46 protein-coding genes and 2 pseudogenes are annotated in these 52,988 nt (G+C 60.1%); 20 read left to right on the top strand and 28 right to left on the bottom strand.

The genetic code is table 11. The features are described 5' to 3' along the window. Nucleotides 1-171: 171 nt before the first annotated feature. Nucleotides 172-897 (bottom strand): UDP-2,3-diacylglucosamine diphosphatase, encoded by a 726-nt coding sequence (locus AAFM31_RS14620; RefSeq protein ID WP_341708661.1) that lies wholly within the window; start codon nucleotides 895-897, stop codon nucleotides 172-174. Nucleotides 898-910: 13 nt separating this feature from the next. Next, nucleotides 911-1,405 (bottom strand): peptidylprolyl isomerase, encoded by a 495-nt coding sequence (locus AAFM31_RS14615; RefSeq protein WP_341708664.1) that lies wholly within the window; start codon nucleotides 1,403-1,405, stop codon nucleotides 911-913. Nucleotides 1,406-1,562: 157 nt separating this feature from the next. Here AAFM31_RS14615 and AAFM31_RS14610 point away from each other — a divergent pair, with 157 nt between their 5' ends. The 3 genes from AAFM31_RS14610 to AAFM31_RS14600 are packed head-to-tail and all read left to right on the top strand — an operon-like array spanning nucleotide 1,563 to nucleotide 5,400. Continuing rightward, a complete protein-coding gene (locus AAFM31_RS14610; protein WP_341708660.1) occupies nucleotides 1,563-3,230 on the top strand; it encodes a glutamine--tRNA ligase/YqeY domain fusion protein in 1,668 nt (555 codons plus the stop codon). After that, nucleotides 3,230-4,615: a cysteine--tRNA ligase gene (gene cysS / locus AAFM31_RS14605; protein WP_341708659.1), complete on the top strand. Its 1,386-nt coding sequence runs from the start codon at nucleotides 3,230-3,232 to the stop codon at nucleotides 4,613-4,615. Before AAFM31_RS14610 ends, cysS begins: the two co-directional genes overlap by 1 nt. An 11-nt stretch (nucleotides 4,616-4,626) precedes the next feature. After that, nucleotides 4,627-5,400, top strand: a complete 774-nt coding sequence (locus AAFM31_RS14600) for an SDR family NAD(P)-dependent oxidoreductase (protein WP_341708658.1) — start codon at nucleotides 4,627-4,629, stop codon at nucleotides 5,398-5,400. A gap of 37 nt (nucleotides 5,401-5,437) precedes the next feature. On the opposite strand, the gene AAFM31_RS14595 is transcribed toward AAFM31_RS14600, so the two are convergent. Continuing rightward, nucleotides 5,438-6,850: a sodium:alanine symporter family protein gene (locus AAFM31_RS14595; RefSeq protein ID WP_341708657.1), complete on the bottom strand. Its 1,413-nt coding sequence runs from the start codon at nucleotides 6,848-6,850 to the stop codon at nucleotides 5,438-5,440. A gap of 198 nt (nucleotides 6,851-7,048) precedes the next feature. On the opposite strand from AAFM31_RS14595, the gene AAFM31_RS14590 reads away from it, so the two are divergent. From AAFM31_RS14590 to AAFM31_RS14555, 8 genes are all read left to right on the top strand, one after another. Further along, entirely contained in the window at nucleotides 7,049-7,891 is an 843-nt protein-coding gene (locus AAFM31_RS14590; RefSeq protein WP_341708656.1) for a metal-dependent hydrolase, read from the top strand. 73 nt (nucleotides 7,892-7,964) lie between these two features. Beyond that, a complete protein-coding gene (locus AAFM31_RS14585; protein ID WP_341708655.1) occupies nucleotides 7,965-9,089 on the top strand; it encodes an NAD(P) transhydrogenase subunit alpha in 1,125 nt (374 codons plus the stop codon). Between the two features lie 10 nt (nucleotides 9,090-9,099). After that, nucleotides 9,100-9,420 (top strand): NAD(P) transhydrogenase subunit alpha, encoded by a 321-nt coding sequence (locus tag AAFM31_RS14580; protein WP_172409641.1) that lies wholly within the window; start codon nucleotides 9,100-9,102, stop codon nucleotides 9,418-9,420. A gap of 7 nt (nucleotides 9,421-9,427) precedes the next feature. Further along, nucleotides 9,428-10,855 carry an NAD(P)(+) transhydrogenase (Re/Si-specific) subunit beta gene (locus AAFM31_RS14575; RefSeq protein ID WP_341708654.1) on the top strand — a complete coding sequence of 476 codons (1,428 nt, stop codon included), beginning with the start codon at nucleotides 9,428-9,430 and terminating at the stop codon, nucleotides 10,853-10,855. Nucleotides 10,856-11,004: 149 nt separating this feature from the next. Continuing rightward, nucleotides 11,005-11,784, top strand: a complete 780-nt coding sequence (locus tag AAFM31_RS14570) for a dienelactone hydrolase family protein (RefSeq protein WP_341708653.1) — start codon at nucleotides 11,005-11,007, stop codon at nucleotides 11,782-11,784. Nucleotides 11,785-11,979: 195 nt separating this feature from the next. After that, nucleotides 11,980-13,329, top strand: a complete 1,350-nt coding sequence (locus AAFM31_RS14565) for a hypothetical protein (RefSeq protein ID WP_341708652.1) — start codon at nucleotides 11,980-11,982, stop codon at nucleotides 13,327-13,329. Nucleotides 13,330-13,431: 102 nt separating this feature from the next. Continuing rightward, nucleotides 13,432-15,228 carry an ABC transporter ATP-binding protein/permease gene (locus AAFM31_RS14560; RefSeq protein ID WP_341708651.1) on the top strand — a complete coding sequence of 599 codons (1,797 nt, stop codon included), beginning with the start codon at nucleotides 13,432-13,434 and terminating at the stop codon, nucleotides 15,226-15,228. A gap of 81 nt (nucleotides 15,229-15,309) precedes the next feature. Continuing rightward, nucleotides 15,310-15,711 carry a nuclear transport factor 2 family protein gene (locus AAFM31_RS14555; RefSeq protein ID WP_341708650.1) on the top strand — a complete coding sequence of 134 codons (402 nt, stop codon included), beginning with the start codon at nucleotides 15,310-15,312 and terminating at the stop codon, nucleotides 15,709-15,711. A gap of 3 nt (nucleotides 15,712-15,714) precedes the next feature. Here the strand turns inward: AAFM31_RS14555 and cobA are convergent, their stop codons facing one another. The 10 genes and pseudogenes from cobA to pyrC all read right to left on the bottom strand — a co-directional run bounded on the left by cobA (nucleotide 15,715) and on the right by pyrC (nucleotide 29,943). Continuing rightward, entirely contained in the window at nucleotides 15,715-16,473 is a 759-nt protein-coding gene (gene cobA, locus AAFM31_RS14550; RefSeq protein ID WP_341708649.1) for a uroporphyrinogen-III C-methyltransferase, read from the bottom strand. Nucleotides 16,474-16,487: 14 nt separating this feature from the next. Then, nucleotides 16,488-19,184: pseudogene (locus AAFM31_RS14545) on the bottom strand (molybdopterin-dependent oxidoreductase). Between the two features lie 86 nt (nucleotides 19,185-19,270). Next, nucleotides 19,271-20,470, bottom strand: a pseudogene (locus AAFM31_RS14540) (NAD(P)/FAD-dependent oxidoreductase); the annotation flags it as partial. A gap of 267 nt (nucleotides 20,471-20,737) precedes the next feature. Further along, nucleotides 20,738-22,405: a bifunctional protein-serine/threonine kinase/phosphatase gene (locus AAFM31_RS14535; RefSeq protein WP_341708648.1), complete on the bottom strand. Its 1,668-nt coding sequence runs from the start codon at nucleotides 22,403-22,405 to the stop codon at nucleotides 20,738-20,740. 3 nt (nucleotides 22,406-22,408) lie between these two features. Continuing rightward, a complete protein-coding gene (locus AAFM31_RS14530; protein ID WP_341708647.1) occupies nucleotides 22,409-23,620 on the bottom strand; it encodes a nitrate/nitrite transporter in 1,212 nt (403 codons plus the stop codon). Nucleotides 23,621-23,802: 182 nt separating this feature from the next. Continuing rightward, nucleotides 23,803-24,231 (bottom strand): universal stress protein, encoded by a 429-nt coding sequence (locus tag AAFM31_RS14525; protein WP_341708646.1) that lies wholly within the window; start codon nucleotides 24,229-24,231, stop codon nucleotides 23,803-23,805. 10 nt (nucleotides 24,232-24,241) lie between these two features. Next, a complete protein-coding gene (locus AAFM31_RS14520) occupies nucleotides 24,242-26,824 on the bottom strand; it encodes a TRAP transporter permease (RefSeq protein ID WP_341708645.1) in 2,583 nt (860 codons plus the stop codon). Nucleotides 26,825-27,016: 192 nt separating this feature from the next. Further along, nucleotides 27,017-27,988: a TAXI family TRAP transporter solute-binding subunit gene (locus AAFM31_RS14515; RefSeq protein WP_341708644.1), complete on the bottom strand. Its 972-nt coding sequence runs from the start codon at nucleotides 27,986-27,988 to the stop codon at nucleotides 27,017-27,019. Nucleotides 27,989-28,204: 216 nt separating this feature from the next. Continuing rightward, the gene (rnt, locus tag AAFM31_RS14510; protein ID WP_341708643.1) at nucleotides 28,205-28,879 is read right to left on the bottom strand and encodes a ribonuclease T; all 675 of its coding nucleotides are present in this window, start codon (nucleotides 28,877-28,879) and stop codon (nucleotides 28,205-28,207) included. A gap of 29 nt (nucleotides 28,880-28,908) precedes the next feature. Further along, nucleotides 28,909-29,943: a dihydroorotase gene (gene pyrC, locus AAFM31_RS14505; protein WP_341708642.1), complete on the bottom strand. Its 1,035-nt coding sequence runs from the start codon at nucleotides 29,941-29,943 to the stop codon at nucleotides 28,909-28,911. Nucleotides 29,944-30,233: 290 nt separating this feature from the next. On the opposite strand from pyrC, the gene AAFM31_RS14500 reads away from it, so the two are divergent. From AAFM31_RS14500 to AAFM31_RS14485, 4 genes are all read left to right on the top strand, one after another. Then, complete coding sequence (locus AAFM31_RS14500) at nucleotides 30,234-31,043, top strand: OmpA family protein (protein WP_341708641.1); 810 nt, start codon at nucleotides 30,234-30,236, stop codon at nucleotides 31,041-31,043. Between the two features lie 119 nt (nucleotides 31,044-31,162). Then, nucleotides 31,163-32,413: an argininosuccinate synthase gene (locus tag AAFM31_RS14495; RefSeq protein WP_341708640.1), complete on the top strand. Its 1,251-nt coding sequence runs from the start codon at nucleotides 31,163-31,165 to the stop codon at nucleotides 32,411-32,413. A 127-nt stretch (nucleotides 32,414-32,540) separates the two neighbouring features. Next, nucleotides 32,541-32,927 carry a lactoylglutathione lyase gene (gene gloA / locus AAFM31_RS14490; RefSeq protein ID WP_341708639.1) on the top strand — a complete coding sequence of 129 codons (387 nt, stop codon included), beginning with the start codon at nucleotides 32,541-32,543 and terminating at the stop codon, nucleotides 32,925-32,927. 38 nt (nucleotides 32,928-32,965) lie between these two features. Further along, nucleotides 32,966-33,817 (top strand): hypothetical protein, encoded by an 852-nt coding sequence (locus AAFM31_RS14485; protein ID WP_341708638.1) that lies wholly within the window; start codon nucleotides 32,966-32,968, stop codon nucleotides 33,815-33,817. Here AAFM31_RS14485 and AAFM31_RS14480 read toward each other — a convergent pair. After that, a complete protein-coding gene (locus AAFM31_RS14480; RefSeq protein ID WP_341708637.1) occupies nucleotides 33,804-35,132 on the bottom strand; it encodes a deoxyguanosinetriphosphate triphosphohydrolase in 1,329 nt (442 codons plus the stop codon). The genes AAFM31_RS14485 and AAFM31_RS14480 overlap by 14 nt on opposite strands. Nucleotides 35,133-35,244: 112 nt before the next feature. Here AAFM31_RS14480 and AAFM31_RS14475 point away from each other — a divergent pair, with 112 nt between their 5' ends. Together AAFM31_RS14475 and AAFM31_RS14470 are read left to right on the top strand one after the other, a co-directional pair. Further along, nucleotides 35,245-35,496, top strand: a complete 252-nt coding sequence (locus tag AAFM31_RS14475) for a glutaredoxin family protein (protein ID WP_341708636.1) — start codon at nucleotides 35,245-35,247, stop codon at nucleotides 35,494-35,496. A gap of 3 nt (nucleotides 35,497-35,499) precedes the next feature. Next, nucleotides 35,500-35,952 (top strand): YcgN family cysteine cluster protein, encoded by a 453-nt coding sequence (locus AAFM31_RS14470; protein WP_341708635.1) that lies wholly within the window; start codon nucleotides 35,500-35,502, stop codon nucleotides 35,950-35,952. On the opposite strand, the gene AAFM31_RS14465 is transcribed toward AAFM31_RS14470, so the two are convergent. From AAFM31_RS14465 to metG, 12 genes are all read right to left on the bottom strand, one after another. After that, a complete protein-coding gene (locus AAFM31_RS14465; protein ID WP_371833041.1) occupies nucleotides 35,949-36,722 on the bottom strand; it encodes a VacJ family lipoprotein in 774 nt (257 codons plus the stop codon). The genes AAFM31_RS14470 and AAFM31_RS14465 overlap by 4 nt on opposite strands. After that, nucleotides 36,719-37,915 (bottom strand): serine/threonine protein kinase, encoded by a 1,197-nt coding sequence (locus AAFM31_RS14460; protein ID WP_341708634.1) that lies wholly within the window; start codon nucleotides 37,913-37,915, stop codon nucleotides 36,719-36,721. Before AAFM31_RS14460 ends, AAFM31_RS14465 begins: the two co-directional genes overlap by 4 nt. 190 nt (nucleotides 37,916-38,105) lie before the next feature. Further along, complete coding sequence (locus tag AAFM31_RS14455) at nucleotides 38,106-38,321, bottom strand: DUF2061 domain-containing protein (protein ID WP_341708633.1); 216 nt, start codon at nucleotides 38,319-38,321, stop codon at nucleotides 38,106-38,108. 164 nt (nucleotides 38,322-38,485) lie between these two features. Then, entirely contained in the window at nucleotides 38,486-38,665 is a 180-nt protein-coding gene (locus AAFM31_RS14450; protein WP_341708632.1) for a PA3496 family putative envelope integrity protein, read from the bottom strand. Between the two features lie 144 nt (nucleotides 38,666-38,809). Then, complete coding sequence (gene nth / locus AAFM31_RS14445; RefSeq protein ID WP_341708631.1) at nucleotides 38,810-39,445, bottom strand: endonuclease III; 636 nt, start codon at nucleotides 39,443-39,445, stop codon at nucleotides 38,810-38,812. Nucleotides 39,446-39,458: 13 nt separating this feature from the next. Then, nucleotides 39,459-40,175 carry an electron transport complex subunit E gene (locus tag AAFM31_RS14440; RefSeq protein WP_341708630.1) on the bottom strand — a complete coding sequence of 239 codons (717 nt, stop codon included), beginning with the start codon at nucleotides 40,173-40,175 and terminating at the stop codon, nucleotides 39,459-39,461. A 3-nt stretch (nucleotides 40,176-40,178) separates the two neighbouring features. Then, nucleotides 40,179-40,817, bottom strand: coding sequence for an electron transport complex subunit RsxG (rsxG, locus tag AAFM31_RS14435; protein ID WP_341708629.1), 639 nt, complete (start codon nucleotides 40,815-40,817; stop codon nucleotides 40,179-40,181). Nucleotides 40,818-40,820: 3 nt separating this feature from the next. Then, entirely contained in the window at nucleotides 40,821-41,888 is a 1,068-nt protein-coding gene (gene rsxD, locus AAFM31_RS14430) for an electron transport complex subunit RsxD (RefSeq protein ID WP_341708628.1), read from the bottom strand. Next, the gene (gene rsxC / locus AAFM31_RS14425; protein ID WP_341708627.1) at nucleotides 41,888-44,257 is read right to left on the bottom strand and encodes an electron transport complex subunit RsxC; all 2,370 of its coding nucleotides are present in this window, start codon (nucleotides 44,255-44,257) and stop codon (nucleotides 41,888-41,890) included. The genes rsxD and rsxC overlap by 1 nt, the downstream gene beginning before the upstream one ends. Next, nucleotides 44,257-44,838, bottom strand: coding sequence for an electron transport complex subunit RsxB (gene rsxB, locus AAFM31_RS14420; RefSeq protein WP_341708626.1), 582 nt, complete (start codon nucleotides 44,836-44,838; stop codon nucleotides 44,257-44,259). Before rsxB ends, rsxC begins: the two co-directional genes overlap by 1 nt. Before the next feature lie 2 nt (nucleotides 44,839-44,840). Beyond that, nucleotides 44,841-45,425 carry an electron transport complex subunit RsxA gene (gene rsxA, locus AAFM31_RS14415; RefSeq protein WP_083726308.1) on the bottom strand — a complete coding sequence of 195 codons (585 nt, stop codon included), beginning with the start codon at nucleotides 45,423-45,425 and terminating at the stop codon, nucleotides 44,841-44,843. 103 nt (nucleotides 45,426-45,528) lie between these two features. Beyond that, entirely contained in the window at nucleotides 45,529-47,568 is a 2,040-nt protein-coding gene (gene metG / locus AAFM31_RS14410) for a methionine--tRNA ligase (RefSeq protein ID WP_341708662.1), read from the bottom strand. A 199-nt stretch (nucleotides 47,569-47,767) separates the two neighbouring features. Between metG and AAFM31_RS14405 the strand changes: the two genes are divergently transcribed. The 3 genes from AAFM31_RS14405 (at nucleotide 47,768) to AAFM31_RS14395 (ending at nucleotide 51,291) form a co-directional block, all read left to right on the top strand. Further along, the gene (locus tag AAFM31_RS14405; RefSeq protein WP_341708625.1) at nucleotides 47,768-49,306 is read left to right on the top strand and encodes an MFS transporter; all 1,539 of its coding nucleotides are present in this window, start codon (nucleotides 47,768-47,770) and stop codon (nucleotides 49,304-49,306) included. Between the two features lie 204 nt (nucleotides 49,307-49,510). Beyond that, complete coding sequence (locus AAFM31_RS14400) at nucleotides 49,511-50,029, top strand: Hcp family type VI secretion system effector (protein WP_341708624.1); 519 nt, start codon at nucleotides 49,511-49,513, stop codon at nucleotides 50,027-50,029. A gap of 119 nt (nucleotides 50,030-50,148) precedes the next feature. Beyond that, a complete protein-coding gene (locus tag AAFM31_RS14395; protein ID WP_341708623.1) occupies nucleotides 50,149-51,291 on the top strand; it encodes a glutathione S-transferase family protein in 1,143 nt (380 codons plus the stop codon). On the opposite strand, the gene AAFM31_RS14390 is transcribed toward AAFM31_RS14395, so the two are convergent. Together AAFM31_RS14390 and AAFM31_RS14385 are read right to left on the bottom strand one after the other, a co-directional pair. Further along, nucleotides 51,285-52,019, bottom strand: a complete 735-nt coding sequence (locus AAFM31_RS14390; RefSeq protein ID WP_341708622.1) for a transporter substrate-binding domain-containing protein — start codon at nucleotides 52,017-52,019, stop codon at nucleotides 51,285-51,287. The two genes, AAFM31_RS14395 and AAFM31_RS14390, sit on opposite strands and share 7 nt — an antisense overlap. Nucleotides 52,020-52,236: 217 nt before the next feature. Then, complete coding sequence (locus AAFM31_RS14385; protein ID WP_341708621.1) at nucleotides 52,237-52,887, bottom strand: hypoxanthine phosphoribosyltransferase; 651 nt, start codon at nucleotides 52,885-52,887, stop codon at nucleotides 52,237-52,239. Nucleotides 52,888-52,988: the final 101 nt, after the last annotated feature.

Raw genomic sequence — 52,988 nt, 5'->3', positions numbered from 1 at the left:
TCTTCCAGGTTGCCGATTACGGCCTGGTTGCCGACCTGTTCGAGGCGGTACCGGAACTGGAAGGCAAGCTGTAAGCTTCAGCCTGATGTGAAAAACCCCGGACTCGAAAGAGCCGGGGTTTTTTATTGCCTTCAGCATGTTTGCGTAGAAGAGTCACAGCACGCTATGCCCCTACGACAGCGGAAACGACTCCAGTCGCTTGCCGTTTTCGTCCACTTCCAGCGCCCAGCCGGCCTTATCCCAGTCGCCCAGCACGATACGCTGCGCGGGTTGGCGGTCGATCACTAAATCGTGGATTGCCGGGCGGTGTGTGTGGCCGTGAATAAGGGTTTTTACCCCTTTATCACGCATGACCTGCGCAACTGCGCCGAGGTTGACGTCGGTAATGTCGGCGGACTTCATTTGGGTGCGCGCTTGGCTTTCGTCACGTAACTTGCGGCCCAGCTTGTAGCGGGTTTTCTGTGGCAGGTTGCGGAGCACAAAGCGGCTGGCCGGGTTGCGTAGCCAGCGACGCATGCGCATATAGCCGATATCGTCGGTGCACAGACTATCGCCGTGCATCAGCAAAACGGGTTCGCCATTCAGATCAACGATGCTCGGGTCTTTGAGTAGTGTGCAGCGCGCGGCCTTGCAAAAGCGGCGACCGAGCAGAAAGTCTCTGTTGCCGTGCATCAGGTAGACCTGAGTGCCATGTTCTGCGAGGCGGGAGAGGGCATTAGCGACCTCTCGTCCCAGGTCGTCGATGGTGTCGTCACCCAGCCAGACTTCAAAAAAATCGCCGAGGATGTACAGCGCATCAAATTGCGGTGCGCGGGTTTCCAGCAGACGCAAAAACGCCCGGGTGATATCCGGGCGTTTTGCTTCCAGATGCAGATCCGAGATGAACAGATAGCGCATCGACGGAATGATCTCAGTCGACCAGTTCGGCGCGCTCGATGATCACGTCTTCGGCCGGCACGTCCTGATGGCCGGCACGGGAAGTGGTGCGCACAGCCTTGATCTTTTCGACCACATCCATGCCGTCGGCGACCTTGCCGAATACGGCGTAGCCCCAGCCCTGCATGGTCGGTGCGGAGAAGTTCAGGAAGTCGTTGTCGGCAACGTTGATGAAGAACTGGGCGCTGGCGGAGTGCGGATCCGGGGTGCGAGCCATGGCAATGGTGCCAATCTTGTTGGCAACGCCGTTATCGGCTTCGTTCTTGATCGGGTCACGGGTGTCTTTCTGCTGCATGCCAGGTGCGAAACCGCCGCCCTGGATCATGAAGTTGCCGATTACGCGGTGGAAGATGGTGCCGTCGTAATGGCCATCGCGAACGTATTGCTTGAAGTTCTCGACGGTCACCGGCGCCTTGTCGGCAAACAGTTCAAGGGTGATAACGCCATAGTTGGTGTGCAGTTTGACCATCGGGTATTCCTCGGGCAGTCGAACAGAGTGGGTGTGATGCTGTCTGCATTGCTGCATTCAGGCACCTGCGAGTTTCGGGTATGATACGGGTTTTGGCCATGACGGCCTAGCAATCCCTGATGCCAAGCGCATCACCTGAGCGAGTTTTGCCGACCTTATGAACAAACCCGACGCCACGCCCCCAAGCCACTTTCTGCGCCAGATCGTTCAGGCTGATCTGGACAGCGGCAAGCACAGCAACATCGTTACCCGCTTTCCGCCAGAGCCCAACGGTTATCTGCACATTGGTCACGCCAAGTCGATCTGTCTGAACTTCGGTCTGGCCAAGGAGTTCGGTGGCGTCTGCAATCTGCGTTTTGACGACACTAACCCGGCCAAGGAAGAGCAGGAATATATCGATGCGATCAAGGCCGACGTTGAGTGGTTGGGCTTTGAGTGGGGCGGCGACGTACGCTATGCGTCTGATTATTTCGATCAGCTGCATGCCTGGGCCATCGAGCTGATCAAGGCTGGCAAAGCCTACGTCTGTGAGCTGACCCCGGAGCAAGCGCGCGAGTACCGCGGCAACCTGACCGAACCGGGTAAGAACAGCCCATTCCGTGAGCGCAGCGTCGAAGAAAACCTGGAGCAGTTCGAGCGCATGACCGCAGGCGAGTTCGCCGACGGCGCCAAGGTGCTGCGCGCCAAGATCGACATGGCGGCGCCGAACATGAACTTGCGTGACCCGATCCTCTATCGTATCCGCCACGCACACCACCACCAGACGGGTGACAAGTGGTGCGTGTATCCAAGCTACGACTTTACTCACGGTCAGTCCGACGCCATCGAGGGTATTACCCACTCGATCTGTACCCTGGAGTTCGAAGATCACCGTCCGCTGTACGAGTGGTTCCTCGACAATCTGCCGGTGCCTGCGCACCCGCGTCAGTACGAATTCGCGCGCCTGAACCTGAACTACACCGTGACCAGCAAGCGTAAACTCAAGCAGCTGGTTGACGAGAAGCATGTCGATGGTTGGGATGACCCACGCATGTCTACCCTCAGCGCATTCCGTCGTCGTGGCTACACCCCGGCCGCCATCCGCGAGTTTTGCGAGCGCATCGGTGTGACCCGTTCTGACGGTGTGGTTGACATGGGCGTACTCGAGTTCTGTATTCGAGACGATCTGGATGCCCACGCACCGCGCGCCATGTGCGTACTCAAGCCGCTGAAAGTGACCATTACCAACTACCCGGAAGGTCAGACCGAAGAGCTGCGCTTGCCGCGTCATCCGAAACAGGACATCGGCGAGCGGGTATTGCCGTTCGAACGTGAGATCTACATCGACCGTGAGGACTACATGGTTGATCCGCCGAAGGGCTACAAGCGTCTGGTGCCGGGCGGTGAAGTCCGTCTGCGTGGCAGTTACGTTATCCGCGCCGATGAAGCGGTTACCGATGCTGACGGCAATATCGTCGAACTGCTGTGCAGCTACGATCCGGATACCCTCGGCAAGAACCCGGAAGGCCGCAAGGTCAAGGGCGTGATCCATTGGGTACCGGCAAACAGCAGCATTGAATGCGAAGTACGCCTGTACGATCGCCTGTTCAATGCGGCGAACCCGGACAAGGGCGAAGAGGGCACGACTTTCCTCGACAATATCAACCCGGACTCCCTGCAGGTGCTGACTGGTTGCCGCGCCGAGCCGTCGCTGGCTGAGGCGACGCTGGACGACCGCTTCCAGTTCGAGCGTGAGGGCTATTTCTGCGTGGATTCGCGTGATTCCCGACCCGATGCGATGGTCTTCAACCGCACCGTCACCCTGCGTGACTCCTGGGGGGGCTGATGGCGCTGGCACTCTACAATACCCTGACCAAGACCAAGGAAACCTTCAAGCCACTGGTCGGTAATCAGGTGCGCATGTATGTCTGCGGCATGACCGTGTATGACTTCTGCCATATCGGCCATGCGCGCGTGATGGTTGCGTTTGACGTGGTTTCGCGCTGGTTCCGTCATAGCGGCTATGACCTGACTTACGTGCGCAACATCACTGATATCGACGACAAGATCATCAAGCGTGCTAACGAGAACGGTGAGACCTTTCAGCAACTGACCGAGCGCATGATCGCGGCCATGCATGAAGACGAAACCCGTCTGAATGTTTTGCGGCCGGATCAGGAGCCGCGCGCCAGCCAGCACATTGATGGCATGTTTGCCATGATTCAGACGCTGATCGACAAGGGCTATGCCTACGCGCCGGGCAACGGCGACGTTTACTACCGTGTCGGCAAGTTTGAGGGTTACGGCAAGCTGTCTCGGCGCAAGATCGAAGACCTGAAGATCGGTGCGCGCATTGAAGTAGACGAAGCCAAGCAGGACCCGCTGGACTTCGTGCTGTGGAAGGCCGCCAAGCCGGGTGAGCCGAGCTGGACCTCGCCCTGGGGCGAGGGTCGCCCGGGCTGGCACATCGAGTGCTCGGTGATGTCGACCTGCTGCCTGGGCAATACCTTTGATATTCACGGTGGCGGCCCGGATCTGGTATTCCCGCACCACGAGAACGAGATCGCCCAGAGTGAGGCTGCAACCGGTGAGCTGTACGCTGCTGCCTGGATGCATGCAGGTGCCGTGCGCGTCGATGGCGAGAAGATGTCCAAGAGCCTGGGTAACTTCTTCACTATTCGTGAAGTGCTGGAAAAGTATCACCCGGAAGTAGTCCGCTACTTGCTGGTCTCCAGCCATTACCGCAGCGCCATCAACTACTCCGAGGACAACCTCAAGGAAGCCAAGGGTGCACTGGAGCGTTTCTACAACGCACTCAAAGGTCTGCCCGAGGCCGCGCCTGCTGGTGGTGACGCTTTTGCCGCGCGTTTTGCCGCTGCAATGGATGACGACTTCAACACACCAGAAGCCTGTGCCGTACTGTTCGAAATGGTGCGTGAGGTGAATCGTCTGAAGGACGCTGATGTTGGCGCAGCTGCTGCGCTGGCTGCGCGTCTGCGTCAGCTGGCCGAAGTATTGGGCGTTCTGCAGTTGGAGCCCGAGGCTTTCCTGCAGGCCGGTGCCGCTGGCAAGGTTGACGCTGCAGAAGTCGAAGCGTTGATCGCTGCGCGCCTGCAAGCCCGCGCTGACAAGAACTGGGGCGAGTCTGACCGCATTCGTGATCAACTGACCGCCATGGGCGTTGTGCTGGAAGACGGCAAGGGTGGGACCACCTGGCGGTTGGCTGAGTGATGCCGCTCGACATGACAAACCTCCGGGGGCGCGTGGCCCTGGTGACCGGCGCCGGCAGTGCTGACGGCATCGGCTTCGCCATCGCCCGGATGTTTCATGACGCGGGTGCTACCGTTGTGTTGACCTCAACGACCAACCGTATCTTCCAGCGGCAGAATGAGCTGGACCCGGAACGGCTGCGCAGTCTGGCGGTGGTGGCTGATCTGACTCATCCGGAGCAGGCCGCAGAGCTGGTTGATCAGGTGGTGACGCAGTTTGGCCGAATCGACATTCTGGTCAATAACGCGGGTATGTCGCAGTCGGGCATTGAAGAGCCGATTGGCGATCTGTTCCATCGGATGGCGTTTGATCATTGGCAGCGTGAAATTGACCTCAACCTCAACACCTGTGTGCACGTCAGCCAGCCAGTGCTAAAGCACATGCTGGCTGCCGGTTTTGGGCGAGTAATCAATATCGCGTCAGTAACCGGCCCGTTGGTGACCTTCCCGGGTACCTCCGGGTACAGCGCGGCCAAGTCGGCAATGGTCGGCCTGACCCGCTCGATTGCTCACGAAGTAGCCGGGCAGGGAATCACCGTCAACGCCATCGCACCGGGCTGGATTCACACCCCGTCGAGTCTGCCAGCAGAGTTGGAGGCTGGTCGACATACGCCGATTGGCCGTCCTGGGCGTCCTGACGAAGTCGCACGGGTGGCGCTGTTTCTGGCCAGTGAAGGCTGCAGTTACATGACCGGTCAGATGCTGGTGGTGGACGGCGGCAATTCGCTGCAGGAAATAAAAGGCTGACACTGCTCGAGGCGTCTCGAGCAGTGCTCCAACCCGCTTACGACCAGATGTCCCGGTCGATCTTGTGTTCCAGTTCCGGATACTCGCTGGCCTTGAAGTGTGGCACCAGTCCCTGTTTGCGTTGAGCAAGGTAGTCCTTGGTCAACTTGGCTACCGTTCCGGACAGCAGCATAATCGCGATCAGGTTAATGGTTGCCATCAACCCCATTGAGGCGTCTGCGGCATTGAATACCGTACCCACCGCCTGATACGCCCCCCACACGACCATTGCCAGCGCGGCACAACGCAGTGACAACATGCCCAACTTGCCGCCGAGCCCCAGAAAGATCATGGCGTTCTCCGCATAGGAGTAGTTGGCAACGATCGATGTGAAGGCAAAGAACAGGATCGCAAAGGCGATGAAGTAGCTTCCGGCGCCGCCGATGTGGCTTTCCAGCGCCAATTGCGTCAACTGTGTGCCGGTTACGCCATTGCCGGGCTCCAGTACGCCGGACAGCAGAATCATCACGGCGGTGGCAGTACAGATCACCAGCGTGTCGATAAACACCCCGGTTGCCTGCACGAAGCCCTGAGAGGAGGGGTGGTGCGGGGTTGGCGTGGCCGTGGCCGCGACGTTTGGCGCAGAGCCCATCCCTGCCTCATTGGAGAACAGGCCGCGTTTAATGCCATTGAGCATGGCTGCAGTTACAGATCCGGCAACACCGCCAGCGGCTTCTTCGAGGCCAAAGGCGCTTTTGACGATCAGCGCCAGCACTCCCGGTACCTCAGTGATGTGCAGCACTACCACTACAAGCGCCATCAGTACGTAGACGGCCGCCATGAACGGCACCACGAACTCGGCGAAGCGCGCAATAGAGCGCAACCCGCCGAAGATGACCAGCCCTGCTACGGCGGCGATAGCGACGCCAACGACCAGTTTGTTGAAGCCGAACGCGCCTTCCATTGCATCAGCGATTGAGTTGGCTTGCACAGCGTTGAAGACCAGGCCGAAGGAAATGATCAGGCAGACCGAGAAAATGCTGCCGGCCCATGGTGCCTTCAGGCCCTTGGCGAGATAGAACGCTGGGCCACCGCGGAACTGGCCTTCCTCGTCCCGTACCTTGTACAGCTGCGCCAAGGTGCTCTCGGCATAGGCTGTTGCCATGCCAACCAGCGCAACCATCCACATCCAGAAGATTGCTCCGGCGCCGCCAAGATAGAGCGCCACTGCCACCCCGGCAATGTTACCGGTGCCAACGCGTGATGCGAGGCTGGTACACAGCGCTTGAAACGGCGAGATACCGGACTTGTCGCTCTCTCGCGAGCCCAGCAGAGAGCGAATCATTTCGCCAAAGTGCAGAAACTGCAAAGCACCAAGGCGGATAGTGAAAAACACCCCAACGGCCAGCAGGCCGTAGATCAGGATATACCCCCAAAAAACCGTGTTGAGTGCGTCTATCACCGCGTTCATGGCATTCCCCCGAGCGTATTGGTTCAGGCTTCGATACAGATTGTTACGGGTAACTGTAGTGGTTTAGCCGTTTGTCGCCAGTCGCGGTTAGTTGAAAATATATATTGTCAATTCGCCGAAATGGGTCGAATATGCCGAAATCACATTGATGTTCATGCAAAACAAATAACAACAACGCAGCGCATTCAGAGGTGAGTCATGACCACAGTTACTCCAGACGACCTGACTATTCGTCCCCGCCGTATCGAGTTTGAGCTCCCAAATCCGTTGCCGCGGCACTGGCATGGCGGAGACCCCTTCAAAACCCATTTCTTCAATGCCATGTCGTTGCTGTTTCCTGACGGAGAGCGTTTTTTCATCGATTCGGTGAGACACTTTCGCGATCGCGTCGAAGATCCGAGACAGCAGGAGCTAATCAAGGGCTTTATCGGGCAGGAAGGGCACCATAGTCGGGAACATATCGAGTACAACCGGCGCCTTGAGGAGCAGGGATACGACGTAAAGACCCTGACCGAGCCGGTGCGTCAACGTATTCGCTACGCCAACAAGCACTTTTCCCCTGAGCGCCGACTGGCGGCCACCGTTGCAATGGAGCATTTCACTGCAATCATGGCGGACGCAGTGCTGCGTGAAATGCGCTGGTTTGATGGCGCCATTGAGCCGATGCGCAAGGTTTGGCGTTGGCACGCGCTGGAAGAAACCGAGCACAAGGCGGTTGCCTTCGACCTCTACATGCAGGTGTGCGGCGACCGTGCGCAGTTGCGCAAGGCAATGCGGTTGTCGACTTTCTTCTTTTTGCGTGACGTTACTCGCGGCGTCTGGCACATGATGAAGCGTGACGGCAGGCTAACCGATATAGGCACCTGGTACCGCGGTGTACGCTGGCTGTGGGGCCGAAACGGCTTTTTCTCAGGGCTTTGGAGTGCCTATCGCGACTTCTATCGTGACGACTTCCACCCTTGGCAGCACGACAACCACAAGCTGATGCAGGACATTCAACACGAGTTTGATGCGATCAATACCCTTGGAACAAAGGCCTGAATCGTCTCGGAACTGATGCGCTTTATGGGGCAAGTTGTTGTATGCTTCGCGCGTTCTGTTTCCAGGAGTGACCATGGCTATCAGTTTGTATGTTGCAAAAGAGACCCGGCGCCACGAAAAACGCGTGGCGTTGGTTCCCGCAGTTGTTGCCAAATTGCAAAAGCTTGGCATCGAGCCCTGCGTTGAACCCGGTGCCGGTCTGGCGGCCCGAATTCCCGATAACGACTTCACGCAGGCTGGCGCAGCCGTTGCGCCAGCAGCTGCCGAGACGCGGCTGTTCTTCCGCGTGCAGGCACCGTCGCTGGAAGACATTCAGGAAATGCCGGAAGGCTCGATCCTGTGCTGCTTCATCTACGCCCAGCGTGAGCCCGAGATCGTCAAGGCCCTGCGCGACAAGCGCATCACCTGCTTTGCGATGGAGCTGATTCCGCGCATTACTCGTGCTCAGGCAATGGACGCGCTGTCTTCCCAGGCCGCTCTGGCCGGTTACTACGCCGCGCTGATGGCTGGCACGCACCTGCACCGCATCCTGCCAATGATGACTACCGCAGTCGGTTCCCTGCGCCCGGCCAAGATTCTGGTCATGGGTGCTGGCGTTGCTGGTCTGCAGGCGCTGGCGACTGCCAAGCGTCTTGGCGCGATGATTGAAGGCTACGACGTACGTCCTGAAGTACGCGAGCAGGTGCAGTCCGTTGGCGGCAAGTTCGTCGACACCGGCGTATCTGCAGTCGGTGAGGGCGGTTACGCCCGCGAGCTGACTGCTGAAGAGCAGAAGCAGGTCAACGATGTGCTGACCCGCCACGTTCAGCAGGCTGATGCGATCATTACCACGGCCTCGATCCCCGGCAAGCCGAGCCCCAAGATTCTGACTGAAGAGCAGATCATGGGTATGAAGAGCGGCTCGGTCATTATTGACCTGGCAGCAGAAGGCGGTGGTAATACCCCGCTGACTCAGCCTGGCGATACCGTTGAAGTGGGGCCCGCTACCATCGTTGCGCCGCTGAACATCGCCAGCCACCTGGCTGAGCATGCCTCTGAACTTTACTCCCGCAACCTGCTGGCTCTGGTTGGTCTGATGGTCAAGGAAGGCGAGCTGTCGTTGGACTGGGAAGATGAGGTGCTCGCTCGCTCGGTACTGACCCACGACGGTGAAATCCGCAATGAGGCAGCGCGTGCCGCTGTCGAACAGCTGGCCTGAGGACGGTTTGATGGAAATGACAACTACCATTACAGGCTTCGTTGCCCTGTATATCTTTTTGCTGGCCGCGTTTACCGGCTACGAAATCATCGGCCGTGTTCCGGCCATTCTGCACACGCCGCTGATGTCGGGCTCCAACTTCATCCACGGTATCGTGGTTGTGGGCGCCATGTGGGCTCTGCTGAACGCAGGTTCCACGCTTGAGCAGGTGATCGGTTTTGTTGGTGTTCTGCTGGGCGCAGGCAACGCCGCAGGTGGCTATGTGGTCACCGAGCGCATGCTTGAGATGTTCAAGCCGACCAACAAAGCCTCTGGTGCGGACAAGGAGTAAGTAGACCATGTTCAGTACGTTTTTGATTGACGCGGCCTACTTTGTCGCAGCATTTCTGTTCCTGTACGGCCTCAAGCGCATGGCCAGCCCGGTTACCGCGCGTTCTGGGATTGTTGTCGCTGGTGGCGGTATGGTGTTGGCGGTAGCAGCCGCCTTCCTGTACGGCTTTGATGTCAGCGCGCGCGCCGAGCCGTATCTGACTACCAACGTGATCCTGCTGGTCATCGCCCTGGCACTGGGTATTGGCTGGGCCTGGATCAGCGGCAAGCGCGTCGCCATGACCGACATGCCGCAAATGGTTGCCCTGTACAACGGCATGGGCGGCGGCGCCGCTGCGGCTATTGCCGCAACCGAGCTGCTGTCTGGCAACGCTTTGGCACACGGCCCGGTAGTAACCGTTCTGGCGATTCTGGGTGGTCTGATTGGTGCCGTTGCGCTGTCTGGCTCGCTGATTGCCTGGGCGAAGCTTGACGGCCGCATGAACAAGGCATGGCGTCTGCCGAAGCACCAGTATGTCAACGCTGCGCTGCTGTGCGGTGCGCTGTTCATCGGCGCGGTTGTTACTGTCATGGCCGTTGTTGGTGCTGAAGAAACGCCGGTTCTGCTGATTCTGGTGTTCTTTGCTGTTGCGCTGGCACTGGGTGTACTGCTGACCACCCCGATTGGTGGCGCAGACATGCCTGTTGTGATCTCTCTGTACAACGCCTTCACTGGTTTGGCTGTTGCCTTTGAAGGTTTTGTACTGCAGAACCCGGCGATGATCATTGCCGGTACCGTTGTAGGCTCTGCCGGTACGCTGCTGACGCTGATGATGGCCAAGGCGATGAACCGCCAGGTCAGCAACATCATCTTCAGCGACTTTGGTGGTGAAGACGACGGCTCCGACGGCGAAATCCAGGGCACCATGAAGGCCGCAGATGCGTCCGATGCGGCGATCTCCATGTTCTACGCGAGCAAGGTGATCATCGTTCCGGGTTACGGTCTGGCGGTTGCTCAGGCGCAGCACAAGCTGTACGAATTCGTCAAACTGCTGCAGAAGCAGGGCGTTGAAGTCAGCTTTGCGATCCACCCGGTTGCCGGCCGTATGCCGGGCCACATGAACGTACTGTTGGCTGAAGCGGGTGTACCGTACGACATCATCCACGACCTGGAAGATATCAACGAAGAGTTCGCGCAGGCCGATGTTGCCATCGTTCTGGGCGCCAACGACGTCGTCAACCCGGCGGCCCGTACTCGCAAGTCCAGCCCGATCTACGGCATGCCGATCCTCAACGTGGACCAGGCGCGCCAGGCTTACGTGGTCAAGCGTGGTCAGGGCAAGGGTTACTCCGGCGTCGAGAACGAACTGTTCTTCCTCGACAACACCTCGATGGTGTACGGCGATGCCCAGAAGGTCATGGTGCAGATGATCGAAGCGGTCAAGTCGCTCGGTTAATCAGCACTGCTGTACCAGAACCCCTGCTCGCAAGAGCAGGGGTTTTTTATTGCCGAATTGTTTTGTTGCCAAACCGCCGGGCAAGCATGGTTGCACGCAGGTTCAGGCGGCTATGCTAGGGCATTCAAGCAACCGACAGGGAGACAGGCATGAAGAAAACACTGACAACGCTGGTGCTGACCGGACTGGCCGGTATGGCGCAGGCGGACATCACTGTGCAAACGGTGCCCTATGAGATCGACGGGCAGCCCTATGAGGGCCTGCTGGTCTTTGATGAGGCGGTAACCACGCCGCGTCCGGGTGTGTTGATGGTGCCGAACTGGATGGGGGTTACCGAGGCCGCAGCGGAGAAAGCTGCCAAGGTGGCAGGGTCGGAGTATGTGGTGTTTGTGGCCGACATGTACGGCCGCGATATTCGCCCGAGTAACGCCGATGAGGCCGGCGCGGCAGCAACCACCGTGCGCAGTGATCGGCCGATGATGCGTCAGCGGGTCAATGCGGCACTCGACGTGCTGCGCGCCCAGCAGGGTAGTGTCGCGCTGGATGAAAATAACATCGCTGCGATTGGCTTCTGCTTTGGTGGTGGTACTGTTCTGGAACTGGCCCGCTCCGGCACGCAGATCCGGGGCGTAGTGTCCTTCCACGGCAACCTGGATACCCCGAATCCGGAAGACGCCAAGGCCATTCGTATGCCTGTTCTCGTATTGCATGGCGCAGATGATCCGTTCGTGCCAGACGAGCAGGTTGCGGATTTCAGCGCGGAAATGCGTGCTGCCGGTGTTGATTGGCAACTGATCAGCTATGGTGGTGCTGTCCACTCGTTTAGCGATCCTTACGCAGCAATGCCCGGCAAAGCCGAGTACCACCCGGTTGTAGCCAAGCGTTCGTTCGCGGCGATGCGCCAGTTCTTTGCTGAGGTTATGGACTGACAGGTGTCCGCAGCGGCAGGCGCTTGCGCCGCTGCAACGAAGGGTTACCGGATAAGCTGCGGCACTTTCGTGCCATCGACAACGGTGATGGTGACTCCTTAGTCTCCCCGCAGCCGCTCTGGCTGGCATAATGCAGACAGGCCACCCGGACGGTGAGCCCAATAAAAAGAACAATCAACAATACTGGAGATGGGTATGTCGCAACCTGAACAACCTGGTTGGCGCTGGGGTCCGTTTACCTTCCGCTTGCCGTTCTATCACTCCAAGCTCTGCTGGCCGGAGTTCTTTCAGGGCCTGCTGATCGCGGCCGCAACCGGCCTGTCGCTGGTCCCGCTGATGACTGGCTTCTTCGGTCTGAGCTTCGAAGAGGCTGTCGCCGTCTCCCTGATTCACTCGATTCTGATTACCTCGTCCATCATCGTTTTTGGCGAACCCTACGCGCCGGGCTGGATTACGCCCGCACTGCCGCTGGTGCTCGCCTTTGTGCTTGGTGGCTACGAAACCCCGGATGAACGCTTCCAGGCCATGACTGCGTTGTCGCTGGATTTCGCGCTATTGCTGTTCTTGCTGGGTATTACCGGGCTTGGTAAACGTTTCATGCTCTGGCTGCCGGATACCCTGAAGGCCGGCATTATCCTCGGCGCCGCTATCGCAGCGCTGAAGCGGGTGCTGGTGGATGACGCCGAGCGCTTCCTGCTGCAGCAACCAGTCGCCACCACCATCGCCTGCGCGGTGTGCCTGGTGTTCGCCTTCAGTCTGCCGATGGCCAAACTCAAGGAGAAGTATCGCTTCTTCGCGCTGCTCGGCGCCCTGGGCTTGCTGCCCGGCTTTGTACTGGCTGGCATCATCGGCCCGATGGTGGGTGAGGTGACCTACGATATTCAGTGGGGCATTCTGATTCCGCCGCTGGGCGATGCCTGGGCCAAGGTCTCGCCGTTCGCGATTGGCTGGCCAAGCATGGAGATGTTCATTCAGGGCATGCCGCTGGCACTGATCACCTACGTCATTCTGTTCGGCGATCTGGTGACCGGTAACGAGGTCATTCGTGAGGGGCTGCAGAACCGTCAGGATGAGCACATCGACATCAACCCGACCCGCTCGCACATCTCACTGGCTATCCGTAACGCCTTGATGGGTATCAGCGCGCCATTCTTCCCGACCCAAGGAGCACTGTGGACCGGCGTGCACGTGATCATCATGCAGCGTTGGAAGCAGGGCAAGGAGGCCATGGGCAGCCTGCACAGCGGTCTGGCGTCCTACTACTTGATGGGCCTGCCGATTCTGTTCTTCCTGCTGCCGCTGCTGACGGGCCTCAAGCCGCTGCTGGGTATTGCGCTGTCGCTGACCCTGGTGTTGACCGGTTTCGCCTGTGCGTATATCGCCATGGCTATTCCGAAAAACAACACCTCGCGCGGCGCTGTGGTGCTGATCGGTGCGGCGCTGGCGTTCTTTGAGCCCTGGATCGGTTTGCTGGTAGGTATTGCCACAACGCTGCTGCTGGTGGGCTGGGACCGTAACCCGGACCCGATTCCGCACGAAGACTGAGCGCCGCTCAGTCGCCACAGTTGCGTTACACTTTGTGGGCCTGAACGTTCGCGCGTTCAGGCCCACTGTGTTTCTGCCATTCCCTTTGTTGCGAGAGTTGCCGTGCGCCCACGCTCAGACAGCCAGTACGCCGGTGGCCCGGTCAACTGGCGCATCATCTTTGATCTGCTTCCTTACCTGAGCGAGTTTCGCGGCCGCGTGCTGCTGGCGGTGCTGTGCATGCTGGTTGCCAAGCTCGCCGGCGTCGCGGTGCCGTGGTTACTTAAACTGATTGTTGATCACTTCGAGAGCGGAGCTGATGCGCTGGTACTCGTGCCAGCAGCCTTGCTGCTGTTCTACGGCGTGCTGCGGTTTTCGTCCGTGTTCTTTGGTGAGTTGCGCGATGCTGTATTTGCGCGTGTGGCAGAGCGGGCCATGCGGCGCATCTCGCTACAGGTATTTGAACACCTGCACCGACTGGATCTCGGCTTTCATCTGTCACGCCGCACCGGCGGCTTGGCCCGGGACATCGAGCGTGGCACCTCCGGCATCAGCTTCCTGCTGCGCTTCATGGTGTTCAACATTCTGCCGACGTTGATCGAGATCGGGCTAATCAGCGTGATTCTGCTCGCTAACTTCAGCGCGGTGTATGCGCTGGCAGTGCTGGTTGCGGTCCTGCTGTACGGCAGCTTTTCTATCTGGTGCACCGAATGGCGCAACCGCTTCGTGCGTGAGAGCAACCAGATGGACAACCGCTCCAACACCCGCGCAATCGACAGTCTGCTGAACTTCGAAACGGTCAAATACTTCGGCAACGAGGCATTCGAGGCCAGCGAGTACGACCGCAACCTGCAGGACTGGGAAGCGGCGCGAATGAAGAACCGGCTGTCGCTGGTGGCGCTCAACTCAGGCCAGGCACTGATCATCGCCGGTGCGGTCACGCTGATGATGGTGCTGGCCGCGCGTGAGGTAAGTGCCGGCAGCATGACGGTGGGTGAGTTGGTCATGATCAACGCTTATATGATCCAGCTGTTTATCCCGCTCAACTTCCTGGGGTTTGTCTACCGCGAGATCCGCGAAGCGCTGACCAATATTGAGCGGCTGTTCAGCCTGCTGCGCACACCGCTGAAGGTGGTGGACGCCGACAACGCTACAGAACTGAATCTGCAGGGCGCCGCAGTGCGGTTTCATGACGTGCATTACCGCTACGAACAACGCCGAGAGGTGCTGCAGGGCATCAGTCTCGATATTCCGGCCGGGCAAACACTGGCGATTGTCGGTGCCAGCGGCGCGGGCAAGTCTACTCTGGCGCGCCTGCTGTTCCGTTTTCACGATGTGGACAGCGGCAGCATCAGCATCGACGGCCAGGATATCCGCAGCGTTACCCAAGACAGCTTGCGCCGCGCTATTGGCGTGGTCCCGCAGGATACGGTGCTGTTCAACGCCAGCATCGGCTACAACGTCGCCTATGGCGCACCGGGTGCGAGTGACGAAGATATCTGGCGGGTGCTGGAACTGGCGCAGCTGGATACCTTCGTTCGCAGCCTGCCGCAGAAGCTGGATACCCCGGTTGGCGAGCGCGGGTTGAAGCTCTCTGGTGGCGAGAAACAGCGCATCGCCATCGCCCGCGTGCTGCTGAAGAATCCGCCGATCCTGATTCTTGATGAAGCCACCGCATCGCTCGACACCCACGCCGAACGCCGCATTCTCGACGCCCTCAATCTGGTCGCCGAGCGCCGTACCACGCTCGCCATCGCCCACCGTCTCTCGACCATCATCCACGCAGACAACATTGCAGTGATTGATCAGGGCAAGGTAGTAGAGCAGGGCACGCATGCGCAGCTGTTGGCGCAGCAGGGCGCGTATGCGCGGTTGTGGGCTGATCAGCAGCGGGAGCGAATTGAGGCTGCGGACGCCTGATTCACCGGCTGAATCTCACTTGCCGCTGCGTATTAAAGCGGCGAACAATGGGCCTCACGCGGATAAGAAAAAGGAGCAGCAATGAGCAGTGTAATCGAGCGGTGGCACAAGGTTGTCGAGGCGCAGGACCCGAGCGGGCTGGCGGATTTGCTGGCTGATGAGGTGGTGTTTCACTCGCCGGTGGTGCACACCCCGCAGGTCGGCAAGCCAATCACCACTCTGTATCTCTCGGCGGCGTTCAAGACGCTGAACGAGCCAGGGCATTTCAAGTATCTGCGTGAAGTGGTTGATGGCAACAACGCGGTGCTGGAGTTTGAGACCATCATCGACGGTATCACCATCAACGGTATCGACATGATCCAGTGGAACGACGACGGCAAGATCGTCGATTTCAAGGTCATGGTGCGTCCGCTCAAGGCGGTCAATGCGATTCACGCGGCCATGGGCCGCATGCTCGACGCGCTCAAGCCGGCGAAGGCCTGAGACTTACCCTGCGAGCTGGTTCGGGCTCTCTGCTGACCGGGCCAGCGCCGCGGCGTTGACGACCTCGCCAATTACCAGCACCGCCGGGCTTTTCAGCTCAAACGCGGCAGCCGCGCTGCACAGGGTGTCCAGCCGACAGGCTAGCTGACGCTGGGCGGGCGAGCTGGCGTTCTCGATCATGGCAACCGGGGTACTGGCAGCCATGCCGCCATTCAACAGCCCTTGCTGAATCTGCTGCAGCCGCGCGACGCCCATATACACCACCAGTGTGGTGCCGCCCTGAGCCAGGCCCTGCCAGTTCAGTTCGCTGTCGTCCTGCGTATGAGCGGTAACCAGTGTCACGCCACGGCTGACGCCGCGCAGGGTCAGCGGAATATCGCATTGGGTGGCGCCGGCCAGACCGGCGGTAATGCCGTTGACGATACCGGCTTCAACACCGCGCTCGCGCAGCCATTGCGCTTCTTCACCAGCACGACCAAAGATGCAGGGGTCGCCGCCCTTGAGCCGAACCAGACGCTTGCCCTGGCGACCGTAGCGCAGCATCAGGCGATTGATGAATGCCTGCGGAGTAGAGCGGCAGCCGCCGCGTTTGCCGACGCTGATGATGCGCGCCTGCGGGCAGTGCTGCAGGATCTCCTGGTTGACCAGATCGTCGACCATGACTACTTCGGCCTGGGCCAGCAAGCGCGCCGCTTTCAGGGTCAGCAGCTCCGGGTCTCCGGGGCCAGCACCCACCAGCCATACACGAGGTTCATTGAGCATGGGATTCTCCTGTCTCAGGCCGGTACGGCCGCATTGCTGATCATGCGTTTGATTTCCGGCACGCAGGACCCGCACTGGGTACCGCAACCGAGTTGCTGTTTTAATTCGTCCAGCTGCAGGCCGCTTTCGATGCCAGCGCAGATGCTGCTTTCACTGACGTTCATGCAGTTGCAGATGGTTTTGTCCGGGCGACCAACTTCGGCGCCGGGTGGCGCGCTGACCGGTGCGAGGAACCAGCGTTGCAGGCTGGCGTCGGTATCGGCGCTTTGCCACAGGCTGCGCAGCCAATCGCGGGCGAGGGTATCGCCGCTCAAGCGCATGGCGATGATGCGGCCATCGCTGAGCAGGATGCGTTTGGATACGCCGCTGGCCGGGTCGTCGTAGCGCATGGTGGTGGCGCTATTCAGGCCGCACAGGTTGTCGAGCTCTGCCAGCAGTTCAGAACTGGGCGCCTTCGCCGCGGCCGCGCGCATGACCAGCGCTGGGCGCTCGCGGCCGATCAGGCCCATGCCGAGATAGTCGAAGCGTTCGCCGAGTCGGCGCAGCGCCGCAAAGTGCTGTTGGACGTCGCCTTCGATCAGCAAGAAAGACTCCCACGGTAGATGCGCTGCCCTGACCTGCACGCTGCTTTGTTTCAGCTCCGGTTGCTTGGATAGCGGGTCATAGCCGCTTTGGGTCAGCACGTTGCAGCCCAGCCCTTTGAGAAAGCGATCACCCCAATGCATCGGCAGAAATACCTGCCCCGGGCGCTGCGCGGGTTCGGCCAGCACTGGCAGCACCAGTTCGCCCCGGCGGCTGCTGACGCGGATCAGCTGACCGTCCTGCAGGCCTCGGGCGGCGAGATCGTCGGGGTGCATGGCCAGTTGGGCGAGTTCGACGTGACCGAACAGTTGCGCCGCCGTACCGGTGCGGCTCATGCCGTGCCATTGGTCACGCAGGCGCCCGGTGTTGAGCAGCAGCGGGTAGTCGCTGTCGGTTGCCTCCTGCAGGTCGGCAAGGTGCTCGGCAATGAACTGGGCGCGGCCGTTGGCGGTAGCGAACTGGCCGTCGGTGTAGAGCCGGTCGGTGCCTTGCTCGGTGGAGGCGTTGAACGGCCACTGTTGCGGGCCGAGGCGGTCGATCAAGGCGTGACTGAGGCCGCTGTAATCCAGATCGCGGCCGCGGGTCAGCCCCTTATATTCATCAAACAGTTCGGCCGGGGAGTGGAAGGCAAACTGGCTTGGGCGGCCTGGTTTGAGGCGGCGCTCCAGGCGGCGGGCAAAGTCGCAGACGATCGACCAGTCCGCACGCGCCTCGCCGGGCGCAGCTATCGCCGGGCGCACATGGCTAATGCGACGCTCGGAGTTGGTTACCGTGCCTTCTTTCTCGCCCCAGCTGGCGGCCGGCAGCAGCAGATCGGCGTAGCTGCAGGTTTCAGTCGTGGTGAAGGCTTCCTGCACGATGACAAAGGGGCAGGCGGCTAGCGCCTCATGGATCAGCTGCTGATTGGGCATGGACTGGGCCGGGTTGGTACAGGCGATCCAGAGCGCCTTGATGCGGCCGGCGCGTACGGCCTCGAACAGATCAATGGCGCTGAGCCCCGGTTGCTCTGGCAGGCTGTCTACGCCCCAGTAGGCGGCCACTTCGCGGCGATGATCCGGGTTGGCAGCGTCGCGGTGCCCCGGCAGCAGGTTGGACAGGCTGCCGGTTTCCCGGCCGCCCATGGCGTTTGGTTGCCCGGTCAGTGAGAAAGGCCCGCTGCCGATCTTACCGATCTGACCGGTTGCCAGATGCAGGTTGATCAGGGCGTTGTTCTTGGCGCTGCCGGCGCTGGACTGGTTCAGGCCCATGCATCAGAGCGACAGAAAACTCTCGGCCTCGCCAATCCAGCTGGCGGCCAGACGAAGATCCGCCTCGCTGATGCCGCACTCGGCTGCGACTAGCGTTGGGGTGTAGCGCTCAACCAGGCTCTGCAGTGCTTCAAAGCCGTCGGTGTGCGCGGCAATGAAGGCGTGATCGATTTGCTGCTGTTCAATCAGCAGATGCAGTAGGCCGTGGAACAGCGCCACGTCGGTGCCGGGGCGCAGCGCCAGATGCAGGTCGGCGATCTCGCAGGTGTCGGTGCGGCGCGGGTCGATGACGATGATGCGTTTGTCTGGTTGTTCGGCCCTGGCCGCTTCGAGACGGCGGAACAACACCGGATGCGCCCAAGCCATATTGCTGCCGGCGATCATCAGGCATTGGCTTTGCTCAATGTCGGTGTAGGAGCAGGGCGGCGCGTCGGCGCCCAGGCTGCGCTTGTAGCCGACTACCGCACTGGACATGCACAGGCGCGAGTTGCTGTCGATGTTGTTGGTGCCGATCAGCGTGCGGGCCAGCTTGTTGAAGCTGTAGTAATCCTCGGTCAGCAGCTGGCCGGAGATGTAGAAGGCAACGCTGTCGGGGCCGTATTCGGCGATGGTGCTGGCAAACACCTCGGCGGCGTGGGTCAGCGCGCTATCCCAGTCGACGCGGGTGCGCGCCAGCGACTTGCTAAGGCGCAGCTCCGGATAGTGGGCGCGGGCGGCGAGATCGCCGGTCAGGTGGAGGGTTGAACCCTTACTGCACAGGCGTCCAAGATTGGCCGGGTGCGCTGGATCGCCACTGACGTTGTGAATTGTCTTATCGTCGTGCTCGATCAGCACTCCGCAACCGACGCCACAGTAGCAGCAGGTAGAGGCCGTCTGTTTCATTGTGCGGCTCCTGCTGTGAGTGGTAGCGGCTCGGCGTTGTCGTCATTGGCTGCTAATTGGTGCAGCTGAGTCTGGTTGGCGAAGGCCTCGCCGAACATCAGCTGCCGGCGGAAGGCGCTGATGTCGCTGCCATCGCGCACCAGCGTGAAATACCAGGCGCTGTCGCCGGTATCACCGTAAAAGCAGGCGCCGATCAGTCGGTTGTCGCGGATCACCAGCTTGCGAAAGCTGCCGGCAGCCGGGTTGCTCATCGTGATGATGTCGCACTGCTCGTCGCCCATAAAATCGCCGGCGGAGAACAGGTCGATACCCGTGACCTTGAGTTTGGTTGAGGTGACCGAGCCGAGGTAGCGGCCATAGCCGAGCATCGCCAGGTGGTTGGCACAGACTCGGGCTTGCTCATACAGCGGGGCGACCAGGCCGTAGGCGATGCCGCGGTGACTGGCGCATTCACCGATGGCATAAACGCGCGGGTCGAAGGTCTGCAGGGTGTCATCGACGAGGATGCCGCGCTCGCAGGCCAGCCCAGCCTCGGTCGCCAGGCTGATGTTCGGGCGAATGCCGGCGGCCATCACCACCAGATCGGCGGCTAGCTCACGGCCATCTTCGCAACGTACGGCGCGAACCCGCCCGCTACTGTCGCCCAATAGCTGTTCAGTATGCGCCTGCAGTTCGAAGCGAATGCCACGCGCCTCAAGTGCCTGTTGCAGCAAGGCGCCAGCGGTGCCGTCGAGCTGGCGGTCGAGCAGCCACTGGCCGACGTGCAGCACGGTGACCTGCATGCCGCGCAAGGCAAGGCCGTTGGCGGCTTCCAGACCGAGCAGGCCGCCGCCGATAACCACGGCGTGACGGTGAGTCTGGGCAGCATCCATCATGGTCTGGGTGTGCGCGATGTCCCGGTAGCCGATAACCCCGTCAAGATCGTTGCCGGGCACCGGCAGCATGAAGGGCCGGGAACCGGTGGCCAGCAGCAGGCGGTCGTATTCGGCACGGGTGCCATCGGCGGCGATCACCTGGCGCGCGGCGCGATCGATACGCACGACCGGGTTGCCGACGTGCAGGGTGATGCCGTGGGTGCGGTACCAGTCCAGATCGTTAAGGACGATGTCTTCGAAGGTCTGCTCACCAGCCAGCACCGGCGACAACATGATGCGGTTGTAGTTGGGGTGCGGCTCAGCGCCGAATACGGTGATCTCGTAGAGGTCGGGTGCCAGTTTGAGCAGCTCTTCCAGCGTGCGGATGCCGGCCATGCCGTTGCCGATCAGTACCAGTTTCAATTTGTGCATTGCGCCTGCGCTCCGTAATGCGCTGCAAAAACAAAAAAGGCGTCCCTACCGCTTGCACGGTGGGGACGCCTTTGTCCGTTCCTGTTCTTGCAGGAGACAGAGTACCTGTCGGGGTAGTCTGCTATGTGTTTACTCTCTGTACGTATCGAAGCAGTTAGCGTGCCAATGCTTTAATTTCATTTTATTCAGTGTGTTATGGATATTTATTGAATATTTAATGAGGTATTAATGCACCAGTATGCAGCGTTATGCACTGCGGTAGAGCAGCTAGCCGCCCAGTACTAGCAGCAACAGATACAGGTTGAGAGCGACGGATAACACCGCCAGCCATCGCAGCGTTGCCAAGGGGTTGCGTTCAAGCAGGGGCTTCTGCGGGGAGTGCAGAGGCCGTTGCTCGGCGCTGGCGAGTTCGTGCAGCCATTGCTCAGCGGTTTCGAAACGTTGTTCCGGCGCGACGGCTACCGCTTGCAATAGCAGATGGTCGATCCATGGCGGCAGGTCTGGCCGGTAGCGACTGGGCGGAATCGGTGAGCCAAAGCGCGGGCGCTGAAAGGCTTCGACTTCGCCGTAGGGGTAATGACCGGTTAGCAGGAAATACAGGGTTACGCCGGTCGCGTAGATATCCTGTGCAACGCTAGGCGGTGCTCCGTTGAGTGCCTCAGGGGCGAGATAGCTCGGGGTGCCGGAGCTGTTGCCCGGCCCTTCGGCTGACAGACCCGGGCAATAGACCAAACCGAAGTCGAGCAGTCGCAGGCGCTGGTCGTCGCCCAAGTGAATGTTGTCCGGTTTGATATCGCAGTGCAGCAGGTTGCGCTGATGCAGTTTCCCAACCGCGCGAATCAGCTCGACGGCAATCTCCTGCCATGCGGCCAAACTGAGCAGGCCCTGTTGTCTGCGCAGTTGCTCCAGCGTCTGGCCTGGGTACTCACGCATCACGTAGTACAGGTGGTTACGACGCGGCATGGGGTGCAGCTCAGGGGCTACGCTGCTGGCCACGCGCCGCATGAACCATTCTTCCAGAACCAGCGACTGCCGCGCTGTTGCGTCTTGCGCGAGGGTGGAAGGCAAGGTTTTCAGCAGCCAAGTGTGCTTGAGCGGGTCGCGCACCCGGTACACCAGCGACTGGCGAGACTCGCTGACAACGCTGGCAACCTCCCAGCCCTCGAATAGCTGACCCGGTTTCAGGCGCGGCGGCAGGGCGCGCTCATCTGCTGGTGCAAGCGCATCGCCGAGTGACTCCTCCGGCAGCTCGTCGATCCGCACCAGCAACGCGCTGGCGTTATCCTGACTGCCTCGCTGCAGCGCTAACTGAACCAGTGCGTCACAGCTGTTCTCCAGCGGCTGGTTGTTGAGGCATTCGAGTACATCGCCGTCCTTGAGCGCTGCCCATACACCGTCGCTGAGCAGTACGATCTGATCGTTCGGCTGCAGCTCACCTTCGCTGTAATCGATCAGCAGATGCTCGTCGAGCCCCATGGCGCGCTTGAGCACGTGATCCATGCCGGGCTGCTCCCACACATGATCACTGGTCAGTTGCTGCAACTGGCGGTCTCGTAGCAGATAGGCACGGCTATCACCGATGTGCGCCAGCGTATAGCGACGTCCGCGCAGGACCAAAGCGGTCAGCGTGGTCAGCAGCGGTTGCCCTCCGCCGTTGGCCCGCAGCCAGCGGTTATGCGCGGTCAGCAGACGATCGAGCGCCTGACTGACGCTCCAGGTTTCCGGGGTCGAGTAGTAATCGAGCGCGAGCGCCTGCAGGGTGGCGTTGGCGGCCAGTGCGCCGTCAGCGCATTGACTGACACCGTCGGCCAGCGCGAGCAGGTGCCCTTTGCTGGTGGCGAGTGAGGGCGCAGGTGTTACCACGCGCACGGCGTCCTGGTTCTGACTGCGAGGCCCCTGATCAGAGGCCTGGCTGATGCTCAGCTGCAATGCCATCGATCAGATACGCGCAGTGGTCATGTGGGATGCGCCCCACGTAGTGCGCCAGCGACGCTTGACGTTGAACAGGCCAATCCAGGCCAGCAGACCAAGAGAGGCGAACATCCAAAGGCCCAGTTGGTAGTCGCCGGTGTGCTGCTTGATAGCGCCCAGCCCGGCGGCGAGGATGAAGCCGCCGACGCCACCTGCCATGCCGATCAGCCCGGTCATCACCCCGATTTCCCGGAAGAAACGTTGCGGCACCAACTGGAAGACCGCGCCGTTACCGGTTCCAAGGCCAAGCATGGCGATGACAAACAGTGCCAGCGCAGCCCAGGAGCTGGACAGGTTGAAACCGACGATGGCGATGCAGACGGATGCAATCGCGTACATCACCAGCAGCGAGCGGATGCCGCCGATGCGGTCAGCCAGCGCGCCGCCGAGCGGTCGCATCAGGCTGCCAGCCATGACGCACGCGGCGGTGTAGTAGCCAGCAGTGACCGGGCTGAGTCCGTATTGGTCGCTGAAATAACCGGGCAGGGCGCTGGCCAGGCCAATAAAGCCGCCAAAGGTCACGCTGTAGAAGAACATGAACCACCAGCTGTCGACGTCACGTAATGCGTGTGCGTAGTCACTGAGCGACTTGGGCGCCGGGCGGCTGGGTGCGTTGCGAGCCAGCAGCACAAACAGCACCAGTGTGATGGTCAGCGGAATCAGGGCGAGGCCGAAGACGTTCTGCCAGCCGAATAGATAGGCCAACCCGGGAGCGAACACCGCGGCAAGCACGGTGCCGGAGTTGCCGGCGCCGGCAATACCCATGGCCTTGCCCTGGTGCTCCGGCGGATACCACTGCGAGGCCAGCGGCAGTGCGACTGCGAAGGATGCGCCAGCAAAGCCGAGCCCCAGGCCAAGCAGCAGCGTGTGCTCGTAGCTGTTCACGCCAAGCAGCCAGGCCAGCGCCAGCGAGGTGATGACCACCAGCTGGCCGATGATGCCAGCAGTTTTGGGGGACAGCCGGTCTGCCAGAAATCCGAGCACCAGACGCAGCAGGGCTCCGGCCAGAATGGGCGTTGCAACCATAATGCCCCGTTCCTGTGCGCTTAGTTGCAGGTCGGTGGCAATTTGCACCGCAAGGGGGCCGAGCAGGTACCAGACCATGAAGCTGAGATCGAAGTACAGAAAGGCGGAAAACAGGGTGGGCGTGTGGCCGGCTTTCCAGAAACTGGTGTTCATTCTGTGGTCCTCTGGGCGCTGTACAGCGCTTGTTACAACAGGTTTAGCTGTTTTTTGAGTACAAAAAAAGCGTCATCCCCTTCGCCCGAAACCGGTTCGAGGTGGGAACGACGCCTTTGTCGAAGCTGGCGGTCTGTCTCAACCGCGCCACTTCACTCAAGCAGAATACGTGCCAGCAGGCGTTAACGGATGATCATTACCGACCGTTTGGATTGCTGAACGACGCGCAGGGCATTGGTGCCCAACAGGTAGTCCTCTAGCCGCTTGCGCTTGTGCGAGGCCATGACGATCAGGTCGACATCCAGTTTGCGAGCAACCCGAAGGATCGCTTCGTAGGCTTTGCCGTCAGCGACAATACGCTGGACCTTGACGCCCTTGGGGATGTGCTCGGTGACGAATGCCTTCAAACCGTCGCTAATGGTTTTTTTGGCCTGGTCTGCGTATTCCCGGGGGAAGAAACCGCCGACCAGCGGCATGCCGAAATCAGGCATCACGGTAACGATATGCAACGATGCCTGGTAGGTCTGACACAGGTTCAAGGCTGTCGGCAGCGCCTTCTCCCAGGATTGCTTATGGTTGAGATCGATTGGCAGCAAAATCTTGTTGTACATGATCACTCCCTCATGCGCGTGCGGCGGCAGGGCGCCGGCGCGATTGCAGGCCGAGCACCAGCAGGAATCCCAGAATGGCCGGGATCCACATCCATTCCTTGGCCCAGCGATCAACCGGGGCGAGGATCTCGACAATTTCCTGATCAAACTCGAAGCCCAGCTCGGCGGCGGGACTACCGTAGGTAACCATATCGACCACGGTACGATCGCCATCCTGCATGAGCAGCAGGCCTAGCTTGTCGAGGCGCTCCGCGCCATCTGCGCCCTCTGGTACCGGCACCAGTACAAAGAAGGTTCGCGGCTGACCAATATCGTCTTCCCCCGCAACCTGAATACGCAGGTTGCTGCCTTTGTCGAGCCGCTCAAGCGATTGCTCCAGCTGTGCTGGCGGGATCGAGCGATAGGGGTCGTGCACCATGTCCATCCAGAAGCCGGGGCGGAACAGGGTAAACGCCACAAGCAGCAGCAGAATGCTCTCATACCAGCGGCTCTTCACCAGCAGCCAGCCTTGAGTGGCGGCTGCAAAGATCAGCATGGCGATGGTTGCTACCACGAAGATGATGGTGCCATGCAGCCAATCCACGTCGATCAGCAGCAGATCGGTATTGAAGATGAACAGGAACGGCAGTGCGGCAGTACGCAGGCTGTAATAGAACGCCTGAAAACCGGTGCGGATCGGATCCCCACCGGATACCGCAGCGGCGGCAAAGGAGGCCAGGCCAACGGGTGGCGTGACGTCAGCCATGATGCCGAAGTAGAACACGAACAGGTGTACAGCAATCAGTGGCACCAGCAGCCCGCTTTCCTGGCCCAGCGTTACGATGACGGGTGCGAGCAGGGCAGACACCACGATGTAGTTAGCAGTGGTTGGCAGGCCCATGCCCAGAATCAGGCTGAGTACTGCGGTGAGCAACAGCATCAACAGCAGGTTGCCCATCGACAGGATCTCGACCAGATCGGCCAGCACCAGGCCGACCCCGGTCTGCGATACCGCGCCAACGATGATGCCGGCGGTTGCGGTGGCAATGCCGATGCCGATCATGTTGCGCGCGCCGGCAACCAGCCCTTGCCAGAGTTCATCCAGCCCCTGACGTACCGCGCCGCCGGTGTTGCCATCGCCACGGAACAGCGCCATCAGGGGGCGTTGAGTAAGGATGATGACGATCATCAGCACGGTGGCCCAAAACGCAGACAGCCCAGGAGACAGGTGCTCGACCATCAAACACCAGATCAGCACGATTACCGGCAGGATGTAGTGCAACCCAGACATGACCGTCGGCCGGGTTTGCGGCAGGTGCACGACGGGAGAGTTCGGATCATCCAGCTCCAGTTCGGGATAGCGCGATCCAACCTTGACCAGCCCGATGTAGACCACCGCCAGAGCACCGGCAATGACCCAGCTGGCCGCATCACCCAGCGCAGGTTTGAGCCAGCCGAGGCCGTAGTAAACGGCAAAAGATAAGGCCATCAGCAACAGCAAGCCGGTCATAAAACCGATGACCTTGCGCAGCAGTGGCCGTGGCGGGTTGCTGCTCTGCAGGCCTTGCATGCCAGCCTTGACTGCTTCCAGGTGGACGATATAGATCAAGGCGATGTAAGAAATCAGTGCCGGTAGGAAAGCGTGCTTGATCACGTCGACGTAGGAAATGCCGACATATTCAACCATCAGAAACGCTGCAGCCCCCATGACCGGCGGCATGATCTGACCGTTAACCGAGGATGCCACTTCAACCGCGCCGGCCTTCTCGGCAGAGAATCCCACCCGTTTCATCATTGGAATGGTGAAGGTGCCGGTGGTGACGGTGTTGGCAATCGATGAACCGGAAATCAGGCCGGTCATCCCGGAAGCGACTACCGCGGCCTTGGCTGGGCCGCCGCGATAGTGGCCCAGCAGCGAGAAGGCCACTTTGATGAAGTAGTTGCCCGCGCCGGCTTTATCGAGCAGGGAGCCAAACAGCACGAACAGGAACACGAAACTGGTGGAAACGCCAAGGGCAATGCCGAACACGCCCTGAGCTGTAAGCCACTGGTGGTTGGTCAGCGCTTCCAGACTGACGCCCCGGTGAGCAAGGATGCCCGGCATGTAGGGGCCAGCCATTGAGTAGATAATGAATACCAGCGCCACTATCATCAGCGGCGGACCAAGGGCACGACGGGTTGCCTCCAGCAGCAGGATCAGGCCGGTAACCGCAACCACCACATCTTGGGTAGTCGGTCGGCCCGGGCGCTCTGCCAGCTCGGCATAGAACAGATACAGGTAGGCCGCACAAAACGCCGCCACCAACGCCAGAATCCAGTCCAGCGCCGGGATGTGGTCACGCGGGGAGCGTTTGAATGCGGGGTAGGCCATAAAGCCCAGGAAGACGGCGAAGGCGAGGTGAATCGAACGCGCCTCGGTACTGTTGAACACCCCAAAGCCAACCAGAAACGGCAGCGGCGAGGCGATCCAGAGTTGGAACAGCGACCATATGGCAGCAATGCTCATCAGCAGGTTGCGGGCGAGACCGGTCGGTTTGCGGGCGCCCGTGTCACTGGTGGCAACCAGATCCTCGAGTTCACTGTTGAGTTCGTTGGCGTCGCTTGGCTTGCTCATGGCTAGGCGCTGCTCCCCTGCGTTTTGTTTGATTGTTAGCCGGCAATCAGTTGCCGGAGCGGATCGCCGGTGGGCGCCGCGATAAGCTCAGCGTCTTGTGAACGCTGCGCCTGGTGCTGCCGAAACGGCGGCAGCAAAGAAATACGTGGGTAGAAAACAGGCGGGCCGCCCCTTAGGGCGGCCCGAATTGTGTTACATCCAGCCGCGTTCTTTGTAGTAGCGGATGGCGCCTTCATGCAGTGGCGCAGAGAGTCCGTCCTTGATCATTTCCTCTTCTTTCAGCGTCGCGAAGGCCGGGTGCAAACGCTTGAAGCGGTCGAAGTTCTCGAACACTGCCTTAACGGTTTGGTACACGGTTTCTGCGTCTGTTGCAGTCGAGGCTACCAGCGTCGCACGCACACCGAAGGTTTCGGTGTCGGAGTCATTGCCGCGGTACAGACCGCCCGGAATGATTGCCTTGGCGTAGTAGGGGCGCTCGCTGATCAATTGATCAATCTCCGGGCCGGAGACAGATACCAGGTTGGCATCGACGGTGGTGGTGGCTTCCTGAATGGAGCCGTTGGGGTGGCCGACAACGTAGACCATGGCATCGATGTTGTTGTCGCCCAGCGCTGCTGCCTGCTCGGCGGCGTCCAGCGCGGAGGCCAGAGCGAAGTCATCGGTAGTCCAGCCCAGTGCACCCATTACGACGTCCATGGTGTCACGCTGACCGGAGCCCGGGTTGCCGATGTTTACCCGCTTGCCCTTCAGGTCTGTGACGCCGGTGATGTTGGCATCGTTGCGGGCAACGATAGTCAGCGGCTCGCCGTGCAGGGCGAACATGGCGCGCATGTCGCTGAACGCGCCGTCTGCCTCAAAGCTCTGGATGCCTTCATAGGCCTTGTATTGGATGTCGGACTGGACCACCCCCATGTTCATCTCGCCACCGCGGATCGCGTTGACGTTGGCAACCGAACCGCCGCTTGAGGGTGCGTTGCAGCGGATGCCGTGTTCGGCGGAGTTGCGATTGAGCAGACGACAGACTGACTGACCGACCACGTAGTAGACGCCGGTCTGACCGCCAGTACCGATGGTCACGAAGGTTTCTGCTACGGCGGGGGTGGCGCTGAGTGAGGCGTATCCGATTGTGGCCGAAAACAGCATGGCAAGGGATTTGCGCATCATGTGAGATAGCTCCTTCTTTTGATTGTCAGTGGCTACTGTCTTCTAACAGCTAGCCCGTGTGGGAGGCCCGATCCCGCTTCAGGGCCGAACACGTTCACCTATCCAGTGTAGTGGATGATTTGCATTCCATTAGGACGATAACCGTAGCATGGCGGTCGGGCAACCCTGGAGCAGAAGCAACAACCCGGCCATTGGGCCGGGTTGTTGGTAACGCGGTTATTCGACTGGTGGCCAGCCGCCCATCTCGCGCCAACGATTGACGATGGTGCAAAACAGGTCGGCAGTCTTCTCGGTGTCGTAGCGCGCCGAATGCGCCTCGCGCCCATCAAAGTCGATGCCGGCGGCGCTGCAGGCTTTGGCCAGTACGGTTTGACCGTACGCCAGACCGCCGAGGGTCGCGGTATCGAAGCAGGAGAATGGATGGAACGGGTTGCGTTTGATCTGGGTACGCTCCACGGCGGCGTTAAGGAAGCCCAGATCGAAGAACGCATTGTGGCCGACCAGCACCGCACGTTTGCAGCCAGCTGACTTAACCGCTTTGCGGATGTGCTTGAAGATCTCGGTCAGTGCGTGCTCTTCGCTGACAGCCTGGCGCAGCGGATGATCCAGCTTGATGCCGGTAAATTCCAGTGCCGCCTGTTCAATGTTGGCGCCTTCGAACGGCTCAACACGGAAGAACGTGGTGTGGTCTGGGTAGACCAGTCCGTCGTCGTCCATGTTGATGGTGGTAGCTGCAATTTCCAGCAGGGCGTCGGTGGCGGCGTTGAAACCGCCGGTTTCAACGTCAATCACAACCGGCAGAAAACCGCGGAAGCGGTAGGCCAGCGGAGATTTGGCCTTGCCGCTAGGCATGACGTCCTGCTCTTCGCCCTCAAAGTCGAACTCGCTCACGAAATATCCTTTGCTGTCGATGGGTAGGGTCAGACCAAGCGCCAGCGAATCTGCTCGCCGGCACGCAACGGAACAATGCATTGATCACCGAAGGGCAACTGATCCGGAACCGTCCAGCTGTCCCGTTCCAGCGTGATGCTATCGGTGTTGCGCGGCAGACCGTAGAAGTCAGGCCCGTGGAAACTGGCGAAGCCTTCCAGCTTGTCCAGTGCGCCGAGTTCGTCGAATGCTTCGGCATACAACTCGATGGCGGCATGCGCGGTGTAGCAGCCGGCGCAGCCGCAGGCGGCTTCCTTGGCGTGACGGGCATGAGGTGCCGAGTCGGTGCCGAGGAAAAACTTGCTCGAACCCGATACCACAGCGTCGCACAGGGCCTGCTGGTGGGTCTGGCGCTTGAGTACCGGCAGACAGAACAGATGCGGACGGATACCACCAACCAGCATATGGTTGCGGTTGAACAACAGGTGGTGGGCGGTAATGGTCGCGCCGACATTGGCTGGTGCCTGATTAACGAAGGCAACGGCATCGGCGGTAGTAATGTGCTCGAATACCACGCGCAGGGTCGGGAAGCGGTCGACCAGCTTCACCAGTTGCTGATCGATAAAGGCTTTCTCGCGGTCAAAGATGTCGACCTCGGCGTGGGTCACCTCTCCGTGTACCAGCAGCAACATGCCGACGTCGGCCATGGCTTCCAGCGCGGGGTAAATGTTCTCCAGCGCAGTAACGCCTGATTGGGAGTTGGTGGTGGCGCCGGCCGGGTACAGCTTGGCGGCGACGACCTGACCGCTGGCGTGGGCCTGGCGAATGATCTCCGGGGAGGTATTGTCGGTGAGGTACAGCACCATCAGTGGCTCGAAGCTGGAACCAGCCGGGCGCGCGGCCAGAATCCGATCGCGATAGCCGGCGGCTTCGGCGGCATCGCGGACTGGCGGTACCAGGTTAGGCATGATGATGGCGCGGCCAAAAGAGCGCGCAGCATCGGGCACGGTGTGCTGCAGTACGGCGCCATCGCGCAGGTGAATATGCCAGTCGTCCGGGCGGATGAGCGTCAGGCGGTCGGTCATGCGGGGGATTCCAGTGCAGATTTGATGCGGCAATGCTACCCCAATCGCCCTTGCTTTGACACTCCGCAGGCGCTGCCGACGGGCAGTTGGCGTTTGTCGGCGGTGTTGCATGGCTGCGGTTGCTGGTGAGCTTCACCACAAAGCGCGTTTTTTTGCTGCCAGAGAATAAAGTTTTCCAGTCGTCCGCCGATGAAGCTGGCAAGAGAAGTCAGCGTTCGCCCATCTGCTGGCGAATTCATCTGGAGAGTCGAGTGACACGAGCACCTCTGGTCTTGCTTGTAGGACTGTCGATGTCTGCACAGGCAATGACCTTTCAGACCCGCATGGAAGACGTGCAGTGGCAGGTCGAAGGGGATCAGTTTGCCTGTCGTTTGAGTCAGTCCGTGGCTGGGTACGGCGAGGCGAGTTTCGTCCGCCGGGCCGGCGAGCCCCCCGAGTTTGAGCTGAAGGCGTGGGATAACCCGATGCGCCCCGGCGCAGCCCAAGTGATTAATGATCCACCACCGTGGCGCCCGGGTACCGCGGCGCAGCCAGTTGGGCAAATTCAGGTCGGGGCCGGCACCTACACGATGATGGCGCCTTATGAGCAGGCAGGTCGAATGCTTGCTGGGCTGGCGTCTGGTCTGCAGCCAACCATTATGCGTAGCAGCCAGGCTGGTAGCGACCAGGTGCGGGTGGTGGTGTCCAGTGTCGGTTATCAGCAGGCGCGACTGGAGTTTCAGGAGTGCATCAGTGCCTTGTTGCCGATCAGCGCGGCTCAGGCGGCCCAGAGCATCATCAGTTTTGGTGCTGGCGGCAGCAATCTGAGCGCCGACGCCAAAGCGCAGCTTGATGCGATCTTACAATACATCAAGGCGGATGAAAGCCTCAGCAGTATCATTCTCGACGGCCACTCCGATAATCAGGGCAACCGCCTGGACAACCGCGAACTGTCGCGGCAACGGGCATTGTCGGTGCGAGATTATCTGATGGAGCAGGGCGTTGATGAAAATCTGTTCACCATGCGCTTTCACGGCGATGGCTATCCCGTGGCCAGCAACCGCACCGCCGAAGGCCGCGCGGCGAACCGCCGGGTCATGCTGCGGCTGCAGCACGACTGAGCTGCAGTTCGTCGAAATGCCCGGCTGAATCGACAACAGACCCGAAAGTCGCGGGTCGCTCCCCTGTGAATCCTGCTGCTCTGGCGCTAGAATAGCGGCTTTCGCCAATTCCCCTCGGGGTGGCGTTTCAGTCTTGCTTAAGGGAGCACGTAATGGCAGAAGTCAACAAAGTCGTCCTGGCCTATTCCGGCGGTCTGGATACCTCGGTCATTCTCAAGTGGCTGCAGGAAACCTACAACTGCGAAGTGGTCACCTTCACCGCCGACCTCGGTCAGGGTGAGGAAGTAGAACCTGCACGCGCCAAGGCTCAAGCCATGGGCGTTAAGGAAATCTACATTGACGACCTGCGCGAAGAGTTCGTTCGTGACTTCGTGTTCCCGATGTTCCGCGCCAACACTGTTTACGAAGGCGAGTACCTGCTGGGTACCTCCATCGCCCGCCCGCTGATTGCCAAGCGCCTGATCGAAATTGCCAACGAAACCGGTGGTGATGCCATTTCTCACGGTGCGACCGGCAAGGGTAACGACCAGGTTCGTTTCGAGCTGGGTGCCTACGCACTGAAGCCGGGCGTAAAGGTGATTGCGCCATGGCGTGAGTGGGATCTGCTGTCCCGCGAAAAACTCATGGACTACGCCGAGAAGCACGGTATTCCGATTGAGCGTCACGGCAAGAAGAAGTCTCCCTACTCGATGGACGCCAACCTGCTGCACATCTCCTACGAAGGTGGCGTGCTGGAAGATACTTGGACCGAGCACGAAGAAGACATGTGGCGCTGGACCGTCTCTCCGGAGAACGCACCTGACCAGGCCACCTACATCGAGCTGAGCTACCGTAATGGCGACATCGTTGCCATCGATGGCAAGGAAATGACTCCGGCTGAAGTCCTGACCTACCTGAACAAGGTTGGTGGTGCCAATGGTATCGGCCGTCTGGATATCGTCGAAAACCGCTTTGTTGGCATGAAGTCCCGTGGCTGCTACGAAACCCCCGGCGGCACCATCATGCTGAAAGGTCACCGCGCTATCGAGTCCATCACCCTGGACCGAGAAGTTGCTCACCTGAAAGACAGCCTGATGCCGAAGTACGCTGAGCTGATCTACAACGGTTTCTGGTGGAGCCCGGAGCGCGTCATGCTGCAACAGATGATCGATGCCTCCCAGCTGAACGTAAACGGCGTGGTGCGCCTGAAGCTGTACAAGGGCAACATCATGGTCGTTGGCCGCAAGTCTGATGACTCGCTGTTTGACGCGAACATTGCGACCTTTGAAGACGACGCCGGTGCCTACGATCAGGCTGATGCAGCTGGCTTCATCAAGCTGAACGCACTGCGCATGCGCATTGCTGCCGGTAAGGGCCGCAAGCTGCTCTGATCCGCACTGAGTGACGCTTGAACAACGCCCGGCGAAAGTAATTTCGCCGGGCGTTTTCGTTTAGCTGTTGCTAGCGGCCGTGGTAAACCGTTAGCTTTGACTGCATCGACACGCAAGGGTAGCGATCATGCGAATTCTGCACACCATGCTCCGGGTCGGAGATCTCGATAAGTCCATTGCCTTTTACACCGAGGTGCTCGGCATGACGCTGCTGCGCCGCAACGACTACCCGGAAGGGCGCTTTACCAATGTTTTCGTTGGCTACGGTAACGAAGCCGAGCACACTGCGCTCGAGCTGACCTGGAACTGGGACACGCCGTCCTACGATCTGGGAACCGGCTATGGGCATATTGCTATTGAAGTGCACGACGTCTATCTGGCCTGCGAGCAGATCAAGCAGGCTGGCGGCAACGTGGTGCGCGAGGCGGGCCCGATGAAACATGGCACACGCGTGCTGGCGTTTGTCGAAGACCCGGATGGTTATCGGATCGAGCTGCTTTCGGCAGACGCTTGAGCGAACTGGGTTTCTGGGCCGTCATGGAGGGCAGCTGGATGGCCGGTTTGTTTCTGGGGATAGTACTTCTTGCGCTGGCTTTCTGGATGATTGCGCGGCAACAAAAGCAGCAGCGAGATCGCGCTGCACTGCGCCTGTCGCTGACACAGATTCGTCTGTTGCGACAACTGATCGAGCAGGTGCAACGCCACCGTGGTCTTTACTATGGTGTGTTGTCGGGAGAGGCATCACTGGAAGGGCGGCGCTGGTCCGTCCATCAGCAAATCAACCAGGTTTTGGCAGGGTGCCGCGAGCATTTGCCCAGCTTGCACTGGTACGACAGCTGGCACGAGGCGCTCGGCTATTGGGAGCGGATTGAGCAAGGCGAGTTTCTGGCGTCCGCCGACCAGATGTTGCTTGCCCACAACGATATGATTCGGCTGCTGCTCGAAACCGTTCAGGCGTTGGCCAACCGAAATGATCTTGTATGTCTGGGGCGCCTGGCGCCGCAGGCTGAAGGGCTTTGGCTGGAGTTGCTGCACAACACTGAGATGGTTGGGCAGTCACGGGCGATCGGTACTGGCATTGTTGCCAATCGCCAGAACCTGCCGATCTGGCGCGCCCACCTGGCCTCGCTCAGCGCTCAGATCAACGAGCAGTGTTACGCGGCCTTGGCACGTCTGGTATCGGACCCGGAGCTACGCGATAGCGTCAGCCAACCGGTTCGAGTGGCGGAGGAGGCGCTCGATGCGCTGCTGGAGCGAATTCGCGAGCTGCTGGATCGCCCGGACGGCTCCGTCATGAAGTCAGCAGAGTATTTTCAGACCGCCACCCAAGCCCTTTCTGCCCAACTGGTGCTGGTGGATATGCTGCTCGACCGGCTCGAGCAGCGCGCGATCAGGGCCGACTAATCCCACGAATCTGTGCGGCCATCTCCGCAGCGTACAGGTCGGTCATCCCAGCGATGAAGTCCAGCACCCTCAAATAGCTCCGATAGGGCGGCCAGTCTGCTTGCGGAATGGTATGCCCGAGCAGATCCAGAATGCGTTGGTGCTTGAAGCTGAGATTCTGACCCGCGTGGAGTTCATTGACCGCGCCGCAGAACGCATCCAACAGGGTTTCCAGGGTGCTGTAGGCGCCGATTTCGTGCAGCGTCTTGCGCTTGTCCTGAAAGATGCGCTTGCGGGCCATTTGCTTGGCATCTAGCACGCAGCGCCGCGCTGCGCCATGCATGTGCTCAACCAGATCACCCTCCAATTCGCCAGCCAGCAGCGCCGGTTGCTGCGCGATGAACGCCTCAGCCGCAGCATTGACCAGATGCTCAATAGCTTTGCCACGCAGGATCGCCAGACGGCGACGTTGGGAGTCCTGCGGGCCGAGCAGACGGTAGGTTTCTGGCAGGTCGTCGCCGACCAGATCCAGCAGCACCCGCTCAACTTCGGCATAGGCCAGCAGATCCATTTCCAGGCCGTCTTCAAGGTCAATCAGGCCGTAGCAGATGTCGTCGGCTGCTTCGACCAGATAGACCAGAGGATGGCGACTGAAACGGTTATCTTCCTGCATCGGCAGCCCGAGTTTGTTCGCGATTTGCTTGAGCAGTGGATACTCAGCCTGATAGCAGCCGAATTTGTTCTTCTTGTAGCCCAAGCTGTTGGCATGCCGCGCGGTCCAGGGGTACTTGAGATAGGCACCGAGGGTCGCATAGGTGAGGCGCATACCGCCTTCTGCCTGGTGATATTCGATCTGGGTCAGCACCCGGAACCCTTGGGCGTTGCCCTCAAAGTGCAGGAAGTCCTCGCGCTCGGCGTCGCTGAGCTGATCAAGCAGTCCCCGTTCGGCGGCCTGCCTGAACCAGTGCCTGATTGCGTCTTCGCCGGAATGTCCGTAGGGCGGATTACCGATGTCGTGAGCCAGGCAGGCAGCCTGGACGATCACACCAAGATCGGCCGGCTGACACCAGTCAGGCAGTTCCCCACGCAGCATCTCGCCGACCCGCATGCCGAGGGAGCGACCAACGCAGCCGACCTCGAGGCTGTGGGTCAGGCGGGTGTGAATATGGTCGTTACTTGAGACCGGATGAACCTGGGTTTTCTTGCCGAGCCGGCGGAAGGCACCGGAAAAAATGACGCGGTCGTGGTCCTTGTGAAAGGGCGTGCGGCCCAGTTCTTCATCGCTGGTAAAGGTCTTACCCAGCCGCTCGCGGCACAGCAGTGTTTCCCAATCCATAGAACTCTCCCAGACGATGTTGTGAGTATGTTGGATGCGTGAGGGGCTGCCAAGTCGGCAGACTGAGACAAACAGGGTAGAATGCGCGCTTTCTCTGTCTTGATGCGTACCCATGATTCAGCTCAGTCTTTACGGCACCCTCGGGTGTCACCTCTGTGATGCTGCCCTTGCCGAATTGGCGCCGTTGGCGTCCAGTGTGCAGGTAAGTCAGGTCGACATTGCCGACAGCAACGAGCTGATGGAGCGCTACCAATTGCGTATTCCGGTAGTGCAACGCATGGATACGGGGAGCGAGCTGGATTGGCCGTTTGATCTGGCCAAGCTGATGGACTGGCTGGCCGATTGTCTGCGTGAGGAGGGTTGAGTCATGGCAATGCGTGTTGAACCGTTCTGGAAGCGCAAGACGTTGGACCAGCTGGATCAGGAGGAATGGGAGTCGCTGTGTGATGGCTGTGGCCTCTGTTGTCTGCAAAAGCTGGAGGACGAAGACGAACCGCAGGCGATCTACTACACGCGTATTGCCTGCAAACTGCTCGACCTCAAAACCTGCCGTTGTAGTGATTACCCCAATCGCCGGCAGTTCGTGCCGGATTGCATCCAGCTGACGCCCGGCAAGGCGCAGGATTTTGCCTGGCTGCCGCCCAGTTGCGGCTATCGTTTGGTCGCTGAGGGCGAGGATTTGCCGCCATGGCATCACTTGGTGTGTGGTGACCGCAATGCCGTTCATAAAGCGGGAATCTCCCAGTCCGGTCAGATGCTGGCCGAGGGCAGCGTCGCTGATGAAGACTGGGAAGATCACATCATCTTTCGCGTCGGCTAGTTACTGACCTCGAATTCGCGCAGCTTGGTGTACAGGTAGCGCACCTGGTCGTACTCGAACGGACTGTCGAGGGCTCCATAGCGGAACGGCGTCTGGTAGCGCAGATCGATGGCCCAGACGCCCCAGGTCGCCTGATACTCGTCCATGAAGTCACGGTTGTGCATGAAGTTGACGTAGTCCTCGAACACCCAGTCGACCGCGCGTCCGGTACCGTCCCGGAGGCTTGATGGCCCGAGAAACGGGATGACGAGGTACGGCCCGGGCGGCACACCCCAGACACCTAAGGTCTGGCCAAAGTCCTCATCCTGCTGCGGCAGCCCCATCTTTTTCGCCACATCAAAAATTCCGGCCAGGCCAAAAATGCTGTTGAACAGCAGGCGGGCCGTAGTCTGGCCGCTGCGTTCGAATTTGCCCTGAAGCAAGCTGTTTCCCAGATTGGGAATATCTCGCAAGTTATTGAAAACGTTAGATACGCCCGTGCGAACCGGAGACGGCGTAGCCCAAACGTACGTGCGGACGACGGGCAAGTAAACATAGCGGTCAAACTGCGCGTTAAAACGGTAGACGCGGCGATTCAGCCCCTCGATCGGGTCCTGTACCTTGAGCGCGCGCAGGCTCGAACGCTCAAACTGATAGCGGTTTTCGTTGGCGTCGATGTCCAGTTCCAGCAATGGATCCTGGTACGCAGGAATGTCACTTCCAGCGTCGTTTGCTAGCGCAACGGCGGATGACAGGGACGCCACTAAGCTCAGGCCAAGTAACAGTCTCATTTGGCAGCCCCCTGCAGAAACTGCAGATAGCGTTCTGCTACCGGGCCGTAGTCGAGGTTGCCGCCGTGGCCGCCGTTGGGGTAGAGAAATGCACGTTCGCCGAAGGTATCAGCCAAGAACTGGTAATCGCCTTCGGTGAGGATCAGTTCCCTTGCATTGCTGACCGCTGCGATATTGGTGCTGTCGTGGAGAAAATCGCGCAGGTGTCGCAGACTGGTTTGCTCGGCCATTTGTTCCAGATCGCCCTCGGCATTGCGGCTTTGCCACTCTGGCAGTAATTGGGTTTGCACGTAGCAGCTGAAGTCGCAAAACAGCGCGCGGCGTAGATAAGGTGTCAGCGAGGTGCTGACCTTGAGGGTTTCGTTGGCGGGGGCATAGCGTCCACCGCCGTTAATCAGATCGCTCATGAAGTTGATGTCGGCGGCAGCAAAGCGGAAAACAGCGCCAATCAGCATGGCCAGCTCTGGATCGGTGAGCGCTTCGGGCGAACTCTGAATTTCTTCAAAGATGCTGGTTTGAATATCGCTGTTGCCGCGGGTGGCAAAGTGGCGCGAGAGTTTCTGGAAAATGTGCTCGTAGAAACTGTCGTTATCGCTTACCCCGGCGATTCGGGTGTACGACAGAGCATCCAACCGGCGAATTGATGCATACAGGTCAACCGGTGGATTGAGCAGCAGCACCCGCTGGAAGTCGAATTGGCCGAGGTGACTGTCCAGCTCCGCGACAAACGCGGCATGCAGCGCTCCGAGGCTGAATCCGGCGAGCCGGTACCCGGTGATCTCGAGGTCCAGTTCGTCCCGTGCCGTTTCCAGCGCCATGCTCATGGCGGTATGCAAGTCACGGGCGTCCTCGGCGGCGATGCCGGGCAGGCCGCTACTTGAGGCAGCCGCGATGAAATCATGATTCGTGGGTGAAGACAGCACGATTACATGCATGCCAGCCTGCCAGAACAGGCGTTTTAGATAGTCCATCCGGGTGCTGTCGTAGCCGGAGCCGGTGCCGGCAATCAGGAAAACCAGCGGTGACGGCGTGTCGTGCCAGGCCACGCGATAGTGCAGGTCCCGGTACTGGGAGAGGGCGGGTGGCAGATGGCGTTCGGGCAGGACGCGCACCTTAAGATCCGTCTGCTGAACGTCCACCTCCGAGGGCACAGGCGCCTGCAGCCGTTCAGGGGTGCCGGCTACCGTGGCCATGAAGGGGTTTTCAATCGGGTAGTCATAGGCGGCTGCATGCGCTGAAAAGGCAGTGCATGAGAGCAGACTGGAAAGGAGTAATAACGTTCTGGGAAACCGGCGCAAGCTGATTCTCTACCTTGAGGACACAGGAGATTTAACCGCAATTTCCCGGCAAAGTTCCTTTTATTTCCCAGCAGAGGCGGTCTGATCAGGCCGTAAATGGAAACGGGACCTGGGCGCGGCGGAGGCGCCGGCGCCGCTCCAGGCGATTCCACAGTTTTTCGTGAAAGTAGAACGCGACGGTGTTGATGGCAGGCTCAACCAGCGCCACGGCGCCGCCGATCATGATGCTGCCAGTCAGCAGATAGACCACGCCAAAGGCGATGGAGAAGTGCATGCACGCGAATGTGATGGTCTTGGTCATGGCGACACCTTAAAGCAATCTGGCTAATGAGAGTCATTAGTGAATGCTGCAAGCGTAACCATACAAGTTTGATAGGTTAAACGGATTTAACTAATTGCGCTGATAGGTAGGGGTAATTTAAGGAGAGCAGTGAAGCGCAAGCGTTGCCTGCGCTTCGGGAGGGATCAGTCGAAATCGAAGTCGTTGAGTTCCTTCTGCAAACGGCGCTCTTCCAGGTAGTTATCGATCAAGCGGCGCTTGGTCAGGCTACTTTTTGAAATGGGAGCACTGTCGGTATCGGGGGTGTCATCGTCTTCGATGAACTCGTCGTCGTCCAGTTCGATATCTGATTTGGCTTGGCTCATGACTCAACTCCACGCTGAACATGTCATTTGCGCACCTTATAAACGCAGTTCCGAATTTGCGGAAATAGATTTTTTCAATTGAATTTAACGAAAAAACGCAGTGTGTTTTCACTGCGTTTGTTGAGGTGAGATAACGCGCGGCGTTCAGTCCGATGTCTTGTGCTTGTAGTCGCACAAATCTTCGATTCGGCAGCTGCCGCATTGCGGCGTTCTGGCCTTGCAGACGTAGCGTCCGTGCAGGATCAGCCAGTGATGGGCGTCTACCAGGAACTCCTTGGGTACGTGCTTGAGCAATTTCTTTTCGACCTCAAGAACGTTTTTGCCAGGCGCAATCCCCGTGCGGTTACTGACCCGGAAAATATGCGTATCGACCGCCATGGTCGGCTGGCCAAAGGCGGTGTTGAGCACCACGTTGGCGGTCTTGCGGCCGACGCCGGGCAGAGCTTCGAGCGCCTCGCGGGTTTCCGGCACCTGGCTGTTGTGTTCCTCGATCAGAATCTTGCAGGCGGCGATGACGTTGCGGGCCTTACTGTTGAACAGGCCAATAGTCTTGATGTACTCGCTGAGGCCCTCAACGCCGAGGGCATAAATGGCTTCCGGCGTATTGGCAACCGGGAACAACTTGTCTGTCGCCTTGTTGACGCCTACGTCGGTGGCCTGCGCCGAGAGTGTTACCGCTACCAGCAACTCGAAGGGCGTGCTGAAGTTCAGCTCGGTGGTCGGATGCGGGTTGTCTTCGCGCAGGCGGCGGAAGATTTCGTAGCGCTTTTCCTTGTTCATCGCGTCGCCCGTGTCAGCTGATGGTGCCGGTTACGCGCACCCGCTTGCTGCCTGCCACGGCCGGCTTGGCTTCGCGAGCGGCGGCGCGTTCCTTGACCTTGGCGTCGATCAGGTTCTTCAGGGCGATCAACAGCCCCATAAAGACGAATGCACCGGGCGGCAGGATGACAAACAGCACGTCCTTGTAGTTGGGGAACACAACCAGCTTCCAGTCGGCAGCAAGCGGGCCAAGCAGCAGATCCATGCCGGCAAACAGGGTGCCGTGACCGATCAGCTCGCGCAGGCCGCCGAGTACGATCAGCACCAGGGTAAAGCCCAGGCCCATCATGAAACCGTCGACCAGCGACGGCAGCAGCGGATTTTTCGAGGCGAAAGCGTCGGCACGGCCGAGAATCACGCAGTTGGTGACGATCAGTGGAATAAAGATGCCGAGGATCTGGTACAGCTCGTAGGTGAAGGCCTGCATCAGCAGTTCGATACACGTCGTCAGTGCTGCGATGATCATGACGAAGGCGGGCAGGCGCACGGCATCGGTCACGGCACTGCGAATCAGCGATACGGCAAGGTTGGAGCCGGTGAGCACCAGAATGGTCGCCAGACCCAGGCCAAGGGCGTTGACCACAGAGCTACTAACCCCCAGTAGTGGGCAGAGTCCGAGTAATTGAACCAGGCCTGGATTGTTGTGCCAGAGACCGTCAGCAGTAATTTCGGAAAGAGTCTTGGTCGCCATCGGTTACTCCTCGTCCTGCAGCAGCAGGGTGGCCCGGTGTTGGTCGAAATAGCTGAGCGCCTGATAGACCGCCTTGACTACGGCCCGCGGGGTAATGGTAGCGCCGGTGAATTGATCAAACTGGCCGCCGTCTTTCTTGACCGCCCACTGCTCCGGCACCGGCATGCTCAGGCTCTTGCCGTCGAAATCCAGCACCCATTCACTTTTGGCGGTTTCGATCTTGTCGCCCAGACCAGGTGTTTCCCGGTGGTTGACGCTGCGCACGCCAGCGATGCTGCCATCGGCGTTGATGCCGACCAGGAGGTCGATGCGGCCGCTGTAACCGTCTGGCGCAACGACCGGCAGGATTACCGCACTGACCGCGCCGCCTTTGCGTGCACGGTAGGCGTCTTTGCTACCGGTCAGGTTCAGGTACTGGCGGTCGTCGATGCTGAAGCTGTCAGCCAGCAGGTCGTTGTCGTGCTGCTCATGGGGGATGATCTCGTTCAGCGCACTGAGCTGAACTCGGCGCTGGGCTTCGTCAATGCGCTCGGCAGTGCCTTGCTGGGTAACGGCGATCATGCCCACAGTTGCCATGGCGAACAGACCGAGAATCAGGCTGTTACGCAGGATTGAGCTGCGGGTGCTGGTAGGGTTTTCCATGGCTCAGTCCGTCTTGCCCATGCCGCGCTTGGCCTTGCTGTGACCATAGGTGCGCGGCGTGCTGTAGTAATCGATGGTCGGTGCGGCGAGGTTCATCAGCAGCACGGCGAAGGCGACCGCGTCGGGGTAGCCGCCCCAGGCGCGGATCACGTACACCAGAATGCCGACGCCGGCACCGAAGAACAGCCGGCCTTGCTTGCTGGTGGCACCGGAAACAGGATCGGTGATGATGAAGAAGGCACCAAGCATGGTCGCACCGCTGAACAGGTGGAACAGCGGCGAGCCGTTGGAGTCGGAGCCGCTGCCATTCCAGAACAGCAGGCTCATGACCGCCAGCGCCGCCAGCATGCCAACCGGGGCGTGCCAGCTGTAAATGCGCTTGTAGAGCAGCACCAGACCACCCAGCAGATAGGCGAAGCTGACCCACTCCCAGCCGTGACCGGCAAACTGGCCGAAGGCCGGATTGGCGGCGTGCAGTTCGTTGATGGTCAGGCTATTGTTGGTCTTGACCACATCCAACGCGGTGGCGAGGGTCCAACCGTCGATCTCGCCGCTGACCGGCACGAAAATGCGGCTCAGACCGTCGAGCAGGCCGAGCGTGGCATGGACGTTCGGCATCACCGCTTCAATGCCGCGCCAGGCTGGCCAGCTGGTCATCTCCACCGGGAACGAGATCAGCACGACAACATACCCGAGCATCGCCGGATTGAACGGGTTCTGGCCCAGGCCGCCATAGAGCTGCTTGCCGAACACGATGGCAAAGCTGACCGCAATCAGGGTCAGCCACCAGGGGGCGTACGGCGGCAGCGCCAAGGCCAGCAACCAGGCGGTAACCAACGCGCTGCCGTCACGCAGATAGAACCCGATCGGGCGTTTGCGGATCGCGAGAATGAGCGACTCGACCAGCAGGGCAACGACGCTGGCGTAAACGATGTTGATCAGGGTGCCGAAGCCGAAGAACCAGGTCAGCACCGCAATGCCGGGCAGGGTCGCGCCCAGCACCCAGAGCATGATGGTCTGGGTGTGGTTGTTGCCCTTGGCGTGCGGCGAAGTCATGCGTACCAGCGCCATCAGTTGGTCTCCTTGCTGGCCATGTAGTCGGCGAAGGCCTTGGCGGCGACGTCGAGGGCGGCACGACGGGTGGCCAGTTCCTGCTCGGCGGCTGCGGTATCGCCACCGGCCTCTGTGGCTTCCTTGAGCTCGCGCTCGGCGCGTTTGAAGTCGGCCTTGGTGGTCGCGAGGTTGGTTTTAAGCTCGCGCAGCTGCTCATCAACGGGCTTTTTGTCGACGCGCTGGCGTTCTGGCGGCGGAATCGGGCTGCTGTTTTCCGCTTCATGCAGTGCCTTTTCAGCCGCGCTGAGTGCCTCTTGCTGGCTTGCCAGCTGCGCTTGCAGGTCAGCATCGTCCGGCGACTCTGCGAGCGCGCGTTCGGTCTTCTTGGCTGCAGCGCGGGCCATTGCCAGATCGAGCTTGGCTTGCTTGAGCTTTTCGTCGACCGGTTTCTTGGCGGCAGCTGCGGCCGGCACCCGGGCATCTGCCGCTTCGACCTGTTCCCGCAGCTTGGCAATTTCGGCTTGCTGCTCTTCGCTGGGATTGTCACCGGCAGCGCGTTCGGCCTTTTTCAGTGCTGCGCGCAGCATGGCGGCCTCGATCTTCAGCTTCTTCGCTTCGTCGTCACCGGCCGCCTGCGGCGCAGGCGCGGCCGGCTGACTGCTGACCTCGCCCTGCGCTTTGTCAAAGGCGTCCTGGGCGTCGCGTGCCGCTTGCTCCAGTTGCGGGATCTGCGCTTGAAGATCGGCGTTATCCGGGTTGGCAGTGAGCTGCTTCTGGGCTTTCTTCAGCGCCATTTGCGCTGTCGCAGCGGCGATCTTCAGCTGCTTCTGCTCCGGCGTCAGACCGCCGGCCTTCGGCGCCGGGGCGTCAGCTGCGGGTGCGGCCGTTCCAGCCTCGGCCTGCTTGGCGGCTTCGGCTTCCTTCGCGGCTTTCAGGCGCGCGGCCTTTTCGGCGCGCGCAATGCGGTCGCGTTCTTTCTGTTCTGCTTCGCGCTGCAGGCGCTCCTGGCGGTGTTCGAAGCGTTGACGCGAGTGATCGGCTTTGTGCTGCTGCAGATCCAGGGCGCGAATCTCGGATTTGGCTGCGCGGTAGTATTGCACCAGCGGAATGCTGCTGGGGCAGACGTAGGAGCAGGCACCGCACTCGATACAGTCGAACAGGTGCTGGCGTTTGAGCTGGTCGTAATCCTTGCCCATGGCAAAGAAGTGCAGTTGCTGTGGCAGCAGGCTGGCCGGGCAGGCCTCGGCGCACAGGCCGCAACGGATGCACGGCTGGGCCGGCGGCGGCGGTGGCAGCTCTGCCTTGCTGCCGGCCAGCAGACAGTTGGTGGTCTTGACGATGGGCGCATCCATGCTTTGCAAGGTAAAGCCCATCATCGGTCCGCCCATGACCAGACGGTAGAGCTTTTCCGGCTGCAGGCCGGCAAAACTCAACAGATCACGAATCGGGGTGCCGATCAGCGCCTCGACATTGGTCGGGTGGCTGAGCGCCTCGCCGGTCAGGGTGGTGATGCGCTTGATCAGCGGTTGGCCGAGCACGATCGCGTCGTGGATCGCCAGTAAGGTACCGATGTTCTGGCAGACCATACCGAGGTCGGCTGGCAGGCCACCGCTGGGCACTTCCTTGCCGGTCAGAATCTGGATGAGCTGCTTTTCGCCACCGGACGGGTATTTGGTCGGGAACACCACCACCTGCATGGCGCGCTCGCCAACCGCCGTGCGCATGGCGGCGGCTGCTTCGGGTTTGTTGTCTTCAATGCCGATCAGTACCTGCTCCGGGCGCAGGATGTGCATCAGCACTTCGATGCCGGTCACGATCTGCTCGGCGCGGTAGCGCATGGCGCTGTCATCGGCGGTGATGTAGGGCTCGCATTCGGTGCCGTTGATGATCAGCGTATGGATCTTCTGCTCGGGCCGCGCTTTCAATTTGACTGAGGTCGGGAAGCCGGCGCCGCCAAGGCCGCTGATGCCGGCCGCGCGAATGATGTCGAGCAGGGCGGCGGGTTCCAACGCACGGAAGTCGCTAATCGGGTCGAGCTCGCACCAGCGATCTTCGCCATCTGCCTCGATGCGGATGGCCCATTCTTCAAGACCAGACGCATGCGGGTAGGGTGCCGGGCCAATGGCGGTAACAGTGCCGGATGTCGGCGCGTGCAACGGGCAGCTTACAAAGCCGCTGGCTTCCGCGATCAACTGGCCCTTGAGCACCTTGTCGCCAACGGCGACGCAAGGTTCGGCACGGGCGCCGATGTGCTGTTGCAGCGGCAGTATCAGCTCACTCGGCAGGGGCAGGGTTTCGATACCGAAACCGAGGGATTGGGTCTTGTTCTCTGCCGGATGAATGCCACCGGGAATGTCCCAGATACGGATGGGGCTGGCTGCAGTCATCAGGCGGCCCCTCGGCTGGCGTCAGTGGCAATCAAAGCGGTCGCTGGCAGGGGGAAGTCCCACTTCCAGTTCTGCGGTGTGGTCGGCAGGGGCAGCATGTCGATACAGTCAACCGGACAGGGTTCTACACAGAGGTCGCAGCCGGTGCACTCATCAACAATGACGGTGTGCATCTGTTTGGCGGCGCCGAGGATGGCATCGACCGGACAGGCCTGAATGCACTTGGTGCAGCCGATACATTCGGCCTCGCGGATATAGGCGACCATGCGCGGCTTTTCTTCGCCGTGCTCGGAGTCCAGCGGCAACGCTTCGACGTCGAGGAGGTCGGCCAGTGCCTGAATGGTCGACTCGCCACCGGGCGGGCACTTGTTGATCGGCTCGCCGTTGGCGATACCTTCAGCGTAAGGGCGGCAGCCCGGATGACCGCATTGCCCGCACTGGGTCTGCGGCAGCAGATCATTGATCTGGTCGACGATGGGGTCGCCGTCAACCTTGAAGCGAACAGCAGCAAAGCCGAGCACCGCGCCGAAGATCAGCGCCAGGCCCAGCAGGACGACAATGGCAGTAATGATCATCGACATGCTTACAACCTTATCAAGCCGGTAAAGCCCATAAACGCGAGCGACATCAGGCCTGCGGTGATCATGCCGATGGCGGCGCCGCGGAACGGCGTCGGCACGTCAGCAATGGCGATGCGTTCACGCAGGCCGGCAAACAGAATCAGAATCATCGAGAAGCCGATGGCGGCGCCCAGACCGTAGGTGGCGGACTTCATGAAGGTCTGTTCGGCGCGGTTGGTGTTCAGCAGGGCTACGCCCAGTACCGCACAGTTGGTGGTGATCAATGGCAGGAAGATACCCAGGACCCGATACAGCAGCGGGCTGGTCTTGTGTACCACCATCTCGGTGAACTGCACGACGACTGCAATCACCAGAATGAAGGAAATGGTACGCAGAAACTCCAGGTCCAGCGGCACCAGAATGTACTGGAACGTCAGATAGCTGAGGATCGAGGCCAGCGTGAGCACGAAGGTGGTCGCGGCGGACATGCCGATCGCGGTTTCCAGCTTCCCGGAAACACCCATAAACGGACACAGCCCCAGGAACTGCACCAGGACGAAGTTGTTGACCAGTATGGTACTGACCAGAATGAGGGCAAATTCAGCCATGTAACCCAACCCCATGTGTGGTCCGGCGTTATGCAGCTCTTCTGGCTGCTCGGCCGGTCCCGGCTAATCGGGCGGCAACGCCGCCCGGTGATTGCTCTGCTGCTTACTTGACCCGTTGGCCCGGCTTGGCACCCTGATCGGGGCTGAGCAGGAAGATGTCTTCGCCGCCCGGGCCTGCCGCCAGCACCATGCCTTCGGATACGCCGAACTTCATCTTGCGCGGTGCCAGGTTGGCAACGTACAGAGTCAGGCGGCCTTCCAGCTTGCTCGGATCCGGGTAGGCGCTCTTGATACCGGAGAACACGTTGCGCTTGGCGTCGCCGATGTCGAGGCTCAGGCGCAGCAGCTTGTCGGCGCCTTCGACAAACTCGCACTTTTCAATCAGCGCGACGCGCAGGTCGATCGCGGCGAAGGCGTCGAAATTGACTTCATCGGCCAGCGGCTCCTTGACCAACTCGCCGTTGCCGGCCGGAGCAGTGCTTTCGGCCGCGGCGAGGTCTTCCTTGGAGGCATCAATCATTGCGTCGATCTTGGCCGGCTCGATGCGGGCCAGCAGCGGCTTGAATGCATTGAGCTGATGGCTGGCGAGCAGCGTCTGGTGATCTTCCCAGCGCAGCGGCGCGACATTCAGGAAGGCTTCGGCGTCGGCGGCCAGGTTCGGCAGAACCGGCTTGAGGAAAATGACCAGCTGACGGAACAGGTTGATGCCCAGTGCGCAGATGGCCTGGACCTCGTCCTGTTTACCTTCCTGCTTGTTCAGTGCCCACGGTGCCTTGTCGGCAATCCAGGCATTGGCCTTGTCGGCCAGCGCCATGATCTCGCGCATGGCGCGGGAGAAGTCGCGTTTCTCATATGCATCAGCAATGCTCGGCGCAGCATCGATGAAGGCGCTGGTCAGTTCGGGAGCGGCATTGGTTTCGACCATGACGCCGCCGTTGCCCTTGTGGATGAACCCGGCGCAGCGGCTGGCGATGTTGACCACCTTGCCAACCAGGTCGGAGTTGACCTTCTGCACGAAGTCTTCGAGGTTCAGATCCAGGTCTTCCACGCCACGGCCAAGCTTGGCGGCGTAGTAGTAGCGCAAGTATTCCGGATTCAGGTGATCCAGATAGGTGCGGGCCTTGATGAAGGTGCCTCGGGACTTGGACATCTTCTGACCGTTTACGGTCAGATAACCGTGGACGTTGACCGCGGTCGGCTTACGGAAACCGGAGCCTTCCAGCATCGCCGGCCAGAACAGGGTATGGAAGTTGACGATGTCCTTGCCGATGAAGTGGTACAGCTCGGCGCTGGAGTCGGCGTTCCAGAAGGCATCGAAGCTCAATTCCGGGCGACGGCTGCAGAGGTTCTTGAAGCTGGCCATGTAGCCGATTGGCGCGTCCAGCCAGACGTAGAAATACTTGCCGGGCTCGCCCGGAATCTCGAAACCGAAGTAGGGCGCATCACGGCTGATGTCCCATTCCTGCAGGCCGCTGTCCAGCCATTCGGCAATCTTGTTGGCGACCGCATCCTGCAGGGAGCCGCTGCGGGTCCACTGCTTGAGCATGTCGGTGAAGTCCTGCAGGCGGAAGAAGAAGTGCTTGGAATCCTTCAATACCGGGGTGGCGCCGGAAATCGCCGAACGCGGGTCTTTCAGTTCTGTCGGCTCGTAGGTCGCGCCGCACTTCTCGCAGTTGTCGCCGTACTGGTCTTCCGCCGCACACTTGGGGCAGGTGCCCTTGATGAAGCGGTCAGCCAGGAACATGCCTTTTTCCGGGTCGTAGTACTGGGTCACGGAGCGGGTGCTGATGTGGCCGGCGTCTTTCAGACGGGTATAGATCAGCTCCGACAGCTCACGGTTCTCCTCGGAATGGGTCGAGTGGAAGTTGTCGAAGTTGACCAGGAAGTCGGCGAAGTCAGCCGAGTGCTCGGCATGCACATTGGCGATCAGCTGCTCGGAGGTAATGCCTTCCTTCTCGGCGCGCAGCATGATCGCAGAGCCGTGAGCGTCGTCGGCACAGACGTAAACCGCCTGATGGCCGCGCAGCTTCTGGAAGCGAACCCAAATGTCGGTCTGAATGTACTCCAGCATGTGCCCAAGGTGAATTGAACCGTTGGCATAGGGCAGGGCGCTGGTAACGAGGATCTGACGAGTCGCGGCGATATCGGACATGGGCGTTTGGGATACTTTGCGGTTGAACGTGAAAGGGCTGGGATAATAGCAGAAGGGGCGCGGTGAAGGGAGCCTTGGCACGCATGCAAGGGCGCATCCACGGGGTTTCTGTACTGTCATTTGCGGTTGCAACTGTACCTTGTTGAGACAATCAGGGACGGCGTATAACGTCCTGCTGCAAGGAGGCACCATGCAATCCATCCCCGTTTCTGATCCCCCTGTGTATTCCCGTGCTGGCCGTCGTGAGTGGCTTGGCCTCGCCGTGCTGGTGCTGCCTACGCTGTTGCTGGCCCTGGATATGACCGTGTTGCACCTGGCCGCGCCGCACCTGAGCGCGGATCTGGAGCCAACCAGCGCTGAGCTGCTGTGGATTCTGGATATTTACGGTTTCATGGTCGCGGGGTTTCTCATCACGATGGGTACCCTGGGGGATCGAATCGGTCGCCGTCGCCTGTTGCTGATTGGTGCCACCGCGTTCGGACTGGCGTCACTGGCTGCCGCATTTGCCCATAGTTCGTTGATGCTGATAGTCACCCGTGCGCTGCTGGGCATTGCCGGCGCGACGCTGATGCCGTCTACGCTTGCGCTGATCCGCAACATGTTTCACCTCGAACACGAACGCACCTTGGCGATTACCATCTGGATGACCGGGTTTATTGTCGGCAGCGCCATTGGGCCGCTGGTCGGTGGCGTCATGCTGGCGTTCTTCTGGTGGGGCTCGGTATTTCTGCTGGCGGTACCGGTAATGGTGTTGTTGCTGCTGGTCGGCCCCTGGCTGCTGCCGGAGTTTCGTGATGAGCAGGCAGGGCGGCTGGATCTGGCCAGCGCATTGCTGTGCATCAGCGCTGTGCTGCTGCTGATCTTTGGTATCAAGGACACCGCTCGCGATGGCATCAACCTGCTGGCGGTCGGTGCGCTGTGCGCCGGGCTGCTGATTGGTACGTTGTTTGTTCGTCGGCAGCGCCGGTTGGCTGATCCGATGTTCGACCTCTCGCTGTTTCGTCAGCCCGCATTCACCGTGTCGGTAAGTGCCATGATGCTGTGTATTCTGGCCCTGTCCGGCGCCTGGCTGCTGATCTTCCAGTATTTGCAGGGGGCGCTCGGAATGACCCCGCTGCAAGCCGGGCTGGTTATGCTGCCTTCAGCACTGTTGCAGACCGCTGCCTCCTTGCTGGTGCCGCGCATGGCACGCTGGCTGGCACCGCGGGTGCTGATCAGCGGCGGCTTGCTGGTGGCTGTCACCGGGTTTGTCGCACTGCTGCTGATTGGGCGCTATCCCGGGCCCTGGCTGATGGTGCTTGCTACCGTATTGCTGGGTATTGGCATCATGCCGATGATGATTCTGGGGACGGACCTGGTGATTGGTTCGGCGCCTCCAGAGAAAACCGGCGCCGCCGCGGCAACCTCAGAAACTGCAACCGAAATGGGCATGGCGCTGGGCATCGCCGTGATCGGTAGCGTTGGGGCTGCCGTGTATCGCCAGCGGATGCTGGAGTTGCTGCCGGACGGCTTGAGCGGGCATCAGGTAGAGGTTGCCAGTGATACCGTTGGCGGGGCGCTGGGTCTGGCGGCCCAACTGCCGGAAACAGTCGCGGCAGAGGTGCTGTCGGCCCTGCAAGTCAGCTTCACCCAGTCGCTGCAAACCAATGCCCTGATCGGCGCCGTGATCATGGGTGTTGCAGCCTGGCTGACGGGGCGCTACCTGGCGGCTGCCAGGCCGCATCATTGATCAAAGAAATGCGCAGCTTGCTGCGCAGTAGGGCGGTGGAACTTGCCCAGTCGAGCAGTCATCTGGCGCGAAAGATGTAATGTGGTTTGTGCGTAATGGTCGGTAAGTATTTGAAGTTAAATATTTAACTCTGCATGGCGCGTCTTTTGTAAGTGTCACTGGTCCCGGCGTTTCCGGGATAACTGACACATGCAAGGAGCACAGATGCCAACCCCCGCTTACCTCACTATCGAAGGCACCAAGCAAGGCCTTATTACCGCTGGCACGTTCACCGAAGATTCAGTCGGCAACATCTTTCAGGAAGGTCACGAAGATCAGGTGCTGGTGCAGGGCTTCAATCACCAGGTGATCATCCCGCGTGACCCGCAGTCGGGTCAGCCAACCGGCCAGCGGGTGCACAAGCCGCTGATGATCACCAAGGTGTTCGACAAGTCCTCGCCATTGATCTTCAACGCTCTGACTTCTGGTGAGCGCCTGTCGCGCTGTCGTCTGGAGTGGTACCGCACCTCGGCAACCGGCACGCAGGAGCATTACTTCACCATTGAGCTGCAGGACGCGATCATCGTTGATGTGCAGTCGCAGATGCCCAACTGCCAGGATCCGGGCAAGGCGCATTTCACTCATCTGGAAGACGTGTACTTCACCTACCGCAAGATCGTCTGGACGCATGAAGTGTCCGGCACCTCTGGTTCTGACGACTGGCGCAGCCCCATCGCGGCCTGAGGTTCATGCTGCCGCCTACCCAAATGGGTGAGGCGGCCTCTCGTGACCATTCCGTTGCTTGTCTGACCGATCCGCCACTGGCAGTATCGAACGCTTGGAAAACAGACAAGGGAGTCCCGATGAGATCTGCCTCAGCTTACCGCCTTTATGGTGCCTCGCATTCGTTGTATACCGGCAAGGCCCGTTGTTATTTGCGTAATCAAGGTCTCCCGTATGTAGAACTGCCTACTTGGCACCCGGACTTTGCCGAGCGCATCGTTCCACAGATTGGTCGCGGCATCATTCCGGTACTGGAGACGCCTGAAGGGCAGGTTATCCAGGACACTATCGACATCATCGACCACCTGGAGGCGCAGGGCGTGCCCTGGCCCGTCTACCCGCAAACGCCGCTGCAGCGCATTGTCGCGATCATCATTGAGTACTACGGCGGACAGGTGATGCTGAAACATGCCATGCACTACCGCTGGTCCTACCGCGAAGAGCAGGAGGCGTTTCTGCGCACTGCATTTACCCTGGGTTCCGGTCCGCAGATGGCGGAACAGATCATGGGGCGAATGAACTCATACTTGCCGCGCCTTGGCGTCAACGCCGAGAGTATCCCGTTGATCGAAGCGTCCTTTTTACAGCTGCTCGATCGTCTGGAACAGCATTTTGCTGAATGGCCGTACCTGCTTGGCTCGCAACCGTCGATCGCCGATTACGGGTTGATTGGGCCGATGTTTGCCCACCTCGGGCGTGATCCTGTGCCTCTTGCGATTATGCAGCGCAGAGCGCCACGCGTGCATCGCTGGGTCGAGCGCATGACCTCACCCGGGCTGGATGTGGTGGAGTATCCGCAGACAGAGCCTGCCTTCGTCCCGAATGATCAGCTACCCCCTACGTTGATTCCGGTTCTGAAGCACATTGCTGAGGACGCTTTCCCTGAGCTGACGGATAAATTGGCCTTTCTGGATGCCTGGGTTGCCGAACTGAACCCGGCTGACGGCACGCCGGTGACCGATAAGCCGCAGCTGCGACAGGTTGGCATGGTGCAAACACGCTTTCGCGGCTCAGTCATTGAGGTTGGGGTTGAGCCGTATCTGTTGTACGTGTTGCAGCGGGCGACGGATACGCTTGAGGCATTACCGGATGCCAGCCGTGAGCTGGTGCAGGCGCAGCTCGCGGAAGTGGGGCTGCTTGAAGCCGTTGGGCTCGGGCGCCGCTGGCGGGTAGCGCGACGGAACAATATCGAAGTGTGGGAGATGCCTGCGACAGCTTATTGAGCTGTCGCTAGCCGATTACGCACCCCGCGCAAACGGTGCGGCTCCGGGTTGTCTTCGCGCCAGGCAAGATAGGCGTCATCCAGCGCTTCGGCGATTTCCTCTGCCTGCGGGTTGCGTTTAGAGATCACGTACACCAGCGGCCACTCATCCAGTTGGTCACACCGCGTGCCTTGCAAGGGGTAGTCGGCCAGGACTTCCTGCATCGGATGCCCGTAGCTAATCAGGTATTGAGCGCGGCCGCGCAGGAGGATCTCCATTGCTGCGGTGTGGTCTGGCGCAACGATTGGATGGGAGTGGTTTTCCGCAATGACTCTGTTGAGCTGCTCGCGATAGGTATAGCCGCGAATCACGACCAGATCGTGATTCGAAAGGTCTTTATAGTGATTAATCCGCGGTGTTCCTTCCAGCGCGAACGCGCAGAGTTTCACGCGCACTCCCAATGAACTGGATTCAACCGTGAAGTCCTGCAAGGCTGGCACCTTTGGTGATCCGGGCCAGAAATCGATATCGCCGGTATCCAGGCTGCGATAGATCCGGTTGATTGGATAGGATTTCCACTCAACACGATATCCGCTCGCAGCGGCCAACTGATTGGTCAGGTCGATGATCGAGCCTTGTGCCTGTCCCTGATCGTCTGTGTAGGCGATGGGCGGAAAATGGATATAGCCAGCAGTCAGCACCGGGAGGTCTTGGCCATCGGCATCGGCATCGGCATCGGCAGAGGTCATGGGGGTAAGTGCCAGAGTCAGGCTGGCAACTGCGACACGCACCCACTGACCGGGCGTTCTATGCATGTTCATTTTTATTGTCTTTTTGTTGTCACAAACGCACGGGTGTACTGGCGAAGATAACCATCGCAGACGCCGCAGTCCAGCGAATAGCCCGAATGGGTTAGGAGGCAAGCGGGGGGATGCCCGGTGAGCGGAGGCTCAACCGGGCGAGTGGTCAGCTCAACGGCTTGACCGAATCCAGGATAGGGCTGAGGTAGGGTTTGTTGGCGTCGATTTCAGCGCGGCTCAGTCCGTTCATCTCGTAAGGGAATACCAGCCAGTCTTCGGTGGTGTGCAGGCAGAAGTCGGGTTGCAGATCGGTTTTGGCGGCGCCAGTGCGCTTATAGAGCGTGGCGACGCGGGTGTCGGTCGGCATGTTGCGCTTGAGCTGCCCCTTGAGTTTGTCGATCACAGCCTGAACGCTATGCCCGGTGCCAAAGGCATCATCAACGATCAGCAGGCGATCGTCCTGATTCAGGTTGTCCAGCAGGTAATGGGTGCCATGTACCCGAATCTCGGCTTCCGGTGCTGCAACCATGGCGTCGTAATGCTCCATGCCACGGTAGGATGTACGCAGGGCAATATGGTCGGTTTTGACCCCGAGTGTTTGCAGGCATTCCTGTACGTAGATACCGACAGTGCTGCCGCCACGCCACAGGCCAACGATGAAATTGGGGCGAAAGCCGCTTTCGAAAATCTGCACGCCGAGGCGAAAGGCATCCTCAATCAGCTCGTTCTCGTCGAGAAAATGGCGGTTGCGAGTGCTCTGCTGTGGGGGATTGGATTGGTTCATGGCTTGCCAGGCTGCTCCCTCTGGTGTGATCATGGCGCGATTCTGGAGAAGCTTACGGTCTTATGGCTGAGAAACAATACCTTAGGGAAACGCTGCACAAATCAGCCATCTGCCTGAGTACCCAGCCCCGAGTA

The organism is Halopseudomonas sp., assembly GCF_038130085.1.
GTDB lineage: Bacteria > Pseudomonadota > Gammaproteobacteria > Pseudomonadales > Pseudomonadaceae > Halopseudomonas.
Note: the sequence above shows the minus strand (reverse complement) of the source record. Positions and strands in the feature narration are given on the sequence as shown.

Coding starts and splice junctions, on each gene's coding strand:
- AAFM31_RS14520 (WP_341708645.1), bottom strand. CDS start 26,824: ATGAGCAAGCCAAGCGACGCCAACGAACTCAACAGTGAACTCGAGGAT.
- AAFM31_RS14575 (WP_341708654.1), top strand. CDS start 9,428: ATGTTCAGTACGTTTTTGATTGACGCGGCCTACTTTGTCGCAGCATTT.
- AAFM31_RS14565 (WP_341708652.1), top strand. CDS start 11,980: ATGTCGCAACCTGAACAACCTGGTTGGCGCTGGGGTCCGTTTACCTTC.
- AAFM31_RS14470 (WP_341708635.1), top strand. CDS start 35,500: ATGGCAATGCGTGTTGAACCGTTCTGGAAGCGCAAGACGTTGGACCAG.
- AAFM31_RS14405 (WP_341708625.1), top strand. CDS start 47,768: ATGCAATCCATCCCCGTTTCTGATCCCCCTGTGTATTCCCGTGCTGGC.
- AAFM31_RS14480 (WP_341708637.1), bottom strand. CDS start 35,132: ATGGATTGGGAAACACTGCTGTGCCGCGAGCGGCTGGGTAAGACCTTT.
- AAFM31_RS14475 (WP_341708636.1), top strand. CDS start 35,245: ATGATTCAGCTCAGTCTTTACGGCACCCTCGGGTGTCACCTCTGTGAT.
- AAFM31_RS14570 (WP_341708653.1), top strand. CDS start 11,005: ATGAAGAAAACACTGACAACGCTGGTGCTGACCGGACTGGCCGGTATG.
- AAFM31_RS14450 (WP_341708632.1), bottom strand. CDS start 38,665: ATGAGCCAAGCCAAATCAGATATCGAACTGGACGACGACGAGTTCATC.
- AAFM31_RS14555 (WP_341708650.1), top strand. CDS start 15,310: ATGAGCAGTGTAATCGAGCGGTGGCACAAGGTTGTCGAGGCGCAGGAC.
- AAFM31_RS14385 (WP_341708621.1), bottom strand. CDS start 52,887: ATGATCACACCAGAGGGAGCAGCCTGGCAAGCCATGAACCAATCCAAT.
- AAFM31_RS14615 (WP_341708664.1), bottom strand. CDS start 1,405: ATGGTCAAACTGCACACCAACTATGGCGTTATCACCCTTGAACTGTTT.
- AAFM31_RS14395 (WP_341708623.1), top strand. CDS start 50,149: ATGAGATCTGCCTCAGCTTACCGCCTTTATGGTGCCTCGCATTCGTTG.
- AAFM31_RS14500 (WP_341708641.1), top strand. CDS start 30,234: ATGTCTGCACAGGCAATGACCTTTCAGACCCGCATGGAAGACGTGCAG.
- AAFM31_RS14595 (WP_341708657.1), bottom strand. CDS start 6,850: ATGAACGCGGTGATAGACGCACTCAACACGGTTTTTTGGGGGTATATC.
- AAFM31_RS14485 (WP_341708638.1), top strand. CDS start 32,966: ATGGCCGGTTTGTTTCTGGGGATAGTACTTCTTGCGCTGGCTTTCTGG.
- pyrC (WP_341708642.1), bottom strand. CDS start 29,943: ATGACCGACCGCCTGACGCTCATCCGCCCGGACGACTGGCATATTCAC.
- AAFM31_RS14390 (WP_341708622.1), bottom strand. CDS start 52,019: ATGACCTCTGCCGATGCCGATGCCGATGCCGATGGCCAAGACCTCCCG.
- AAFM31_RS14580 (WP_172409641.1), top strand. CDS start 9,100: ATGGAAATGACAACTACCATTACAGGCTTCGTTGCCCTGTATATCTTT.
- AAFM31_RS14530 (WP_341708647.1), bottom strand. CDS start 23,620: ATGAACACCAGTTTCTGGAAAGCCGGCCACACGCCCACCCTGTTTTCC.
- AAFM31_RS14590 (WP_341708656.1), top strand. CDS start 7,049: ATGACCACAGTTACTCCAGACGACCTGACTATTCGTCCCCGCCGTATC.
- AAFM31_RS14460 (WP_341708634.1), bottom strand. CDS start 37,915: ATGGCCACGGTAGCCGGCACCCCTGAACGGCTGCAGGCGCCTGTGCCC.
- nth (WP_341708631.1), bottom strand. CDS start 39,445: ATGAACAAGGAAAAGCGCTACGAAATCTTCCGCCGCCTGCGCGAAGAC.
- AAFM31_RS14455 (WP_341708633.1), bottom strand. CDS start 38,321: ATGACCAAGACCATCACATTCGCGTGCATGCACTTCTCCATCGCCTTT.
- rsxC (WP_341708627.1), bottom strand. CDS start 44,257: ATGACTGCAGCCAGCCCCATCCGTATCTGGGACATTCCCGGTGGCATT.
- AAFM31_RS14535 (WP_341708648.1), bottom strand. CDS start 22,405: ATGGCATTGCAGCTGAGCATCAGCCAGGCCTCTGATCAGGGGCCTCGC.
- rsxD (WP_341708628.1), bottom strand. CDS start 41,888: ATGGCGCTGGTACGCATGACTTCGCCGCACGCCAAGGGCAACAACCAC.
- rsxB (WP_341708626.1), bottom strand. CDS start 44,838: ATGTCGATGATCATTACTGCCATTGTCGTCCTGCTGGGCCTGGCGCTG.
- AAFM31_RS14400 (WP_341708624.1), top strand. CDS start 49,511: ATGCCAACCCCCGCTTACCTCACTATCGAAGGCACCAAGCAAGGCCTT.
- AAFM31_RS14440 (WP_341708630.1), bottom strand. CDS start 40,175: ATGGCGACCAAGACTCTTTCCGAAATTACTGCTGACGGTCTCTGGCAC.
- rsxG (WP_341708629.1), bottom strand. CDS start 40,817: ATGGAAAACCCTACCAGCACCCGCAGCTCAATCCTGCGTAACAGCCTG.
- gloA (WP_341708639.1), top strand. CDS start 32,541: ATGCGAATTCTGCACACCATGCTCCGGGTCGGAGATCTCGATAAGTCC.
- AAFM31_RS14600 (WP_341708658.1), top strand. CDS start 4,627: ATGACAAACCTCCGGGGGCGCGTGGCCCTGGTGACCGGCGCCGGCAGT.
- AAFM31_RS14465 (WP_371833041.1), bottom strand. CDS start 36,722: ATGAGACTGTTACTTGGCCTGAGCTTAGTGGCGTCCCTGTCATCCGCC.
- AAFM31_RS14585 (WP_341708655.1), top strand. CDS start 7,965: ATGGCTATCAGTTTGTATGTTGCAAAAGAGACCCGGCGCCACGAAAAA.
- AAFM31_RS14620 (WP_341708661.1), bottom strand. CDS start 897: ATGCGCTATCTGTTCATCTCGGATCTGCATCTGGAAGCAAAACGCCCG.
- rsxA (WP_083726308.1), bottom strand. CDS start 45,425: ATGGCTGAATTTGCCCTCATTCTGGTCAGTACCATACTGGTCAACAAC.
- cysS (WP_341708659.1), top strand. CDS start 3,230: ATGGCGCTGGCACTCTACAATACCCTGACCAAGACCAAGGAAACCTTC.
- AAFM31_RS14515 (WP_341708644.1), bottom strand. CDS start 27,988: ATGATGCGCAAATCCCTTGCCATGCTGTTTTCGGCCACAATCGGATAC.
- AAFM31_RS14610 (WP_341708660.1), top strand. CDS start 1,563: ATGAACAAACCCGACGCCACGCCCCCAAGCCACTTTCTGCGCCAGATC.
- AAFM31_RS14525 (WP_341708646.1), bottom strand. CDS start 24,231: ATGTACAACAAGATTTTGCTGCCAATCGATCTCAACCATAAGCAATCC.
- cobA (WP_341708649.1), bottom strand. CDS start 16,473: ATGCTCAATGAACCTCGTGTATGGCTGGTGGGTGCTGGCCCCGGAGAC.